The sequence below is a fragment of the Photobacterium sp. WH77 genome (assembly GCF_022014395.1).
GTDB classification, from domain to species: Bacteria; Pseudomonadota; Gammaproteobacteria; order Enterobacterales; family Vibrionaceae; genus Photobacterium; species Photobacterium arenosum.
In genome coordinates, this window is sequence record NZ_JAKLTE010000014.1 from 1 (window position 1) to 57,671 (window position 57,671).

General features: G+C 47.7%; 42 protein-coding genes (1 of these 42 running past the window's edge). 17 read left to right on the forward strand and 25 right to left on the reverse strand.

The genetic code is table 11. The features are described from left to right. Positions 1-207 (reverse strand): type VI secretion system tube protein TssD (gene tssD / locus L6J37_RS14290; protein WP_237795583.1); only part of this gene is annotated, 207 nt, incomplete at its 3' end. A gap of 534 nt (positions 208-741) precedes the next feature. Here tssD and tssH point away from each other — a divergent pair. Both tssH and L6J37_RS14300 read left to right on the forward strand, forming a co-directional pair. Beyond that, positions 742-3,402: a type VI secretion system ATPase TssH gene (gene tssH / locus L6J37_RS14295; RefSeq protein WP_237795585.1), complete on the forward strand. Its 2,661-nt coding sequence runs from the start codon at positions 742-744 to the stop codon at positions 3,400-3,402. Further along, a complete protein-coding gene (locus L6J37_RS14300; protein WP_237795586.1) occupies positions 3,389-4,981 on the forward strand; it encodes a sigma 54-interacting transcriptional regulator in 1,593 nt (530 codons plus the stop codon). The genes tssH and L6J37_RS14300 overlap by 14 nt, the downstream gene beginning before the upstream one ends. Before the next feature lie 761 nt (positions 4,982-5,742). On the opposite strand, the gene L6J37_RS14305 is transcribed toward L6J37_RS14300, so the two are convergent. The 11 genes from L6J37_RS14305 to L6J37_RS14355 all read right to left on the reverse strand — a co-directional run bounded on the left by L6J37_RS14305 (position 5,743) and on the right by L6J37_RS14355 (position 28,017). Then, positions 5,743-13,506, reverse strand: coding sequence for a hypothetical protein (locus L6J37_RS14305; RefSeq protein WP_237795587.1), 7,764 nt, complete (start codon positions 13,504-13,506; stop codon positions 5,743-5,745). Between the two features lie 816 nt (positions 13,507-14,322). Continuing rightward, a complete protein-coding gene (locus tag L6J37_RS14310; RefSeq protein WP_237795588.1) occupies positions 14,323-15,573 on the reverse strand; it encodes a valine--pyruvate transaminase in 1,251 nt (416 codons plus the stop codon). 155 nt (positions 15,574-15,728) lie between these two features. Next, positions 15,729-17,306 carry a 2-isopropylmalate synthase gene (leuA, locus tag L6J37_RS14315; protein WP_237795589.1) on the reverse strand — a complete coding sequence of 526 codons (1,578 nt, stop codon included), beginning with the start codon at positions 17,304-17,306 and terminating at the stop codon, positions 15,729-15,731. 94 nt (positions 17,307-17,400) lie between these two features. Further along, complete coding sequence (locus L6J37_RS14320) at positions 17,401-19,371, reverse strand: aconitase family protein (RefSeq protein WP_237795590.1); 1,971 nt, start codon at positions 19,369-19,371, stop codon at positions 17,401-17,403. Between the two features lie 85 nt (positions 19,372-19,456). Further along, positions 19,457-19,813 (reverse strand): cupin domain-containing protein, encoded by a 357-nt coding sequence (locus L6J37_RS14325; RefSeq protein ID WP_237795591.1) that lies wholly within the window; start codon positions 19,811-19,813, stop codon positions 19,457-19,459. Then, positions 19,814-21,103, reverse strand: coding sequence for an MFS transporter (locus tag L6J37_RS14330; RefSeq protein ID WP_192016337.1), 1,290 nt, complete (start codon positions 21,101-21,103; stop codon positions 19,814-19,816). It lies immediately after the preceding gene. Positions 21,104-21,130: 27 nt separating this feature from the next. Beyond that, a complete protein-coding gene (locus L6J37_RS14335; RefSeq protein ID WP_192016336.1) occupies positions 21,131-21,724 on the reverse strand; it encodes an isochorismatase family cysteine hydrolase in 594 nt (197 codons plus the stop codon). 18 nt (positions 21,725-21,742) lie between these two features. Continuing rightward, positions 21,743-23,656, reverse strand: a complete 1,914-nt coding sequence (locus L6J37_RS14340; RefSeq protein ID WP_237795592.1) for an FAD/NAD(P)-binding protein — start codon at positions 23,654-23,656, stop codon at positions 21,743-21,745. Between the two features lie 17 nt (positions 23,657-23,673). Beyond that, positions 23,674-24,852: a pyridoxal phosphate-dependent aminotransferase gene (locus L6J37_RS14345; RefSeq protein WP_192016334.1), complete on the reverse strand. Its 1,179-nt coding sequence runs from the start codon at positions 24,850-24,852 to the stop codon at positions 23,674-23,676. A 28-nt stretch (positions 24,853-24,880) separates the two neighbouring features. Further along, positions 24,881-25,888, reverse strand: coding sequence for a TauD/TfdA family dioxygenase (locus L6J37_RS14350; protein WP_192016333.1), 1,008 nt, complete (start codon positions 25,886-25,888; stop codon positions 24,881-24,883). A 740-nt stretch (positions 25,889-26,628) separates the two neighbouring features. Then, positions 26,629-28,017, reverse strand: coding sequence for an MATE family efflux transporter (locus L6J37_RS14355; RefSeq protein WP_237795594.1), 1,389 nt, complete (start codon positions 28,015-28,017; stop codon positions 26,629-26,631). A 95-nt stretch (positions 28,018-28,112) separates the two neighbouring features. Here L6J37_RS14355 and L6J37_RS14360 point away from each other — a divergent pair, with 95 nt between their 5' ends. Both L6J37_RS14360 and L6J37_RS14365 read left to right on the forward strand, forming a co-directional pair. Continuing rightward, positions 28,113-28,991 (forward strand): AraC family transcriptional regulator, encoded by an 879-nt coding sequence (locus tag L6J37_RS14360; protein WP_192016331.1) that lies wholly within the window; start codon positions 28,113-28,115, stop codon positions 28,989-28,991. Positions 28,992-29,001: 10 nt separating this feature from the next. Next, entirely contained in the window at positions 29,002-29,220 is a 219-nt protein-coding gene (locus tag L6J37_RS14365) for a DUF6500 family protein (RefSeq protein ID WP_237795596.1), read from the forward strand. Positions 29,221-29,330: 110 nt separating this feature from the next. Here the strand turns inward: L6J37_RS14365 and L6J37_RS14370 are convergent, their stop codons facing one another. The 6 genes from L6J37_RS14370 to ltnD all read right to left on the reverse strand — a co-directional run bounded on the left by L6J37_RS14370 (position 29,331) and on the right by ltnD (position 35,456). Next, complete coding sequence (locus tag L6J37_RS14370) at positions 29,331-30,827, reverse strand: GntP family permease (RefSeq protein WP_192016329.1); 1,497 nt, start codon at positions 30,825-30,827, stop codon at positions 29,331-29,333. Continuing rightward, positions 30,827-31,792: a D-erythronate dehydrogenase gene (gene denD / locus L6J37_RS14375; protein ID WP_237795598.1), complete on the reverse strand. Its 966-nt coding sequence runs from the start codon at positions 31,790-31,792 to the stop codon at positions 30,827-30,829. The genes L6J37_RS14370 and denD overlap by 1 nt, the downstream gene beginning before the upstream one ends. A 101-nt stretch (positions 31,793-31,893) precedes the next feature. After that, positions 31,894-32,670, reverse strand: a complete 777-nt coding sequence (otnI, locus tag L6J37_RS14380) for a 2-oxo-tetronate isomerase (protein ID WP_237795600.1) — start codon at positions 32,668-32,670, stop codon at positions 31,894-31,896. Further along, positions 32,670-33,302, reverse strand: a complete 633-nt coding sequence (otnC, locus tag L6J37_RS14385; RefSeq protein WP_046222448.1) for a 3-oxo-tetronate 4-phosphate decarboxylase — start codon at positions 33,300-33,302, stop codon at positions 32,670-32,672. The genes otnI and otnC overlap by 1 nt, the downstream gene beginning before the upstream one ends. Next, positions 33,295-34,554, reverse strand: coding sequence for a 3-oxo-tetronate kinase (gene otnK, locus L6J37_RS14390; RefSeq protein ID WP_237795602.1), 1,260 nt, complete (start codon positions 34,552-34,554; stop codon positions 33,295-33,297). Before otnK ends, otnC begins: the two co-directional genes overlap by 8 nt. 2 nt (positions 34,555-34,556) lie before the next feature. Continuing rightward, positions 34,557-35,456, reverse strand: coding sequence for an L-threonate dehydrogenase (ltnD, locus tag L6J37_RS14395; RefSeq protein WP_237795604.1), 900 nt, complete (start codon positions 35,454-35,456; stop codon positions 34,557-34,559). Between the two features lie 282 nt (positions 35,457-35,738). Between ltnD and L6J37_RS14400 the strand changes: the two genes are divergently transcribed. The 3 genes from L6J37_RS14400 to L6J37_RS14410 all read left to right on the forward strand — a co-directional run bounded on the left by L6J37_RS14400 (position 35,739) and on the right by L6J37_RS14410 (position 38,121). Then, positions 35,739-36,497, forward strand: coding sequence for a DeoR/GlpR family DNA-binding transcription regulator (locus L6J37_RS14400; RefSeq protein ID WP_237795606.1), 759 nt, complete (start codon positions 35,739-35,741; stop codon positions 36,495-36,497). A gap of 109 nt (positions 36,498-36,606) precedes the next feature. After that, complete coding sequence (locus tag L6J37_RS14405; RefSeq protein WP_218387296.1) at positions 36,607-37,431, forward strand: helix-turn-helix transcriptional regulator; 825 nt, start codon at positions 36,607-36,609, stop codon at positions 37,429-37,431. Positions 37,432-37,557: 126 nt separating this feature from the next. Further along, complete coding sequence (locus L6J37_RS14410; protein WP_237795607.1) at positions 37,558-38,121, forward strand: DUF4145 domain-containing protein; 564 nt, start codon at positions 37,558-37,560, stop codon at positions 38,119-38,121. A 4-nt stretch (positions 38,122-38,125) separates the two neighbouring features. Here L6J37_RS14410 and L6J37_RS14415 read toward each other — a convergent pair whose 3' ends face one another. The 4 genes from L6J37_RS14415 to L6J37_RS14430 form a co-directional block, all read right to left on the reverse strand. Next, positions 38,126-38,347: a hypothetical protein gene (locus tag L6J37_RS14415; protein WP_237795609.1), complete on the reverse strand. Its 222-nt coding sequence runs from the start codon at positions 38,345-38,347 to the stop codon at positions 38,126-38,128. Between the two features lie 146 nt (positions 38,348-38,493). Continuing rightward, positions 38,494-40,467: an LTA synthase family protein gene (locus L6J37_RS14420; RefSeq protein WP_237795610.1), complete on the reverse strand. Its 1,974-nt coding sequence runs from the start codon at positions 40,465-40,467 to the stop codon at positions 38,494-38,496. A gap of 36 nt (positions 40,468-40,503) precedes the next feature. Continuing rightward, positions 40,504-40,872 (reverse strand): diacylglycerol kinase, encoded by a 369-nt coding sequence (locus L6J37_RS14425; protein WP_192016318.1) that lies wholly within the window; start codon positions 40,870-40,872, stop codon positions 40,504-40,506. 260 nt (positions 40,873-41,132) lie between these two features. Next, the gene (locus L6J37_RS14430) at positions 41,133-41,582 is read right to left on the reverse strand and encodes an Lrp/AsnC family transcriptional regulator (RefSeq protein ID WP_192016317.1); all 450 of its coding nucleotides are present in this window, start codon (positions 41,580-41,582) and stop codon (positions 41,133-41,135) included. Positions 41,583-41,762: 180 nt separating this feature from the next. On the opposite strand from L6J37_RS14430, the gene L6J37_RS14435 reads away from it, so the two are divergent. Continuing rightward, positions 41,763-42,692 (forward strand): DMT family transporter, encoded by a 930-nt coding sequence (locus tag L6J37_RS14435; RefSeq protein WP_237795611.1) that lies wholly within the window; start codon positions 41,763-41,765, stop codon positions 42,690-42,692. A 12-nt stretch (positions 42,693-42,704) separates the two neighbouring features. On the opposite strand, the gene L6J37_RS14440 is transcribed toward L6J37_RS14435, so the two are convergent. The 3 genes from L6J37_RS14440 to L6J37_RS14450 all read right to left on the reverse strand — a co-directional run bounded on the left by L6J37_RS14440 (position 42,705) and on the right by L6J37_RS14450 (position 44,351). After that, entirely contained in the window at positions 42,705-42,911 is a 207-nt protein-coding gene (locus L6J37_RS14440; RefSeq protein WP_218387299.1) for a DUF3283 family protein, read from the reverse strand. Positions 42,912-43,046: 135 nt separating this feature from the next. Continuing rightward, positions 43,047-43,691: a hypothetical protein gene (locus L6J37_RS14445; protein WP_192016315.1), complete on the reverse strand. Its 645-nt coding sequence runs from the start codon at positions 43,689-43,691 to the stop codon at positions 43,047-43,049. 144 nt (positions 43,692-43,835) lie between these two features. Continuing rightward, positions 43,836-44,351, reverse strand: coding sequence for an outer membrane beta-barrel protein (locus L6J37_RS14450; RefSeq protein WP_161456899.1), 516 nt, complete (start codon positions 44,349-44,351; stop codon positions 43,836-43,838). A 576-nt stretch (positions 44,352-44,927) separates the two neighbouring features. On the opposite strand from L6J37_RS14450, the gene L6J37_RS14455 reads away from it, so the two are divergent. The 9 genes from L6J37_RS14455 to tkt (L6J37_RS14495) form a co-directional block, all read left to right on the forward strand. Next, positions 44,928-45,098 carry a XapX domain-containing protein gene (locus L6J37_RS14455; RefSeq protein ID WP_036760236.1) on the forward strand — a complete coding sequence of 57 codons (171 nt, stop codon included), beginning with the start codon at positions 44,928-44,930 and terminating at the stop codon, positions 45,096-45,098. Between the two features lie 34 nt (positions 45,099-45,132). After that, a complete protein-coding gene (deoD, locus tag L6J37_RS14460) occupies positions 45,133-45,843 on the forward strand; it encodes a purine-nucleoside phosphorylase (RefSeq protein ID WP_027254273.1) in 711 nt (236 codons plus the stop codon). Between the two features lie 293 nt (positions 45,844-46,136). Beyond that, a complete protein-coding gene (locus L6J37_RS14465; RefSeq protein ID WP_237795612.1) occupies positions 46,137-47,618 on the forward strand; it encodes a lactate dehydrogenase in 1,482 nt (493 codons plus the stop codon). 150 nt (positions 47,619-47,768) lie between these two features. Then, the gene (locus L6J37_RS14470; RefSeq protein ID WP_237795613.1) at positions 47,769-50,519 is read left to right on the forward strand and encodes an ATP-binding protein; all 2,751 of its coding nucleotides are present in this window, start codon (positions 47,769-47,771) and stop codon (positions 50,517-50,519) included. Positions 50,520-50,883: 364 nt separating this feature from the next. After that, positions 50,884-51,834, forward strand: a complete 951-nt coding sequence (gene tal / locus L6J37_RS14475; RefSeq protein WP_237795614.1) for a transaldolase — start codon at positions 50,884-50,886, stop codon at positions 51,832-51,834. 81 nt (positions 51,835-51,915) lie between these two features. Further along, positions 51,916-53,904 (forward strand): transketolase, encoded by a 1,989-nt coding sequence (gene tkt / locus L6J37_RS14480; RefSeq protein ID WP_237795616.1) that lies wholly within the window; start codon positions 51,916-51,918, stop codon positions 53,902-53,904. A 242-nt stretch (positions 53,905-54,146) separates the two neighbouring features. Beyond that, the gene (locus tag L6J37_RS14485; RefSeq protein WP_192017837.1) at positions 54,147-55,133 is read left to right on the forward strand and encodes a sugar-binding transcriptional regulator; all 987 of its coding nucleotides are present in this window, start codon (positions 54,147-54,149) and stop codon (positions 55,131-55,133) included. 473 nt (positions 55,134-55,606) lie between these two features. Then, positions 55,607-56,557 carry a transaldolase gene (tal, locus tag L6J37_RS14490; RefSeq protein WP_237795618.1) on the forward strand — a complete coding sequence of 317 codons (951 nt, stop codon included), beginning with the start codon at positions 55,607-55,609 and terminating at the stop codon, positions 56,555-56,557. Positions 56,558-56,638: 81 nt separating this feature from the next. Continuing rightward, positions 56,639-57,671 carry the 5' portion of a transketolase gene (tkt, locus tag L6J37_RS14495; RefSeq protein WP_237795620.1) on the forward strand. 959 nt of this gene lie beyond the right edge of the window, so the window shows 1,033 of its 1,992 coding nt (coding positions 1-1,033); the start codon lies at positions 56,639-56,641; its stop codon lies beyond the right edge, outside the window.

Below are 57,671 nucleotides of genomic sequence, written 5' to 3' on the forward strand. Positions count from 1 at the left end.
AATAATTGGACGATGAACACGCTGACCTGTTGGCTGACCGCTTTGTGGGTCACGAGGAACCGTCAGAACATGGTCCAGTTCTTGAACCAGGAATTCGTCAACGTGTGCTTCCTGCCAAGTGTTACCAACAGAATCTGCCGTGTAAGCATCTTTAGTAATGTGGCCCTGAGTTTCACCATGAATAGACATATAAGCTGGAGTTGGCATAATCACTTTCCCTTAAATTTTAGTCATTTCGATAAGTAGAGCATAACGCTGCTCTTTGCGATGACTGATACATGGCAACCACCGTGCCAACTTTTAATTTCATTTAAAAACAGAAGCTTATAACTTTTTGTGAATTTTTAACTCATTTTTATTGCCAACTTTTTGGAAAATTTTCTAATTTTTTGTTTTTTAAACCCGAAATTTGCAGCAACCATTTTCACATCCATATTTTTCTTTTAACTGTCTTTCTTCTTTTTATATAAACGCCAATTTATCTGGCCAGCTCTCGCTTATTTAGTGAAATCTTAAACCTCTGCCACATTTTTCGACATCCGTTAAATTGCCTGCCTTTACAGTGCTTTTTCCTATTAAAAAGCTCATAGTGAAACCCCTTACCACCATGCACCCATGCTAATTGCCACCAAGTATTAAAATAGTCACTAATACAGCGACTTATCGCACTGGTTTCGGCCATCGGCCTTTTTAAAATCTGATTATAATCCGGGCTTTACCTGATTCGAATTTGATGGGCCTATGATTAACGTAAATTTAGCTTCTCTGATTCAACGCCTGCATCCTATTGCGAAAGTCGCACTGGAAGATGCAGCCGCACTCGCTGTTTCTGAACGTTCAACGGAAGTATCGATTGAGCATTATTTGCTTAGTCTGCTTGAACGCCCAAATAGTGATTTCGACTTAATTCTGGCAAGTTTTGACTGCTCCGAAAATTTAATTCGCCAGTCCCTGAATGCTTCGCTGCAGCGCAGTGATAAATCCGCCGGTGGTAAACCTGTTTTTTCTGCCCTATTGATTGAATGGCTGCAGGAAACCTGGCTGATGTCATCCATCGACTTAGGGCAGCAACAAATCCGAACCGGGGCATTACTGCTGACACTGGTTAAAAACCCGGTACGTTACGGCCAGCATGACATTCAGAGCTTGTTCGAACCAATCAACAGCGAAACCCTGAAACGAAACTTTGATCAGTTCACCGCAGATTCCATTGAAGCGCAGGTTGCCAATACCGAGAGCAGCGATCCGCGCCAGGAAGGCACTGCTTTGAGTAAATTCACCATAGATTTCACCGGTAAAGCCCGTGAAGGTAAGATCGACCCTGTGTTCTGCCGCGACCGGGAAATTCGCCAGATCATCGATATTCTCGCCCGTCGCCGTAAGAATAATCCCATTGCAGTCGGTGAACCGGGTGTCGGCAAAACCGCCGTGGTAGAAGGCCTGGCGCTGAAAATTGTTGAAGGCGATGTGCCGGATATCCTCAAAGGCGTCGAACTGTTCGGCCTGGATATGGGTTTGTTGCAAGCCGGTGCCAGTGTAAAAGGCGAGTTCGAAAAACGCCTGAATGGCGTCCTTGATGAAGTCAAAAACTCACCGACGCCTATTATTCTTTTCATTGATGAAGCCCATACGCTGGTTGGCGGCGGTAATCAGGCCGGTGGCAGTGACGCCGCTAACCTGCTCAAACCCGCGCTGGCACGGGGTGAAGTGAAAACCATCGCGGCAACCACCTGGTCGGAATACAAAAAATACTTTGAAAAAGATCCGGCGCTGGCCCGCCGCTTCCAATTGGTGAAGTTAGACGAACCTTCACCGAAAGAGGCTGCCCTGATTATTCGCGGCCTGCGTCCGGCTTATGAAAAAGCCCACAATATTTATGTGCGGGATGACGCCATCGCCTGTGCGGCCGAGCTGTCTTCTCGCTATATTTCCGGTCGTCAGCTGCCGGATAAAGCCATTGATGTGCTGGATACCGCGTGTGCCCGCGTCAATATCAGCCTGAGAGCGACACCCGCTCCGGTTGAAAGCCTGCAACAGCAGATTGCCTCGCTTAATCGGGAACTGGAAGGCCTGAAGCGTGACGAACTGCAGCAAACCGGCGATAAGAAAAATGCGTCCCTTATCCCGCAGATTGAAAACCAGATCACTGACTTGAACCATGAACTGACAGCACTGACAGCCCAATGGCATCAAGAGAAGTCTCTGATTGATGAAATGATCAGCCTGCGCCAGAAGCTGCATATTGCCACTGGCGAAGCCACAGAGACAGCCTCTGCTGAAGACGAAGCAGATGACAACACAACAGATATGGATGAAGCCTCAATTCGTGCTGCCATTCTGCGCTGTCAGGAAGCACTGGATGCCTGCCGTACAAACGAAGTGCTGGTTCACTTTGAAGTTGGCCCCGAAGAAATCAGCCAGGTCATCGCAGACTGGACCGGCGTACCAGTCGGTAAAGTATTAAAAGACGAGTCTTCCTCGGTGCTGCAATTAGATGAGTCACTGGGAAGCGTGATCAAGGGCCAGCCGTTTGCGATCAGCTCGCTCAGTGAAGGCATCCGCGCCGCCAAAGCCGGATTGATGAATCCGGATGCTCCTATGGGCGTCTTCCTGTTGGTCGGTCCGAGTGGTGTAGGTAAAACGGAAACGGCCCGCGTCATTGCTGATCAGCTGTTCGGTGGCGACCGCTTTATGACGACCATCAACATGTCGGAGTTCCAGGAGAAGCACACCGTTTCGCGCCTGATCGGTTCACCGCCGGGTTACGTGGGTTACGGTGAAGGTGGCATGCTGACTGAAGCCGTGCGTCAGCGCCCGTATTCTGTGGTGCTGCTGGATGAAGTGGAAAAAGCCGATCCGGAAGTGATGAACCTGTTTTATCAGGTCTTCGACAAGGGCACACTGAACGACGGCGAAGGCCGGGCGATTGATTTCAAAAACACCCTGATCCTGATGACCAGTAACCTGGCGACGCAAGAAATCGAAGCGCTGACTCAACAAAGCGGCGACATCACCGCGCCGCAGATTGCTGATGCCATTCGTCCGACACTGAACCGCTATTTCAAACCGGCACTGCTGGCCCGAATGAACGTGATTCCTTATCTGCCCCTGGCCGATGACGCGATGACCGACATTATTCAGCACAAGCTGGGCAAACTCGGCGCCCGCCTGAAAGCCAATCACGACCTGACGCTGGCCTTTGAACAGGATCTGGTCGACTTTGTGCTGGGCCACTGCCGACTGAGCGAAACCGGTGCACGTAATATCGATGCAGTGATCAACCGTCAGCTTCTGCCTCAGCTCTCCAATGAACTGTTGGGGCATCAGGGTGAAGAAAGTGTTCACACCACACTGACAGTTTCTGTTGATGAACAAGGATCGATCGAGTATGCCTTCAGTTAATTCTGGAGAACTCAATAACCTGCTACTGGCAATCAGTCAGACATTGTCAGACCGTACACAGCTGGCGTCCACTATGGACGCCATTCTGGCTGCGGCACGACAACTGACTCAGGCGAAGCACGGCATCATGTACGTGCTGGATCAAACCGGACAGGCATTAGTTCCCCTCAGCGTACACAAGCATGAGCAAGCCATTATTGACCATACCTGGCTGCCAATGCAGCTTGATATGCTAAAAGATAATGACCCTTTGGGTTATGCCATCACTTCTGGCGAGATCGTCCTGATCAACGATCTGTACACCTACTCCGGCTATAACTGTGACCTGATTTATCAGAACGAAGCAGCTATGGGTCTGCACAGTGCCAACCTGCTGGCCTGGCCGCTGAAAGATCACCAGAACCTCACCGTTGGATTACTGGTGTTGTTCGACTTATGCCTGATCGATGATGAACAGTCACTGTCTGTCTTTACCAAACTGGCTGGCACCAGTATTCGTCAAGCCACCCTGCTGGACACTTACCACACCAGCCTGCGCAATTTAGAAGCCGACAATGCCGCGCTTAACCGCGAAAATCAGCAGCTGAAAGCCCGCAAAAAGCCCAACTATGATGGGCCGATTGCGGAAAGCGAACCAATGCGTCAGGTACTGGAACGGCTGCAACGCATTCTTACCTTACCGGTTGATGTGTTGCTGCGAGGCGAAACCGGCGCTGGCAAGGAAGTGATTGCCCGCTATATTCACGACAATTCCAATCGCTCAGATAAACCCTTTATCGCGCAGAACTGCGCGGCTATCCCGGAGCAATTGCTCGAGTCGGAGCTGTTTGGTCATAAAAAAGGCGCTTTTACCGGCGCTGATAAAGACAAAATTGGTCTGTTTGAAGCTGCCGATGGCGGCACGCTTTTTCTTGATGAAATCGGTGATATGCCACTGCTGCTCCAGGCCAAGTTACTGCGTGTATTACAAGAACGTAAATTCCGTGCCATTGGCAGCAGTGAAGAGCGCAGTATTGATGTTCGTGTGATTGCGGCAACGCACTGTAATCTGATGGATAAAATCCAGAAAGCCGAGTTTCGCGCCGACCTGTTTTACCGTCTGAATGTCTTTCCGATTAATCTGCCGCCACTGCGTGAACGTCAGGATGACATTCTGCCACTGGCAGAGCACTTTATTACGCATACCAGCCAGAAAATGCAGCTGGACAGCGAGCCGGTGTTGAGCAAAAAAGCCCGCAAGCAACTGCTGGAGTACGGCTTTCCGGGTAATGTCAGGGAGCTGAGAAATGTCATAGAGCGAGCGGTGCTGCTGTCGGATTTTGAAACGGTAGACGCACTGGAACTGGGCGAAATGGATACCTTTATTCCTGCTGATATCCCCGAAGAAACGATTTTTGAGGTTGAATTACCCGAGATTGACGCCGGATCATTAAAAGATTCGGTCAATCAGTACGAGCGGGATGTCATTATCAAAACTCTGGAGCGTTTTAACTGGCAGACTCGAAAAGCCGCTGAATCGCTGGCTGTCCCTGTGAGTACGCTCAATCATAAAATCAAGAAGTATGAGATCTTACCTTAGCCTGCACGTTTCTCCCTCTGGATTGAGGGAGAATCCTTACATAGCCAACCTAAGCATTACCCCGCCAACATAATCTCCATTAATTATTCGTTCAATTCATTTGATTTATTTCACTTTCTATCACCCACGTCAGATGCTTCAGTAAAGCCCAGTCTATTGCAGGGTGAGAGCATGAGTTAACAAGTTGTAAAATCACCATATAAAAAGCATGTTGGGATCTACAAAAAGAGTGATTTTTAACCGCCTGCCACTGGTGTGAAATGCATGAGGTGTCTAATAATTACTCAACCAGCCCGAGAGAACTTACGTGCGTTCAAAAAGTAAACATACGTGCTCTCACCCTGCAGTCTATTGTGGTCACAGATAGCTTTGGTAATATTTCCAAAGCCGTACTGGCTTCCCCTGATGCAACGTTCGAATAGCCTGACGCAGCACTCAACTCACCGGATAAAACCAGCTGAAAATAATTACCATTGCCAAAAAATGTAATAAAAAGTGAGGAGAACAGCGTTTTTTATTAATTTATCATCTCTTCAAATAGGTAAAACTAATATAAGCATTAGTGTATACATTTACTTGAATGCAATACATCACGATATGTATTTATGTATGTATGTAGTTATCATTGACTGAAGAGTACTATTGAGTGCTCGGGACCGCCGAAAAACATCCTACGAGAATGATGGATTAATTGAAGAGAGATTCGAGGTGTCGTTGGGGGAGATAAAAAATCACCGCCGAACGGCGGTGATTTTTAGTGCTTACTGAACGTATATATTGGCTGTTTTTCCTTGGCCGTAATTCCCATATTTATCTTCATAACCAGCCTGAACACCAATGCTCTGAGTGCCTTTATTTAACTGTTCAGAATACAAGCCATAAGTAAACTCCGTACGTTCTGAGTTTATTTGGGCTGCACTCCAATAAGTGGTCCAACCATTTTGGGGGGTCAATTCAATATCATCAGGTATAGGTCGATTAAATGTAAATTTCACTCTCAACGTCTGCCCTTGTTTAACCGTTGAGCTACCATCCGGGAATGTAATCTGGGTGACTAATGGCGTGCCAAAGACTTTAATTCCAAGGCTATCAGGTTTACCAACCATACCGTCATCCGCTGCAATGTAGCTCCCTTCGGGTAAACTAAAATTGATATCTGCATCAACACCTGTTGGCGAAATATATTTCACTTCCCAATGCGTGCCATTCTTTCGATTAAATTGCTCAATATATCCTACATCTCCTCCAGCCGAGGAGGTAATCATCAAATCTTCCTTAGACAATTCTTCGACAGCTTCAGTGAAATTAAGGTCAAGCCAAACAACCTTACTCCCGCCAACTTCAGTTTGTTTATCGTCATAAAGTGAAATATTAACTTCTGGTACTGTCCACGGCTCCACAACAACATTGGCAACCGGATACGTGACTTCATTTCCTGCATAGTCAGTGGCTTTAATCGTCAGGTTATGTGTTCCCACGGCTGCTTTAAAGTCGAAGGTGTATACACCACTCGCTTCCGCCGGCTTAGTGTAATCGGACGGGTTCGTGCCACCGTTCAATGTTGCCACTACCTTGGTACTGTTCAGGTTCGCATCCTGAATGTTGGCCGTTAAGCGAATGGTGTATTTGCCATCCACAGTCGGCATGACAGGCGCTTGCACTGCCTGAACATCCAGAATATTCGGGCTTGCCATATCAATAATCAGTGGCGAGATGGTCACCGGAGAGCCTTCCCCTTTCAGGGTATAGCTCGGCAGTGAACGGCCCAGATTATCCAGAATCGACAGTTTCAGGTGATACGGACCCTGCATACTTTCAGTCAGAGTTGCAATCTCAGTCGCTGTTGTCAGACCGTTGAAATCTCCAGTCAGCGTAATTGGGCTCAGACCCGCAGCCTGTGGTTCCAGTGTCACCACATAGCCTTTCACTTCTGCACGTGAATTCGGATCCGTCACTGTACTGATATTGAACGTCTGTGTATTGTTCGCCAGCACAATATTCGAATCTTTCTTCTGCGCACCCAGCAGTTCCAGAGTTGCCTGTGGCTTGAGGATATTGACAGTGAATTCTGTCTTATCATTCATACCAACATTATCTTCTGCTTCAATATACACCCTGAAACTATTCTTACTCCCAAGTTTTGCAGACTCAAATGTCAGTTGATGGATAGCATCATCTGCAGAAGATTTGTCAATAGTAAAACTGTCACCTAAATCTTTCACGATATATTTAACGCGACTCAGGCCACTGGCTTCATCTGAAATATCGAAGTTCATCAGCACATTGCCATTCTCATCAGAGCCAATGCTATAAACATCTGCAATCACTGGTGGTGCCTGATCAATACCTAAATTGATTGTTTTATGTGCCGTCGAATTACCCCATTTATCGTAAACTTTCACAAGCACATCGACATTATCCCCCGTATGATCAGGTGCAACCTCTCCTCGGAAACTCACACACATCAATTCAGGTTCATCCAAACAAGGCTTCGCACCACCATCAAAATTTTCTTGAGCGTGAGAAGTTAAATTGAATCGGTTCAAACCTAGGTCAACTTCAACGTTATCAAGCGTTGCTTCTTGGCCAACACCAATCTTCAAAGCAAAATCGACCGTTTTAGAATTAATATAGTCCCCTTCTTTAATTCCAATCACTTCAACACTTGGTTTGACATTAGGTACCTGAAGCTGAATCGTTGAATCAGAATCCAGTACAATGTTTCCAGCTTTATCTTTCAGCCCAGAAACTTTCACAAAGTGCTCCACATCATTACTACGAATGAAATCGTTATAATTTCCTGTAAAGGCATAGGTAATCGTTTTATTACCATTGCTTGGCTGAATATTAGTAGGTTCGTATTCCGTCAGACCTTTATGCAACTTCACTTCAGCGTTGCTGTCCATACCGGAGAGCGCATCATCTACAGTCACTCGTACTGTTAGTTTCTTCACGTCTCCAACCGTATCAACATCACCTTGCTTCAGTTTGAAGTTGTCTTTATTCGTGATCACTGGCGCATCGATATCGACCATGTTGAACGAGAAGATCTGGTCAACTTTGGCGTCATTACTTGCAGTTGTTCGGGTGATCAGTACCGGATTATTCGCCATATTGCGGTCAATGTTGTCGAACTGACACACAGGCGAGGCGGTGTTGGTGTAGACCTTGTAGTAGCCCGACGTATCGTTATCCGGCGCGCCGTCACCGGTGTAATCTTCGCGCAGCCAACATTCGAGTTTATTCAGGACGGCACCTTCCGCATTCTGAATGCCGAATTCAGCACGCAGGCTCTGGCCAAAAGTGAATGTCCCGAAGTTTGCCGGGTTCAGAACGGTCAGGCTGTAGCCTTCACGCTGAACGGTCAGCGGACGTACTACGGTTGTTTTCTGACGCGGACTCCCTTGGTTAACCTTGGTTTTGTTATAGACATCAACCACCAGGTTGTATTTACCGTCGTTGGCAATCTGGGTATTCAATGTTGCTTTACGTTGCGTTTCGTTGCCCGGTACCGGACTAAAGACAATGGTCTCGCCCTGCTCGGTACCGACACGGAACAGGGTTGCTTCCACCTTATCAATGCCACTTTCAGGATCGACCGCATTCAGATAGAGGTCGACGGTTCCCACTTCAGTGATCGTCTGGGCCGGACTAATTTCAAGGTTATTACTCTGATAACGCGCTGTTAGTGAGGCATCAGGCGGTGTGGTATCCACCTGAATGGCAAAGGTCGTTTTATCCTGCAGATTGCCACGAATATCCTCAGCATTGATTTTCAGGGTGAACTTCTGCTGCATATTGGTTTCAATCTCGTTCGGATTGGTTGGCTGTGTCCCAGCTACGCCCGGCGGTGGGGTTGTGCCGGTGTAAGTCCAGTAAACCACTGAACCCGGTTTGATCGGATCTGTGCCCTCGTCCTGAACCGAGATACTGAACACATAACCCGGCTCAACGAAGTCATTCACTTCATCAAAGTTATTTAACGTGATTGTCGGGCCTTCATTATCGAAGTAAGTTGAGACCGCATTTGAGCGGCTCTCGAAGCCATATTTATCTGTCGCTTTGACAAACACTTTGATCTGATGGCCTTCGCTGGTATTGATCAGCGACGTATTCGCCTTTTGCAGATCAATATTAATGTTGGTCAGCCCCTCCGGCTTGAACGGCTCCACCAGCTTGACTTCACTGGCGCTCAGTTCCTGCCAGAAGCTGATATTTTCAACACTGGAGTCATCCGTAATGCTGGCAATATTGGCAATGAATTTGGTCCCCATAATATTGCCGGATAACTCAGGTGCTGTACCGTCTTTCAGCGTCGGTGTCGCGATCGCTGGCCCTATTTTATCAATCTTGAATGCAAAGGTGCCTTCCCCTTCATTCGGCGGATAAGCTGTATCCCGCGCGGTGATATAGAGCGTGTAGGTTTTACCATGATCCAGATTCGCCGCGACCAGCTGCATTTTGGTGTTGGCTTTATCGCCCAGCAGATACGCTGGTACTGTTGAGCAATCCGGGCCGCACGGCGCCAGATCAATCAGTCCTGCGCCGGTATGCAGTTTGAGTTCAATATCGCCCAGCGCACTGACATTTCCGATCCCATTATTCAGCACCGCGAGTGGCGACCATTGGCTGTTACCGCCCAGCAGTTCCACGTCAGAATCCAGCACTTCCGGTGCCTGAAAATCGACATTCACCCGGAAACGACCGACATTCGGATCGGTGGCAGGAATGAAGTTCCCCAGTTTATCCGCACCTTCGGTGATCAGCGTCCATGAACCGGCATCCAGATGAACCGGTTTCGGAATTTCCAGATCATCGGCACACTGGGTATCCAGACACAGATACAGGGTCACGATGTTGCTCTCTGATTTGGATTCTTCCTGCGTCACCACACGTTCTTTGGTGCCGTTGCGGAAAATGAATCGACGCTTGGCCGGATCCTCACCGACTCGCTCATCCACTTCAAATTTCAGTGTTTGTTTGAAGTTGGTGTTGATATACGTGGTATCCGGCAGACTGTCGGCTTTAAACGGCGGAACGAAGGTATATTTCGGCGGATCGTTATCAATAATAAAGATGGTCGCTTTTTTGGTCTGGCCGTTATAACCATGGCTGTTGCCTTCACGGTCAGTTGCACTCAGCAACAGATCCAAACGGGCGATACCCGGATAGTCGTTGGCCGTATCCAATCCAAACTGATGCTTCTCTGCATAGGCATCGTTATCGATTTTATTGGCCGAGATCCCCGTTGGCGTAGTCGCATTGTTCTCGGTGTCCACACCCCAGAACAATTCCAGCTTGGTCGGCTGCGCGCTTTTATCCAGACCTGACGGGTCAGTCACATTCACAATTGCGCTCAGATCACCGCTCACATACCACTTGTTGAACAACTGAATGGCATTGCTGGCCAGCGGATCCAGACTAACTGCTGGCGGCTCCTGATCGACCGCTTCCGCAGGCGTGTTAAAGACCTTCTGGCTTTGCAGCGTCGGATCCGATTTCGCAAAGCGGTTGGCGTAATACATCGCCACTTTGTCATCGACTTTGCCGGTAAATTTTGTTTTCACAAAGTCGTAGAAATGTTCGCCCAGTTTCTCACGGTAATAATTTTCACCCAGCGGATCATTGGCAAAATACAGTTGCTGACCGGCGGCATTCTTTCCATCCGGTTTTCCGTCTCCAACGATATCCGTGTAATACAGTTTTGCCAGATCCGTACTGTTTTGTACCGCACTCGCATTGGCAATATCACCCATGGCTTCCAGCAGGAAGCGGTACAGATATTTACTGGACGGCGGATTTGGAATCGTCAGCAACTCATCATTATTCGCGTAATAAGTTGTGGTCGGGTTGAAGCCGAAGAACTGGCTGGTCTGCTCCCCGAACATGGCATTCACATCCGAGAGAATGCCCTGAGCCGTGCCTTGTGTTTTATTCGATTTATCAAACAGGTAATCAAAGAACCCGGACTGGAAAACCGACAGTTCCGTGATGATAAACTCACGATCCCCGGATTCACCGCCTACCATGCCGTAGCTGCGCAGGCCGTGTTCTTCGGTCAGGTCAAATTCAGTCAGTGCATTCTGACTCCATTTGTAGAACTGGGTAGACCCCGTCACCGTTACCCGGTGGATCTCACCGGCAAACTGAGAATGCGTCTGACAGCTAGCCGTGTCTTTTAGCGTGCCACCGCCTGTTTTCGACGGCTCAGCAAGCATCTTACACGACGCAATCGACGCCCACTGGCCGGAGGCGTTTAAACGTTCAATGGTTGCACTCGCGCCAATATAGGGCGACGTCACCTTGATTGAAGGTAGGTTAAAAGTAGATTTGAACTGAAACTTATAAGGCACAGATAAGTTGCCTGAACCATCCTCAGTCACAATGGTGATGGTTTGCGCGTAGCTTTCATCTACACGAGTAAAGTCTGCCCCGAAGATTTCCCGGACAAAGGGAATGAAATAACGTGCTTCGCTGATATAACCTTCGCTGTCGGGTGCCGGGAACACTTCATGGGGAAGCTGGCCCAGATTACTTTTCACTGTCCGGGTGATCGCGACCGGCTCACCGATTTTCCCCGCTTCATAAGTGACAATGACATTGAGTTCCTCTGCCGAGGAACTGGTCACTTCAGAGCTGCCCGTGGCGTCTGAAACACTCAGAGTCAGATACGGCACCTGATTCTGATCAAGCACCAGGGTGGTAAAGTCTGCAAAATCGACTTCCGGATGAACGCCTTTCAGCCCTTGCAGGGCATAAGCATAATTCAGGTTAAGATACTGTTTTCCGTACAGATCCTGGAAATATTCTTGCGTCAGGTTGTCCTGATATTCGCCGGTATCTGCGTCGAAGAACTTCATCGCGACTTCAGGAAACGCGACGCTTTGCGTCGGCGCTGTGGTATCCGACAGGATCAGATACTGTGTCTGACTTTTGTTGCCGTTACCATCCGTTGCAGTGAGAAAGAAGGTGGTCTGTCCGCCAATAAACAGACCACGGTCGAAATTCTGGGTAAACGCACACACATCTTCCTGAGTGTCAGGATCTTTTTGCATGGTACAGTTCAGTACGTCCGGCGCACCGGCGTTCACTGCAATGGTTGCGCTGGCAATCTCTGACCCGGCATCTTTGATGGTTCCGGTCAGGGTATAGAATGCCTTATTGACCGGGTTAAAGGTCTTCGGCGACGTGATATTGATCACTGGCGCGAGGTTATCCCACCGGAAAGAAACAGATTGCGCATCATCGGCATTTCCGAGCACATCAGCCACTTTCAGAACCAGACGTCCCTCAACGGGTTCAGCCGATAACTTATCAATTTCCAGCGTATTGACCTTGGTGACCACCAGCGTTTCACGCACACCACTGTCGAAAGCCTCAGACTGCACACTACAGAGTGAAGAAATACCGTTTTTACAGTTTTCCAGTTCGCCCCAGCCGCTTTCTGCGGTTTTGGTCTGCAAGAAAACTTCTGCGTACTCAATCCCGATAAAGTCGGTGACTTTGACTGAAACCAATCCAGAGCCGGACAAGGTTTCATTCCCGAAACGCACCACTTCCGGCGCATCTTCATCAATGGAAACTGGTGCTCGCGGGGCATAAATCCCGCCAGAAGCATTGTTCAGACGATTCACCAGCGGAGTGTAATCACTGGCTGGAGTCGAAGAAATATTGATGTCCGGGTTATTTACCACCCGGAGCAAATGCTGGGCTAATGTGTTGGTGTAATACTCAACATTCAGTTTTTGCAGACCAAACGACAGCGCCACCGGCAAAGCCGAGACTTCATCCAGTGACCAGCCATCCAATTGTCCGGTTGCCTGAATATCACGATATTGCAAATCAACCAGATTGTAAGAGGTATAAATGAGCTTTTCTTTGTCACTGCCGCCTGATTTTTCCAGCAGCTCATAAGCTGCTGAAGAGTATGCCAGCAAGAATGCGCCATACTGATGACCTTGTGTGGCAACAGCGCTGTAGTTACCGACAGAAATATCCAGTGGCTGAACCGAAAAGACATCAAATCCATACTGGCTGTTCACGGCTGCGTTTGCGGATTCAATGGCTGCCGCAGTCTGTTGACCTAAACGCTGAAAATTATATTCAGCCAGACCCGCGGCAATATTGGTCAGCGGAGTCAGCATGACATTCCGGTTTTGACCTTCCACAAAATTGACATAAGCCCGGAACTTCAGCGGGCCTCTGTCATTCACTGTCACGACATTTTTTGAATGCGGATCCAAATATCCGCCACCGTTAGCTTCAATATACAACGGCGTGGTCCCGGCCGTGAGCGCGATAGAAAAACGCCCATCCGGGTTGGTGTTGGTGGCAGCTAATAAACGACCTGCTTTACCATTGTTGAATTCGTAAACACTGACTCTTGCATTAGAAACCGCAGCATCAAATACGACGCCGCTGAGAATACCTTGCTGGCGATCTTTCGGATACTCAGGATAAGTTTCTTCACTGCCACAAGCCGACAGGAGTACAAAAAGCAACAATAAAACAATTTGTCTGAACACGTTAGCCACACTGAATAATTGATCAATAGCGCATTATTATATGCAGTACAAGACTCAAAACAATCCAGTAAAAACAACAAGTTATAAAATCACAATGACAGCCTAAACCGTCAGAATGACAGGAAAATAAGTAATTTAATCAGGCGGATTTCATGTGATTCAGCCAAAAACGACGCTTCCAAGCGAACATAAGGCCAATAAAATGTCTTATTAATGGCTATATTTGTGAGCTGTTCACCAAGCTTGTACAGCGAGCACTAATTTAGTGCAATCTGGCGCTGATTATTTCACCACATTGTTCGTATATCTGCCATTACTAAAAATTACCTTTCGTACGAAATGCTAATTACGGGGAAGTTTTACGGTCTGAAATGGACTGATGTTTTATTGAAGAACCCAGTCGATCAAGCTACATGCTTTGCTCTTCGGCTCTGCCACGACGTGCAATTGATACCTCATCCGTTTTAGCAAGTCTAATGTAATATGTCTCAGTACCTTCATTGAATCGCTCAATAGCACAGCTGTGCATCATTACCTGGGATCGATTTTACTCAACAGTAAATTTTGCGAAACAACATGGCATCACTGCACAGTTGCTTCTGCTTGGCAATAAGTGTGCTGCATAACTGGTTTGATGGGTGTAGCATCAACAACAAAGTAGAGCTTTCGCCAGAATCAGCCAAAGCTTGATGAAGTTTCAACCTTATTTATAAAGGCATTTTTATGCCTACATCTTTCGGATACATCGAAATTTCACTCAAATAAAGAGCTCCATAATAAGGTTATGAAGCTCATTTCTTTGCACAAAAGATTAAACTAACACGCTTGGTAGGCTTTCATGACTTCTTCTTTTATGATTTCAATACCTTTCTTCATGACATCTTCAGATTGTACATAGCTCAGTCGCAGACATTGGCTGGCATGCAGAGGGAACTCACTTTGCCCGAAGAAAAAATACTCTCCCGGAACAACGAGCACTCCACGATCTTTTAATTTTTTATACAAGCTCATTGTAGAAATAGGCAGTTCATCAAACCATAACCACAGAAAAATAGCACCTTGCGGTTTATGGATACGAAACCTTGAATCCTTAATTGAATTCAATAATAACTCCATGGCAAATTGTGCTTTTTTAGCATAATAGGGTTTGATTACTGATTCACTCAGTTTGAAAAGTTCATTCTTATTTAAAATATGGTTCGCAATCGCAGGCCCCATACTACTTGGCGCCAGGCTAATGATACCGTTAAGATTAGTTAAAACCTGTGTCATTTCCTCACTGGCAATGATTATCCCACATCTCAAACCAGGTAAACCCATTTTAGAAAGACTCATGCATAGAATCGTATTATCATTCCAAAAAGGCACCACATCTTCAAATATGATGTTAGGAAAAGGGAGTCCATAAGCGTTATCGATAATCAAAGGAATTTTTTTATCCCTTGCAATTTGATCTAGCTTGTTAATTTCTTCATTTGTCAATACATTACCTGTCGGATTCGTCGGGCGAGAAACACAAATTGCACCGATATTATCACCTACACGAACTGCATCAAAGTTTATATGATATTTAAACTGTCGATCACTCAACATTTCTATTTCAGGAAAGTAAGAAACAAAAATATCCTCTTCAATACCAGCATCAGCATAACCAATATACTCCGGCGCCATAGGGAAAAGAATTCTCTTTTTAGAACCATCAGGCTGTTTACCTGCCAATATATTAAAAAGGTAGAAGAAACTACTCTGGCTACCATTTGTGAGTGTAATATTTTTTTCAGTAATATTCCACTGATAAGTCTTCTTCATCAGCAAAGCAAATGATTTCAAGAAGCTATCTTTTCCTTGCGGCCCATCATAATTCATCATTGCTGAAATCAACTCACCATTTTTCAGCATTTCATGATTAATGCCATAGAAATAATCAACAACTTCAGGAATGGCTGCAGGGTTTCCTCCACCCAGCATAATTGCACCTGGTGTGCGTAGCCCATCATTTAAATCATCCATAAGCTGAGTAATGCCTGAATATTGGTTAAATTTCTGACCAAAGCTTGAAAGTTTCATATATATAATCCAGAATTATTATTTTAATAATTAATAAACATTAATTTAAATGCTTCATGGTTTAATTAGTAATTATCATTTATTAAGAAGAATGATAAATTGAGAACTTATATTTCATACCCCATAGGGATAGATCCTATGATGGGATTTTTATCTCAAGAATACTCAACGACTGACTTAGGTTTACGTAAATTGAGTATAGTATGTGTATGATTCACACTATTCATGATTTGTATCATTGCCAACACAGATGCAGTGACAACATCTTCATTTTTCCCCACACCATAAAACTTGCGTCCATGGTAATAACCAGAAATATTGACTTGACTCTTCTTTGATGAATCAAAACCTTTTGTGCTTACATTATAATCATCCATTTCAAACGCGTAACCACAAGCCTGCTTTATACACTTAACGATAGCATCAATTGAGCTATTTCCGGTTGCAGTTTCAATAACTTGGTTGCCATATTGATTCATCACAGATTTAACAAGCAAGCTCACAGTTGCCGTCACTTTGTCATTTAGTCCCGTAATAATATTAAAAAAATCAATCTGATATGGTTCGTGAACAAATCCAACTGTATTATTCTGAAATAATAGCGCTTCAAGATCATAATCAAATACCTGACCTTTCCTATCAGCAATTTCTAAGAATTTCTGGTATATATTTTCAAGGTTGTATTCTTTTTCAGAATATCCCATTTCTGATAATCGATGTTTAATCACATGACGGCCTGAACGTGAAGTTAAATTTAAATTATTTTTATTTAGTCCAACACTTTCAGGAGTCATGATCTCATAAGTATTCTTCCCTTTCAGAACACCATCCTGATGAATTCCCGAAGAATGAGAGAAAGCATTTGCTCCAACAATAGCTTTGTTTGGCTGCACTGGCATATCACATAACTGACTCACCAACTGACTTGTGCGGTAGATCTCTGTTGATTCAATTTTTGTCAAAAAACCAAGAGTAGGTTCTTTATTTTTCAGAATCATAGCGATCTCTTCCAGAGAACAATTCCCAGCACGCTCTCCAATACCATTCATGGTACATTCAATCTGACGCGCACCATGCTGAATCGCAGAAATAGAATTCGCAACAGCCAAACCTAAATCGTTGTGACAATGAACGGAAATGACAGCCTGATCGATATTAGGCACACGGTTGAATATGTTTTTAATGATTCCACCAAATTCATCCGGAGTTGTGTATCCTACCGTATCTGGTATGTTGATTGTTCTCGCCCCTGCTGAAATAGCAGACTCGACCATGCGACACAAATTATCTAGTGGTGTCCGGCCAGCATCTTCACAGGAAAACTCCACATCATCCGTATATTTTCTTGCATGTTGAATCGCTCTGACAGCCCTTTGCAAAACACTGTCGAAATTGCTCCGTAACTTATGTTCAATATGAATTGTCGAGGTTGAAATAAAAGTATGCAACCGAAATTGATCTGCAACTTTCAGCGCTTGTGCTGCCGTATCAATATCACTCACTACAGCACGGGCCAGTGCGCATACACGACTATTCTTAATTTGCTGTGCAATCGTCTGCACTGACTGAAAATCACCCGGTGATGAGACAGGAAATCCAACTTCCATCACATCGACTCCGAGTCGCTCAAGTGCCAGCGCAATTTGAAGTTTTTCATTCACTGAAAGACTTGATAAAAGAGCTTGCTCACCATCTCGCAAAGTGGTGTCAAATATTATAATTTGCTCAGACATTTCCCTTCCTAACCTTTTTATCATTCACATTATTTCTTGAATAAATTTCTTGGATCATTCAATAAACCATCCAAGAAATTACACAATATCTTTCTCAATAACTATTTAATGCATCTTTTAATACAGCAGAATTTTTCAGTTCACCAAATGAAATAATTCTGCCTGCAACCGCACTCGCTACGACTGTCTCCGGACTGGCCAGCCACACTGAACCCGGACCAGAGCGACCGGGAAAGTTTCTATTAATGGCACTAATTGTTACTTGTGATGCATCAGTTGAAGAACCTGGCCCGCAGTTCGCACATGCCCCGCATGCCGGCTCTAATACAATTGCTCCAATTTTCTCAAAGGTGTCCAGGTAGCCCTGCTCAAGACAGTAATCCCGAACATCAACCGTGCCAAACTGCAAATACAACGTCACCCTATCTGGTAGTTTCATCCCCTGACTGACTGCCCAAGCAAGCACATGATGGTATGCGTCAAAGTCTTCACGTTTCCCTGCAGTGCACGAGCCGCCATAAGCAATATCAATCTCAACGTTATCAGATAAGACATCAATACTAATTCCGTTTCCAGGATCACCCGGAGATGCCAACATTGGTTGAATCTGGCTACAGTCGATCTCTAAATGAGCAATGTAATGTGCTTCAGGATCACTTTTCATCCATGGTTCAATCGTGAAATCAACATTCCGTCTTTCTTTCAGAAATCGGATTGTTTCTGCATCGGGTGCTACAATTCCTGTGAAACCACCAAGTTCCGCACACATATTTGTGAGAGTCGCGCGTTCATCAATTGACAGCGCTGCAATGGTACCTCCACAGAATTCAAATACTTTCCCTACCCCAGCCCCACCTTTTATTTCAGGAAGCGCAAGCAAATATAATGCAATATCCTTTGCAGACACACCTGCCAGCAGTTCGCCATTAAGTTCAATCAGAATAGATTCAGGCATTGTTAAGCGAATGAGTCCAGTAACAAGACAGTTTGCCATTTCAGTGGACCCTACGCCAAAAGCAACACAACCTAAAGCACCACTGTGACATGTATGGGAATCTGTTCCAGCCACAACTTGTCCGGGTAACGCATAGCGTTCGGCCATGATGGCATGAGAAATACCTTCAGAACCTTCGGACTGAGGCAGATACCCATGAGAAATCAAACCATGTTTATCCGTGAATTTACGATGAACAGCAGAGAGCCCCTGCAGTTGATTAACCAGCCCATGTGTTACATGAATGACGCTTTTATGCATATAGGAAAGATGATCTTCAAAAGCGACAATGCTCTCTTTCTGATGCAGTGAAAGCGTATCAGAAAATGCCTCATGTAAAAGGTTTGAGCACATTCCAGTATAATATTCATGAAAAAAACGCCAGTCAGCCTGAACAAATACCCCTTTGTTTACGGTCGCGTTGATACTGGTAACCTCAGTCGATACCAGATTTCTCTGAATGATTTTCTGAAAAAGTGTTTTCGGACCTTGTAGATGATTACTATCTAATTCATCAACTCTTTTATCAGATAACAAATATTTTTTTCCAAAATTTAGCAACCCACCCGACTGAATAATTTTTGCCGATAAATCATCTCGATCCTGGATAATGTCCTCAATCTGAATCGCCTCTCCTTTCAATATTCTTTCAAGTAATGAAAAATCAGTTGAAGTTAACAGTCCGAGGTTATCTGCATTCTGTCGATATATCCGTTCAAAGCTTTTGGCAAAAACAAGCTGTATTCCAGCGTACTTCTCTGCGGCTGGGCTATGCTCCCTTGAAGAACCTTTTCCATATCGGTTCCCTGCGACAATCACTTGTATCCCGGCTTTTTTGATTGCCCCCACACCGATGGGTAAAACTTGACCACACTTTAAACCTGTATAGGGATGCTCCCCTAAAACACTGTTATAATATGACAAGGCTGGAATCGGGGTAATTTCATCGGTTGAAATATCATCACGAAGCTCACCTATTGTCTCCAGGTCGAGTTTCTCGCCTGCCAGCTGACGTTCTATTTGCTTAGGATCTTTTGTCAGAAATAATACATTTGGTTTCATGGGTAACATGAAAGTACCTTCTGTCATACACATGGATTGAGACACTACACTGAGCGAATCAAGCGTTAAGTAAGCGGGTTGGTGAACATTAAAATTATGGCGAACGCGTCTTCCCACCCCAAATCGCACAGATCAATGCGCCTTCCTCAGACGACCAGGCATGTTTACTACCTGGTTCATAAATCACAAAATCACCTTTACTATATGTTCCAAAATCATCCATAAAACTGCCATCCAGTATTAGAAATGTTTCATGACCGTCATGGATATGGCAATCTGCCTTTGCTCCGGGCTGACAATGAACAATTGATATCTTTTGGTCTGTCTTATCACACTGAAATAGTGTTGAAATTCTTGCACCGTTACGCCCAAGGGTATTGTGCTTTTCCCACGAGATCAGGTCCGGATTGTTAATCAGAGCATCAAAATTAACGACTAATGGTAAGTTCATTTAGTTATTCCTGTTTTCATTCATTACAAGAACTTGCTTCTCGGGTTTGGGAAACAAATACAGCGCAAGTAAGGTACTCAATCCAGAGATGAGCCACACAATATCCCAGCCATGGAATGTCACCAGCACAGGAATCAACACTGGGGTAATACAAAAAATACCATAGACAACAGTATTGCCCATTGCGAGGGCAGTGCCTGTCCGCTCAACCCCGGCAATCACAGCGAGCTCCGTATAAGCCACCCCATGCCATGCTGAAACAAAAATGCCTGATACCGTAATCAGCGCAACAAGACTCATCATCACGAGTGGTTGTGAAAGTGCATCCTGCGGCAGCACAGAAACCTCCAAAGCCAATAGCAGAAAAGTTGCCAGGCTCAATAAACAACACGTCCGCAAAAACTCTTTTCTGTTCTTACGTTTGTCTGTCCAACGACCCGCCCAGATGCGTGAAACGATAGCTCCCACCTGAATTAAGGCCAGGCTGGCAGAAATTATCGTAACACCTACTTTTCCATAGTCATGTAAGAAAACGGTGGCGAAAGTGAGGATCGCAAACTGTGGCGTACACAAGATTCCAATCGCTAACACCACACGCCAAACATCAGCTCTTTTGAGGGGGCTTTTAACTTGCTGGGCTGGTGATTCTATTTTTGTTTGTTGCGTATCAGTCTTTTCAGACTGAGGTTCATATAGCCAAAGCCAGGAATAGACAGCACATAAAATACAGAGAATTGCAGATACGCTGTAAATAACATCAAATCCATAATTCAGGGCCAGAAAAGGAAATAGGAGAGCCCCGATACCGTAACCGGCAGGTACAGCAGACTGTCGCATACTCATTGCCAGTCCACGTTCACCTTCCTGAAACCAGGACATGATCGCACGCCCGCTTGCACCATTTACACAACTCCCCAGCAAGCCAATAAAAAAGATACTCGTTGCCAACAGGGGTAAGCTTGGTATGAAATCCCCGTCAGGTACAACAAAAAGAGTCATCAAAAGAAGGATCACAGACGTTGAAAGTAACCCGGAGACTAAAACAGCACGATCTCCCAAGCGATCGGTCAGCACTCCCCATGGCAACTCACTCAATGCGGCACCAAGGCCAATCATTGCCATGACCCAGCCTAAATGAATCGTCGACAGCTCATAACTGGCTCTCATGAAAATCGCGCTGGCAGGAATACCACCAACGACCATTGAAAAGCTAATATTTGCAGCAATACCAACCAACAGAACCTTCCATCGGTGGGAAGGCTTTACTTTATTCACACTAACTTTTTCCATAAATAGAAACCTACTTTCATTATTTACTTATTCAGATGTCAGAAAATTCTCTACAGAGAGTACTGTTGCTTTGTTCGCTAAAAGCTTCAGTGCTGCCAGATGTGTTTCTTCGTCGACGGCTGCAGTCGCATCTTCAAAAACAAAACTGGAATAGTCCCTGTCATGCGCATCTGCTGCTGTAGAGAGAACAACAAACTCTGTTGATACGCCGGTAAGCAACAGAGATTTGATATTTAACTGCCTCAAAATCAAATCTAGGTTCGTTTGATAAAATGGACTGACTCGATTCTTTACAAGAATAATATCACCGTCGCGAGGTGAAATATCCGCATAGACTTGAGTGCCCCAGGTGTTTATTTTCAACAGTTCATTTCTTTTTGCTAAAGAAAAAACTGATGATGATTCAGGACACTCAACATAGTTTTGAGAAAATCCAACAACAACATAAATAATAGGAATATCATTCTCTCTGGCAGCATGAATGAGCTTTTGGGTATTTTCGATCAACCTTGTTCTTTCTACCTGCGTAAAATAACCCTCTTTCGCATATTTACCATCAGGGTGAACGATCTCATTAATAACATCCAGGACAAGTAATGCCTGACCACTTTTCATCATCATCTTAATTACCCAACTGATTTAAAGTTCAAATACTGCGTCTTCCTGTGACACTGACAAAAAATCAACAGTAGTTGTTTTCATGTCTCTTGACAGGATATTTTCAGCGATAGCATCAGCATCCTGAACAAAGTCAGTCCAAAATCCAGGCCTACTACTACCGGCTTGCATTAGCCAACGAGTGTGTTCCGTGGGAATACCAATGACATATACATCTTTGATCACTTGATTATTTCGATTGACGGGATGAAATGGCGCTGGTGATATGGAAACCCCTCCGGTTACAAAGAAGCTACTCTCTCCTTCATTGATATAATTAGTCCAAATGTTATCCCGAATAAGATTTTTTGTTAGTTCAGATCTATCCAGTTTTATGTTAGTTGTAGGGATTCTAGCGTCAATGACTGTAGTAATTAAATATTCAGAGCCTTGAATAGAATCAGACTTCATCAGAAATTTATTATGCTCATCGGATCCTTGAATTTGCATATTTGGTCCAACTATTTTTAAAACACCAGATTTAATCAGCGCAATTAACTGCTTCGTCCTTTCCAGAGGTGGCCCTGCAGTTAAGAACATACTTCTTGGAACATACCAGTTTAAAAAGTCATTCTCATGAGATTCAGGAGTCAGTCCGCCGAAATTCACCAAAGTCATAATAATAGATCGTGTGTCACGAATCGTATCCAATGCTGCCTTCAATGGAGAGTTTACATTTCCTTGTTCTGCATTGAAGAGGTCATCTTCAAGGTAATTTAAAAGTGATTCATGAAATTGTTTTTCATTCAAAAATTTTTTATTTTTAAATGGTCTTGCTAGTACTTCTACATCAAGTTCTGGCAAGTCATTTATACCAAAATCTTTTGCAATCCTGGACATTTCTGAAAAAGTCGGCAATTTAGTCTTAGCCACGATGTCTGTAAATATTTGAGCACTTTTCTCATTACGATGGTGTCGGATTGCCGTTGCGAAATAAACAAGGTGAACCTCCGCCATTAACACAGGAAGAGCATCCTGTATGAAATCAATCTTTCCTTTTTTCCTGAGTTCTTTCGCCCACTCATTTGTAAAAAATGCTGGTTGATATTTTTTATTTCCCTCTTTTTGGTTAAGGCCACGGGAAGGAATGGGAACACCGCTTCTTGAGCCCGCAAACATTTGAGGTTCACGACCAGAGCAAATATAGTCGAGGCCACCGTCATTCCTTTCGATGAACTTCCCTCCCCGACCAGTCGTAAATTCAGCCAGCACATCATAAAATGACAGTCCCAGCCCAATGATACCGACTGTTTCATGTGCAGCTACACGATCAAGCTTCATATCTGCAGCAGAATCGCCCTGAATATATTTTAAACCACTCCTCAGGAGTGAAAATGAGGCCAGCTCCAGAGCCTTACCCGTTAATTGTGGTAAAGCATGACCCGTTGTCAGTACGACAGAATCAACAACAATCTGTTTTCCTGACTGCAGGACTAACTCAGAGCGTCCGTCTTCTTTATTCAGTTTTATGACTTCGTCATTTACCTCAATCAGCTCAACATCAGGATTCAGACCTTTCTTAATGGATTGAAGAACAAATTGCATATACTCGCCATAAAGTCTCCGTGGCGCATAATGCTTAGGTCCTGGATAATCATTCTGCGTTTGTTCCCACCATTCTTCTAATGAAGGACCAGCACCGGGTCTTGCTTCACCCTCTGTTAGCTGTCCGGAAAAAGCAGAAACTTCGTTTGCGGGTGTATTCATCAGATAATGTTCAGCCTGTGTTGTGCGCCAGATACGGCCACAACCTACTTCATAATTATCAATCAAATACACTTGTACTTTCCCAGCTGGTTCAGAGATTAAGCGGGCAGCTAGTCGCTCCAAAATTGATAAGCCTCTTGGACCTGTACCAACAATCCCAACCTTTAAACTTTTCTCTTGCTGTTTCATGAACTGCTTCCTCCGAATTAAATTGCTGCAACGGCCCGGTGAATTCGCTCCAGTGCCTGCTCTATGGCATCGCGGGATGTAGCAAAAGACAGACGAACATAGCCCTCTCCACCTTCACCGAATGCCACCCCCGGGGTCACCGCAACTCCGGCTGTCAGTAACAACCAATGTGCAAATTCAGTCGACTTTCCAACTCGCACTCCCTCAATATTTGGGAATACATACAGCGCACCATCAGGGTAATCACATTCAATTCCAGGAATCTGATTTAAGCCTTCTACAATGAGTCTTCTGCGTGTCTGGTATTCAGCTAACATCTCAGTAATAGGCGCTTGATTTCCCGTTAAAGCCTCAATGCCTCCTTGCTGAATGAATGATCCCGCACAACCGACAGTATGTTGTTGTATTTTCAAAATCTCAGAAATGATTAATTCTGGACCAGCTACATAACCAAGCCGCCAGCCTGTCATAGCATATGCCTTAGAAAAACCATTCACTGTAATTGTTCTTTCAAATGCCCCCGGATAAGCAGCGATACTAAAATGCTGATGATTGTCATAAATCACTTTTTCATAAATTTCATCTACAATCAGGATAATATTTTTATCTATTGCAAATGAAACAATATCACGAATTTCTGTCTCTGATAGCATTTTACCCAATGGGTTATTAGGACTATTAATCAGAATAGCTTTTGTTTTATCACTGTACTTCTCTTCTAATGCTTGAGAGGTAATGGTGAACTTATTCGACTTTTGCAATGGCAAGGAGACAGGGGTTGCACCAATCAATCTCGCCATCTCCTGATAACTAACCCAACTTGGTGTTGGTATGATAATTTCATCCCCATAATCTAAAGTTGCCATTAAAGAAATAAATAATGCATGCTTTGCAGACGGTGTGGCTATCAGCTCTTTATCAGGATCAACTCTGATATTATTCTCTTCAAAAAGCTTTTTAGCAATTGCTGAAAGAAGCTCTTTTTTTCCTCTGCTTGGTGTATAATGTGTGTCGCCACATTTAATATGATCAATTGCTTTTTTAGAAATATGTTCAGGTGTTGAAAAATTAGGTTCTCCACCACCAAAATCCAATATATCTTTGCCTTGAGATTTTAAAATACAAACTTTATCTAGAATCTCATAAGTTGCAGATCTTTGAATTGTACGAATACGATTCGATAACTGAATACTCATTATTTACTTTCTCTCGAATGTCACTTAGTTAATCTGCAACAAGACCATATGTATCATTGACCCAATAGTCTGAAAACTTATCTGCAACAGTTTTATCCTTGAAAGCATAAGTTTTCTGCAGCCATCGACTGCTGACAGATTCATTTTCATTCACTTCAAACTTTTCACGGCTATGCAAACCATATTGATTTGAAAAAGTCAGCAAATCACCTTCAACTATGCGGTGCTTTACTTTATCGGCTCGGGTCAATGCATGAATAAAGGCAATTAATGCATCTTTCGCTTCTTCAGGGCTATCCTCTGCAACAGAAGTCATTGTATCCATATAACGGATAGAGTTATCATCTAGAATAATGGGGTGTTTTTCTGAGCTTATGTTCTTCTGGTTAGTCTCTTTAGAGAAGATGTCAAAGTCGGTAACGAAGTAATCTTTCTTTAATATTTTTATAATGTTTTCTGATAGTAAAGAAAATATATCTTTATAATGAACAAATCCTGTGTATGTCACTTCGCCATCAGGACACCTTAAACCAAGTAGTGTGACATAGTCTGCTCGTACTTTATGGGCTGTTCTATCATTATGATAAACAAGTTCACTATCACTATATCCCGTGAGTTTTCCTTTATATTTATTTCTGGCAACTACATCAGTAAAAAAGCAACCATCATTTCGATCGCAATATGACAATAAAGGTGTCTCAGTTAATATCGCAGTAAGTTCCAATAATGATTCTGAAATAAACGTTCTCTTTTTAATATATTTATCTTTAACAGGGTCATTTAAGTCTAACTCCGGAATTTCTCCATCAATAGGGCAATTTCTGAGTACATGAACTTCACAAATACCATTCTTTCTTTCTTCAAGAATGTTCTTACAGATATCAACGTAAAACCATGGAATACATCCATTTCTCACCATGGATTGAATTTTATTCTTAAACTCTGAATAACTATCATATGGGCTAACAGAAATTTTATTTAACAAATCAAATAAAATCTTTTTCTCATTATCTGAAAAAATATAAAATGGCTTCATGAGCTAACCCTGCTTAATTAATCAATTGAATTATCAAATAGTATGAATTACTGACTCAGAATTCATAAGAAATGAGCCAGTCTCTCGTCGCAATGAATACAGTTAATTTTGGTGCGGAATTATCGTCTATTAAAAATCCTTAATGAAATATGGATACATAACCATTGAATATGCAACCACGCTAACTGAAACACATTGTAACAAGATGTTTCTAAATATTTCCATATTTTTTTTCATAAATGTCTATATCTACACATCCATCAATATAGATATCTATAATATTACAATTTACTAGGATTTTTGTTTACTAATCATTTTTTCAACAGCGGAAAATACTTATGATGAATGAAAGGGGGAAACAACCTATGAGACTAAGCCTAAGGTGTTTCTCTGTAAGGCCAGCTTTTGTTTACACCGACATCAAAGATAAGTCCAAGAGAGCAAGACAAGAAAAACCACCAACCCTATGGTACAAAGCAAGCCAAGAGATAAATTGACCAAAAATTCAGAAGGTTTCACAAACAGCGATTAGCACTGTTTTGATGAAAGAATACAATGCGACAGGCAGCTATACTGATAACTGGCTGAAAACGAGAGTGTCAGATGGCTTTTGCCTTACTCATGACAGCAATGACAATGCCAAAAAAGTTGACTTTGAAGTCTATCAAACCGCTTTATCGTTTGGAGGAACCAACCATAATCAGCCACAAGAGCACAAAAACTGTCTATCTGTGCCCACTTCAGAGTTCTGGAACAGGACCGGTTTCCCGAATCAGATTATTGATCCACTTTTTCGACTGGATACGCTGTGTTGTCAGCCCTATCTTGACCACTTCTTCCAGTAATATTACCGCCAGTACCCAGTCCAATGACCAGCCCAGCACCAGGCCTGTGTAATAAGCCAGCGGAATGCCTACCGCCCACTGGGCAAACAAATCGATAAAGATACTGTAGTTGATGTCGCCGCCGCTGCGCATGACGCCGCCGATCCCCACCATATTGAAGACTTTCAGCACCATGCCAAATGCCATCACCAGCGTCACATTCACGGCCAGATCTTTCTGTTCGACCGGACTTAATCCGATCAAAAAAACAATCACTGGCTGAGCCAGCCAGCAGGCTATTGCCAGCAATAACGCGAAACTGCAACTGATGAGCACATACCACCAGGCGGTGCCTTCGACCCTTTGGTAGTTATCCGCACCTATGTCATTACCTAAAATGATTGACGCGGCCACCGCAAAGCCCAGAAACGCCGAGATGAGCACGCTTTCAACCGGTGACAGCAGCGAGATAATCGCCAGCTCACTGACCCCTAACTGGCCCACCAGCACGTTATAGACCAGCAGCCCGCCCGCCCAGCCCGTGTCATGAACAAACATTGGCATCGCCACCTTGAAATAGCGTCGTAAATGATGACGTTTAACAGCGTCAACCCAGTGAAAACGCTCAGGCAGCAGATGCGGATAGCGGCGAGCCACCACCCAGAAAAGCAGCGCGGTTTGCAGTAACCGGGAAATGATTGTGCCGATACCTGCGCCCAGCACACCCAGTTCAGGCAATCCCCACAGACCGAAAATCAGCAAGGCGTTCAATAAGGCATTAATGGCTATCGCAAAGATGCTGATGATAGTGGGCAGCCTGGCATCCCCTATGGAACGCAACGCCGATTCCAGTGGCACCACCAATGCCGTAAAGAGAATGCTCGGCCCGGTGATCCAAAGATAATCCGTTGCCAACTGCACATAATACGGCTCGGAAGCGACCAGTGCCACCAAAGGCTGCGGGATCAACAGATACAGCACAACGAAGGGCAGGACCACCAGCCCGGACAGCATCCATGACTGGGCCAGCGTGCGGCGAATGCCTTCCATATTGCCGGCACCAAAGTATTGCGAAGCTAGTACATTTACCGCACCACTGGCGCCAACCACCATGATCAGATTGAAGAAGAATATCCGGTTGCCCACGCCGACGGCAGCCGTTGCCTGCTCGCCCAGCTGGCTGACCATGAAAATATCGACAACGCCCAGCAATGAAAACAACATCGCTTGTAGCGAGACAGGCAAACCTATTTTCAGCAATTTCTGCCAAAATGCACGATCAATGTACTGAGCTGAAAGCAACATCACAATTCTCCCCTGGTGATTATGCGCACAGTGTAAATCTCTGATTGAATGCCGTATTCTTTCAGCTCATCTAAAACATTTGCCAGACTATCAAGATGAACGACAAGCAAGAGCGGTTTCTGATCTCAGAGAAAACGCAGCAGGAGTTTCTGGACCAAACCAAAGTCTTGCTGCTGGAAGAGCATGGCCTGGTGCAATGTGGGATAGCACACTGCCGTGAACAGTTTTCCGTGTTCAGGAAACATCCGCAAAAACACATGCTGATATACACGGTGAGCGGCAAGGGGTGGCTGGAAAGTGAAGGACGCCGTTGGCTGCTGGAGCCAGGATCGATGATCATTGTGCCTGCAGGTGCTGAGAACGGATTTGGTATTGCAGAGGAAGGCTGGCAAATTGCCTGGCTGTTTCTGGATACGGCTAAGGATTGGTCCGCTTTGGTTACTGATGAGATCAGCTACCTTCTGACGCCAACGGCCGAGGTTATGTACGCCTGTATTCAGACACTGCTCAGAAGCCTATCTCTTCAGATTGATTTAAGTGGTGCCGTTATCGCACACAGCGTGCAGCAAATTGACTTGCTGCTTCGCACGCCGGACATCACTAGCCAACCGCGTCATCAGGTTCGGTTAAAAAGGGTCTTCGACCGCGTCCAGCGCCAGTTGCATAAAGAATGGGATGTTCGCCAGCTGGCTGCGCTCTATCCCTGCTCTGAACCACATTTTCATCGATTATGCCAACAGTACATGGGACGCAGCCCAATTGCACATTTAACCCGGATGCGGATGGAATACGCGGCCCGGCTGTTACGCTCGTCTGAATGGTCGGTGCAACAGATCGGGGAAATTGTTGGTTACCCCATTCCGGCCAATTTCAGCACTCGCTTCAAAACCTGGTCAGGCATGACACCAAGACAATTTCGTCAGCAGCCGTCTCTGGCTGATAAATTACTTAACATCAAAAATAACCCAGTTTAAGGACAACCCTATGCGCGAATCGCTGCGACAAAAAATCATTCAGATCTGCCACAAAAAAATCGCTCAGAAGGGTGACAATGTCGGCGTGTCTTTTTATGCCTTCTTTACCAATAAAAACGATGACCCTGAGCTACTGATGGAAGCGGCAACCTGGTGGATACAAACCCATAAACTGGATCACTTTGAGAAAGCCGGGAAGATCATCACAATGGTTGAAGCCAACAAATAGCCTCCCCCCCTCTTTAGGCGGTGGTTTTGGAGGTAACAAAAAAGCCCCCGGAACCGGGGGCTGTAGCACGTAAAGAGATACGTCAAAAAAACACATCATATAATTGATGATCAGTGACCAGCAGCGACCTCTGCTGCAGGTTTACTTTGCGACTTTACGAAGTAGATGCAACCTGCCAGGAACAGTAGTGGCATAACCGGGTCGAACACGCTTCCCTGGCTACCAAAGATCAGGTTCAGGATCATCACCAGTGAGCCGCCGATTGACCAGGCGATAGTAGTCGGTACCGTCCAGATCACCAGTTGTTTACGCACTTCGGTAACACCCATCAGACGGTTCACTATGTGGAACAGGCTGTCGTTGAAGTAACCGGCAAACAAGCTACCCATGGTCGCAGCAGATGCGGCAAACAGCATGTTGATGCCTTCCATTTCAGCCAGTACCGGTGCAGAGATAGACGCTGCGGTAATCATTGAAACTGTGCCGCTGCCCTGAATCACACGTACCAGTGTCGCGATGATGAAGGGGATCATGATAGGTGAGATGGACAGTGCCGCAATCTGGTTGGCGATTTCAGTACCCGCGCCAGACTCACGCAGTACACTGCCCAGTGCACCACCTGCACCTGTCACCAGCAGGATAATTCCTGAGGTGGAAATCCCTTCTTCCAGCTTGCGGGTAGTGGTTTCTTTGTCCAGGTAAGGTGTCAGGGTATACACCGCCAGCAGCGTACTGATAGACAAGGCAATCACAGGGTGACCGACAAAGTTGATCACCGCGCCCAGCGCGCTTTCCGACAGTCCTTCAAATCCCAGCTGTTTTTCCAGCAGGCTGGCCAGCGATTTCACCAGAATCAGCAGAATCGGCACCGCTATCGGCATGATGGATTTGGTCAGTGAAGGCAGATTTTTGGTGGCTTTAGACGCCATGTACTCGTCATGCACTTTCTTAAGATCATCAGATTCCTGCGGCAGAGAGACAGGTGTCGCGTATTCCGGGAAATGCTTTTCTAACCAGCGGGCGTACATCACAATACCGTAGATAGACGGCAGTGCAATCACCAGACCCAAACCCAGCATAGAGGCAATATCAACACCGAAAATACTGGCGACGCCCAGCGGGCCGGGTGTCGGCGGAATACAGTGGTGCGCCACCACCAGACCACCAGCCAGAGCAACAGTCAGTGTCAGAATGGAACGGCCAGAGGTTTTAGACAGTGACTTAGCAATCGGATACAGGATGATCAGTGCGCTGTCGACGAACACAGGGATACTGACGATATAACCGGTAATTGCCAGTGCCATCTCTTCTTTCTTCTTGCCCAGCCACTTGATGAAGTGATAGGCAATGGACTCACCGGCACCGGAAGTTTCCAGAATGGCGCCCATCATGACACCCAGACCAATCACGATCCCAATACCGCCCAGCGTACCGCCGAAGCCCTTGCTGATCGCCGACATGGTGTCATCCACACTCAGCCCGCCGATCAAACCGGCAATACAGGCCGCAGCCAGCATCGCAATCAAGACATGAACACGGGTTCTCAGTACCAGGAAGATCAGTACAAAAACCGCAATAATTAAGCCTATAACAGAAATGGGTAACATTAGATCGCCTCCTCTTCGCGTACCGGATACTTAGCTAAATACGCCTTAAGTACCGACTGGAAATCCTTATCCGCTTTAAAACCCAGCGTCAGTTCTGACGCATTATTGAACGCTTTCGGCCAGCTGCTGACGATACGGGCAACCGCAGCATCCTCGTCGTAGCTCACTCGCTCAGCAAACCCTGCCCCCACTGCCTCTGTCATTGCAGCGATCATCTCAGCAGGTGTCACCTGAATGCCGGGCAGATTAAAGGTGCGATAACCCTTGATGGCCTCAGCTGGTAACTGGCTGGCATGGATAATGTTATCGATCACTGTTTCCGGACTGGAAATCCACAGCGGCAGCGTTGGCTCAACCGGACAGTTTGACGTTTCGCCTTTCAGCGGCTCACGGATGATCCCGCTGACAAAAGACGACGCGGCTTTGTTCGGCGCGCCAGGGCGAATACAGATGGTCGGCAGACGCACAGTGATGGCATCCACAAACCCTTTGCGGCCGTAATCATTAACCAGCAGCTCACCGATGGCTTTTTGCGTACCGTAAGAAGAACTCGGCTGAGTGGCTGTCATAGGCTCGATCAGATCCGGCAGTTCGCCACCGAACACCGCCAGCGAACTGGAGAACACGAAGCGGATCGCCGGATTCACCTGACGGCATTTTTCCAGCAATAACTGGGTGGCCAGCAAATTCACTTTCATGCCGAGATCAAAATCTTCTTCGGCATGGCTCGACACAATCGCCGCCAGATGGAAAACATGAGTGGTGTCGGCATCGATCAGCGAATCGATATCAGCCGGGTGAGTAATGTCGCCCACAACCGCGCTGACACGGCTGTCGAACTGACTCATATCCGGGGCGATACGATCAACTATCTTGATGCGCTCGATGTTGTCATAACGTTGTAGCAGGGTGTCGGTAAGCATGGCTCCTAAAAAGCCTGCCCCACCTGTAATAATAATTTTCATAGGGGATGTCCTTGCTCTCTTCTATCTTGTCTTAAGTCTGTTGACGAAATTGTCGATGTCTGCTTCCGTTTACAAACAGGTCCGTTTATATATGGTGCCGTTTACAAATAAGGTGTTACCCAGCCCAGGCCTTCTAGTGTGCCTTGCTGCGGGTTGTACTCGCACCCAATCCAGTCCTGATAGCCTGACTTGTCCAGCTCGCCGAACAGGAAGGGATAATTCACTTCTCCCTCACAGGGTTCATGACGGCTGGGAACAGATGCTATCTGCACATGGCCGATGTAATCCGCGACCTCTTTGATCAGGACAGACAGATCTCCGTCCATGATTTGCGCGTGATACACATCGAACTGCAGTTTCACATTCGGTCGGTCGATGGCTTTGATCAGCTCAACAGCGTCACGCTGATGGGCCACGAAATAATTCGGCACATCACGGCTGTTCAGCGGCTCAATCATCACGCAGATACCGTGCGCAGCAAAGCGATCAGCGGCATAGCGCAAATTACGGATAAAGGTTTCTCTGTGCGCCTCAACCGAGAAGTCGGGGCTGAGAATACCCGCCATGGCATGCACCTTCTTACAGCTCAGTGCCTGCGCGTAGTGAAGAGCGACGTCAACGCTTTGCTCAAACTCTTCAATGCGATCCGGCAGGGCCGCAATACCGCGCTCGCCGGCCGCCCAGTCGCCCGGCGGCATATTAAAGAGCGCCTGTTCAAGCTGGTGTGAACTGAGCTGCTCTGCCAGCAGACCGGCTTCATAGTCATAAGGAAACAGAAACTCGACCGCTTTGAAACCGGCTTTGCTGGCCTGACCGAAGCGCTCAATAAAAGGCACTTCAGTGAACAGCATGGTGAGGTTGGCTGCAAATCTGGCCATTATTTTCCTCTCCCTTTCAGGTCGCTGACTTCTGCATCTGTCAGGTAACGAATGGCTTTGCCATCGAGCATCAATGCCAGTTTGGCGGTTTCTTCCAGCTCTTCGGCGTTATCAACCGCATCACGCAGGTCTGTACCGGTAATGACCGGGCCGTGATTGGCCAGCAGGAACGCGCGGTAGTCGGCCGCACGATTGGCCAGTTCAGTCGCAATTTGCGGATCGCCCGGACGCAGATACGGGATCACCGGCAGCTGGCCGACCCGCATCACGTAATACGGTGTGAAGGGCTTAATCGCATTGTCTGGGTCCAGTCCTTCCAGGCACGACAGGGCCGTCAGGTATGTGGAGTGTAAGTGCACAATGGCGTTACAATCCGGGCTGTTACGGTAAATCGCCAGATGAAACGCAATTTCTTTTGACGGGCGATCACCCGACAAATGATTGCCGTCGATATCCACCACCGACAAACGTTCAGCCACCAAACGTCCGAAGGAAGAGCCTGTTGGCGTGGTCAGAAAATTGCCGTCAGGGAGTTTTAGAGACAGATTTCCTGCCCCACCGGTGGCATAGCCCCGCTCAAACATCGAGCGGGCAAGCGTCACCATTTCTTCTCTTAACGCTTGTTCAGTCATGGAAAAATCCTTGTGCAGTCGTAAAAAATGATTCGTCACCAAAGTTGCCGGATTTCAGTGCCAGCGACAGATCCTGATCGATCGCTGTTACCCAAGGCACACCCGGTGCGATTTGCGGGCCGATATGGAAACCTTTCACGCCGAGACTCTGGGTCACAACCCCGGATGTTTCGCCGCCAGCCACAATGAAATTACGGACACCCTGCTCGCGCAACCGGTGTGCCAGTTGGCTGAAGAACTGTTCAACGGCCTGGCTGGATGCCTGCGCACCGTATTCAGCCTGTATGACTTTCAGCATCTCTGGATTAGCGGTCGCAAACACCATAGGTGCGAAGCTGCCTTCCAGGTTCTCCATCACCCAGTCACACACGACGTTGCCGTAATTGTCATCGGTCAGGCAAGCCTTGACATCCAAAGCAAAGTGCGGTGCCACACGCTGATACTGCCCCACCTGCTTGTTAGTCATTACAGAACACGATCCTGACAGCACGACCGTTTTACCGGCTTTCGGATGACCGGCTGACAATGCTTCGGCCTGCTTAGCCTGCGCAGTCACCCAGTTTCGGGCGATGCCGACCGCCAGCCCTGAGCCACCAGTAACCAGCTTGAGGTTTTTGCAAGCCTCGCCGATAGTCACCAGATGCTGATCGTTGAGCGTATCAAGCACGGCGTACTGCACGCCCTGAGCACGCAGCTGGTCAAAAGCCGTCACTACAGCGTCTGTCCCTTGATCCAGGGTCTGGTAATCCACCAGGCCGCTCACGCCCTGCGCCTGGGCATTCATCAGACGCACCAGGTTGGCATCCGTCATAGGGGTCACAGGGTGGTGACGCATGCCGGATTCGCTCAGCAACTCTCCGTTGACAAACAGGTTGCCGTGGCAGACGGTACGGCCATTAACCGGAAGCGATGGGCAAATCACAGTAAAAGATTCATTCAGTTCCGCCAGTAACGCATCGGTGACCGGCCCGATATTGCCCTCGGCTGTGCTGTCAAAGGTGGAACAGTATTTAAAGTAAAACTGCTGACAACCTGCGGCCTGCAGCCAGCGTAATGCCGCCACAGAATCGTCAACCGCTTGATCCACAGGGCAAGAACGGGATTTCAGGCTGATGACCACAGCATCAGCGTCTGCACTCAGCGAGTCGGCAGGCACACCGTTGAGCTGAATGGTCTTCATGCCATTGGCAACCAGAAAACCTGCGATGTCGGTGGCGCCGGTAAAATCGTCGGCGATGACTCCGAGTAACATAATTAACGCTCCTTTTTCGGCAGTTCGATGCCCGAGAAAATCTTGATGACAGCGCTGTCGTCTTCTTTACCAAAGCCGGCATTGCTGGCCTCGGTAAACATATTGAGTGCGGTACTGGCAAGCGGCAGCGGGAAGTGCATCGCTTTCGCGCTGTCGGCCACCAAACCCAGGTCTTTGACAAAAATATCAACCATAGAAGTCGGGGTGTAATCCCCCTCCACCACATGCTTCATGCGGTTTTCGAACATCCAGGAATTGCCAGCTGCATTGGTGACCACGTCATACATCAGATCCAACGGAATATCAGCACGGGCCGCCATGGCCATCGCTTCGGCGCCCACCGCAATGTGAACGCCAGCCAGCAGCTGATGAATAATTTTCACCGTCGAGCCTTTACCAATCTCCGGCCCCACGTTGTAGACTTTGTCCGCAACCGCATTTAACACAGGTTCCAGTTGGTCAAACACACCCGCTTCACCGGATGCCATCACGGTCAGATCCCCGCTGGCCGCTTTCACAGCACCGCCCGACACAGGCGCATCCAGCATACGTAAGTCATATTGTGCCAGTTTGGCTTCGATAGCTTTTGCATCGTCAGCAGAGATAGTGGCGCACACCATCACAGGCGTACCGGCTTTTAACCTTGCAGCCAGACCCGAATCAAACAACACAGATTTCACCTGCTTTGCATTGACCACCAGCACAATCACGGCATCAAGCTGAGCTGCAAAATCGGTGCATTGATGAGACGTGCCCTTTGCACCCGCATCAGCCAGTGCCTGACGGGCTCCATCACTCAGATCAATACCGTAAACATCAAACCCGGCCCGAATACAGGACTTTGCAACGCCCATCCCCATAGAACCCAGTCCGATAACCGCAACAGAATGCATTTCGCTCATTGTGCAGGCCCTTTTGTTATATTTTGTGAATTAATGTTCATGTTTGTGATTCTAGGTGCTGACCCAGGATCATTCTGCCAAGCTTGTCACAAAAATTAACACCAACAAACACCTCCGATCTGATCTTCTAGGTGAAAAAATCAGTAATTTCACACCTATATCATAAGAATCAGCATGTTATGTTTCACACATTCTCACCATGCCTAACAAAAATTCACATCAGTAACACGTTAACGTGTTAGACTTGATGCCGTTATTGATCAGTGTGAGCGAAAAACCCCTATGATTCCTGCTGAACGTCAGCGCGCCATCCTGGCCTTATTAGGAAACCAACAAGTCATCAGTATCAGTGAGCTGACCCAACAACTGGATGTGTCTCACATGACCATCCGTCGTGATATTGCCAAACTGGAGGCCGATGGCCGGGTAATGTCAGTCTCTGGTGGCGTACAGTTGTCAGAGTCGATTCACATCGAGCTGCCCCACGACGATAAAATTGCCCGGCAACGGGATGAGAAAGCCAGAATCGGACAGCATGCGGCCAGCTATATCAAGCCACACAGTACAATCTATCTGGATGCTGGAACCACAACGCTGGAAATCGCGCACCAGTTGAACCACAGGGATGATCTGACCGTGATCACCAATGATTTTGCTATCGCCGCGTATCTGATGGCGCATTCGGATTGCATGCTTTATCACACCGGTGGGAAAGTGGATCGCCATAATCAATCCTGTGTGGGAGACAAAGCGGTGTCCCTGTTAAGGGAAATGAATGTGGATATGGCCTTCATCTCATCGTCATCCTGGAATCAACGCGGAATATCGACCCCCAATGAAGATAAAGTGACGGTGAAACGGGCTATCGTCGCGACAGCCAAAATCAATTATCTGGTCACAGACGCGTCAAAATACGGTAAAGTCGCGACCTTCCATGCACTCGACATCAGCAGCTTTGACAAAGTCATCACTGACAAAGCCCTGTCAGAAAGCAGCCTGCATGATTTCGCCGAAAAAGGCATAGCGGTAGACAGAGTTTAGGCAGCCTTGCTCACACAAGCTGATAAGGAAAAAGACAATTTCGTACAAAACACTCAGCGGGCAATTGAGATAAAGTGCCGGGTAACATGGGGTATTCAAGGACAGAATAATGGGCAGGCAGAAAGCGAAGATCACATACGGGCAGGTGGATGAACTGGATGGCCTGGAATATCTGAACGCTGATTATATTGAGCAGACTTTCTCCCGCCATTCTCACGAAGGGTATTGTATCGGTGTGATCAGCGAAGGTGCCCAAGGTTTTTACCACAACGGCGCCGAGCATCTGGCCCCACAAAACACCATTATTCTGGTGAACGCAGACGAGATTCACACTGGCTATTCCGCCACAGAAACGGGCTGGAGTTATCGCGCCCTGTATCCGTTACCCCAGCATTTTGAGCAAATCAGTCGGGATTTAGGGCAGCCTGAATACGGCGCGCCTTACTTTCGGCAGTCTGTGGTGAAAGACGATAAATTAGCCGCCAGTTTACGTCATTTGTTCAATACGCTGGACCATTCTGAGGATACCCTGCTCAGAGAAACCCTGATCTACACCACACTGACGCAACTGGTACTCAAACATGGCGGTTCCCGGCTGAATATCCAACCTGCCAAAAGTTCAGCACAATCGTTGTATCTGGTGAAAGAATTTCTGGATGAGTACCCGCAATGGCCGATCAGCCTGACAGAACTGGCGGCGCTGGCCTGCATGACGCCTTTCAGTCTGGTACGGGCCTTCAAACGCCAATTTGGTTTACCGCCGCACGCCTATCAGATACAGGCCAGGCTCAGACTGGCCAGACACATGCTCAAACGCGGACTCTCGATTAAAGATGCCGCCGCAGAGGCTGGATTTCACGACCAGAGCCATTTTCACCGCCATTTCAAAAGTGCAATGGGCATCACACCCGGCCGTTATATGAAACACGTGTAATGAGCCTTTTCCTGCTACATTTGTAAACATCGCTGACCAATTTACACCTTTTCTCACCCTATCCATTCATTTAACGTGGTGATAAACCACTAGATAGTGAGAACTTTATTAGCAAGGAAGGCTGTTATGATCATTGCATCCGCGTTTACCCTCGTCTTTCTGGTTCTGGCATATACCCATGTGTTTGTCGACACCGTCGATGTCGATGCCATCACGATTGTACTCATGGTATTAGCCACTCTGCCCTGGGTATTTCCTTACCTGAAATCGCTGGAACTGCCGGGGGGAATCAAAGTTGAAATGAAAAACGTGCTGGAAAAAGTTGAGCAGGCTGCCGCGGAAATAGATGACTCAGAGCAACCCAGTGGGTATCAGGGTGTGGATGCAGCCCTTGCCTTTACCGCCTTACGGGTAGAAATAGAAAAAATCGTTCGCAGGTATCAGCCAGATCTGCGCTCAAGCCGTTATTCTCTGACCGCGCGGCTGCACAGGCTGGCAAAAGAAAACGTTATCAATCAACACTTAGCCGATGCCTTGCTCGAGATCGTTAAGCTAGGCAACGCTGCATCTCAGGGGCAATTTGTTCACTCGGAAGAAGCGGAGTTGATATTGATGCGATCCGGCCCGTTACTGGACAAACTGGAACATAACCTGAGCCAGTCCATGGTCGGGGCGCACGTGATCATTTAATCTGCTAAGGCAGTTTTTCTATGTCTTCTTTAATCTGATAACCCTTGTCGGTCACTATTTTTTCCAGTACGGATAGCCGTTCTCTGAGTTCAGTCATTTCCGCCTTCAAGGCTTCCGCTTCCTGGCTGGCCAGTCGCTCCCTGTCCTTCTGTTTCGCCTGAAGGCGAAGGTATTGCTGGACAATAAGCGCACCGAAAATGATGGCAATAATCCAAACCGCTGTCATAAATACTCCCTTATCTTAATGCCGATAATCGCATTTCAGGTTCAGCGTAGCACCAATTTGATGCTCAGCCGTAGCGTCCAATCTACTCCTTGTGACACACAATCACCAAAAAGAAAAAGCCGCCTGTTCGAAGGCGGCTCCGTCATTTAGTGGCTCACTGCCATCGCATGCTGTTGATCCGTCTGCGGCGGCAGACGATAACGCCCTTCCCTGTAGAGCTTACCACCCAGCAAGGCATGCGCCAGCGCACGCTGGGATTCCTGCTCTGAAATACCCGACGGCGTTAATGTCTGCCGGGTAAAGTCATACTGGTATCCGATAGCGGCTTTACCCGGCTGCAGCACGACCAGTTTGTCTCTGGTCAGATAGCCGAAGTTCTTATCAAACTGCATCATTGCCCGCTGATATTCCGGCGCGACCTCTTTGGTCAAATCATGACCAATCATAGGTGATGTGTTATCAGCACCGATCAGCGACAACAAAGTAGGGGCCATATCAATATTGCTGGCCAGGCGATCGTCCTGACGAGGCTGAATATCCTCGCCCAGAATGACCGCCGGAATGTGGAAGCGGTCAACCGGAACCGGTACATTACCTTCAGCACGGGCATCATGGTCGGCAATGACAATGAAAACCGTGTCTTTCCAGTATTCAGATTGCCTGGCTTTGGCGAAAAACTCACCTAAGGCTTTATCGGAATACTTCACCGCATTATTACGGGTATGTTCAGGTTGTTCATACAGCTCGATTTCACCATCGGGGAATTCGTACGGTGAGTGATTACTACTGGTGAATACCAGGCTGAAGAAAGGCTGACCGGTCTGATGCAGCTTAGTAAACTGTTTATCTGCCATCTGATACAAATCCTGATCCGACGCGCCCCAGGAGCCTACGAACTTAGGATTGACGAAGTCAGGCAAATCCACAATATCTTCAAAACCATTGCCCAGGAAGAAAGACTTCATATTGTCAAAATGGCTTTCCCCGCCATAGATAAACTGGGTGTGGTATCCCTGGCGGTCCAGCAACCCGGCGATGGTATAAAACCCGGTCTGGCTTTTACTTAACTTCACAACGGCACGGGAAGGCGTTGGCGTAAAACCGGTTGTCATGGCTTCAATTCCACGTACTGAGCGTGTTCCTGTGGCATACACCTGAGTGAAGTTCCAGCCTTCTTGCATCAGGGCATCCAGATTCGGCGTGAGCGGCAAGCCGCCTAAACCACCGACAAAACGTGCCCCCAGGCTTTCCTGAAGCAGGATCACCAGATTTTTCTTACCTTCAACGGTTGGCGCATTGGTATTGAGAGTGAGAATATCGCCGGGCATGAAACTTTCCGGACGACCAGAAGACGCCCGCACAGTTTCAATAATGTCATCCAGCGGCATTGTTCCGTAAAACGCTTCCGCGTTCTTTTCAGAGGCCATGTTCTTGGCAGCAAAAATAACAGAATAAGAGGAATTCAGTGTCAGATCGTTCAACAGCGGATCGGTAGAAAACGCCACCATGGCCGGATTCAGCGGCCGGTGCTGGAATGTTGAACGCGCACCCATCACACCAAGGGCCACGACAGAAATAGCCAGCACTGGACGCCAGTACCAGCGAGGAGCATCCAGATCACGCACAGCATAGCCGCTGAGCAACCAACCAAGGCACAGGGTTAATACCGAACCAATCAGCCCGACAGCCAGCTCCAGCTTATAACCCACCCACAACATGCTGAATACTTCTTTCGGATAAACCAGGTACTCAATGAACAGGCGGTTCGGGCGCAAATTATATTCGCTAATAAAACTTGGGGTCGCCAGTTCCATATAAACCAGAATCCACAAGCCCGCCACCAGCCATAGCCGGAGAATGAACAACCATATCTGGCCCAGAAGACCTTGGGTTGGCAACAGTGCCAATAACAGCGAAGGAAGAATCAACAACCAGCAAAGCGTAGAGACATCCACTCTGACGCCTTGTAGCAGGATCGAAGCCCAGTCTTGCCAACCGGTAATGTGGTCAATTTGCCAGAGGGTGAGCACAACACGGGACACACTGAGCAGAATAAGTGACAGCAGAGCAAACAGGGCGATGGGAAACATCACCCCGGTTATAGGTTTAAGTTTTTGCATTACAAAGAGATCCAAATATTTGGTATCACCAAAGGATTACCAAAACAGCTTGAGGATGATCGCCAGCCAGATGCCGCCGGCCAGCAGCAGAGAAATAAATACCGCCGCAGAGCCTATGTCTTTAGCGCGGCCACTTAACTCATGAATTTCACTGCCAATTCGGTCTACCACAGCCTCAATCGCTGAATTCAGCAGCTCAACGATCACAACCAGAAATAAACTGGCAACGAGCAAAATGTGCTCGATAAAAGTGACAGGCAGAAAAAATGAAATGGTTGTTAAGACAACAAGCAAAATAATTTCCTGTCTGATAGCCGCTTCATGCTGCCAGGCGGCTTTCAGTCCCTGTACCGAATAGCCCGCCGCTTTCACGATGCGCACCAACCCAGTGTTACCCGGTTTCATAGTGTTCCTTGCTTAGTCATTAAGACGGCCGAAAATAGTGAAATATTGCTCTGCCTACAATCTGCAAAAACCCAGTTATGATGTTGCTTCCGCTTACAAGCGATCAAGTATTTCAATCTGTGAGGTTAAGCACTTTTTTGTCATCACCAATTCAGAAAAAACCTTTACATCAAGTTTAAAGATACAATATGACTCGCGTTTCTTAAGGAAAACTTAAGAAATTCGTACTAAAGATTGACATTGTTGACTGAAAAGCGCTGCTAGATCGGTAGTTGCTGACCGGTTTTGACTGTTCGGATAGCCAGGTTGGTATGGATATCTTTAACCATGGTCAGGGTCTGCAGTTTGCGAATGAAAGCTTCGTAATGGGGTAAATCTCTGGCGACCACTTCTAACAGATAATCGTGTGCTCCGGATATAACATGTGCGCTGATCACTTCAGGCATACCGGACATCACCAGTTCAAACTCATCAATGGGTTGATCTCTGTGATTATTCAGGCTGACATTGACAAAAAAAGTCATCATCAGTCCCAGCTTCTGTCTGTTGAGGGTGGCCTGGTATCCCGCGATAATGCCATCTGATTCCAGCTTCTTTATCCGTCTGGCACAAGGTGACACCGACAGGCCAACCTTATCGGCGATCTCAGCGGTGCTTTGACGTGCATCGCGCTGTATTTCAGTCAGAATCTGCTTATCTTTTTTATCCATCACGCCCGCATCCCGTCTGTTTGTTACTCATCACTAAGAACAAATTAGTAAAATAAATCACTAATTTAAATAAAATTGGAAAAATTAACCAATATAGAAGAAATGGGTAGTTAAGTTTGCCAACTATTATCGCGTGCTTTTGCGGATACTGAAGTCACTTCAATCGCAAGGATTACGCTGATGCAAAAGAACACGCCCGCTATGCTGACCGGACTGTTAGCCATGACGGTCACTTTAATGATCTGGTCAGGTTTTTTCATTTCACTGCGGGCCTCCAGCCAGTCAAATCTGACGATTGCCGATATTGCCCTGATACGCTTTGTTCCTGCTGCCCTGCTGTTTGGCTGGTTGTGCCGGCATAAAGTCAGGCACATTTTTCAGACCCCAAAGCGATACTTAGCGCTGATATGCTGGGGAGCCGGGCTACCCTACCTGCTTCTTGCCGGGTACGGTTTACATTATGTTCCTGTTGCGGATGGTGCTTCTTTGATTCCGGGCATCTTGCCGCTTCTTGTGTCAGGTATTGCCGTCGTCTGCTTTGGCGAACCTCTCTCACCTATGCGCCGGGCTGGTTTAGTGTTTATCACATTGGGGGTGGTGTGCTTTGTCGCCAAATCGCTGGCTGGCGGGCAGCCCGGCATGCTGATTGGCTATGCCATTTTGTTACTGGCGAGTTTTAGCTGGGCCTGGTTTACTATAGCCATGCGCGTCTCTGGCCTGTCAGCAATAGAAGGGGCGGCTGTGATTGCAATATCAGGGTGTGGTCTGCTACTGACAGGCTTTCTCAGCCAGACAATGACGTTTAATTTGCTGTCGGTGGATTCTCAGGAAGTGATGTACCATTTTCTGGTTCAGGGAGTCGGCGTAGGGATAGTTTCCAGCCTGTGTTATACCCTAGCCATTTCACGGCTGGGGGCGGAAATGAGTGCCGCACTGGGGGCTTTTACGCCGGTGTTAGCAGCACTGATGGCTATTCCACTCTTTTCCGAACCCCTCACCGGGCAAACGATGATCGCTATGGCGTTGATTGTGATCGGCGCGCTCACGGCCAGCGAAGTCATGCCGATCCCCATCAACAGAAATAAGATAGTGAAAAAAGCCATGCGTTAAATTGAGGCGCAGTCAGGCCATGCCCATCTGGTTTTTGTATTTCTCAACGGCTTTTTCATAGAAAGCACGTTCGTCATCATCGGAAATGCTTTCCGCCTGATTAAAGAACACTTCAGGCCCGGCTTTGCCGTTTTTTAACTGCCAAACGGCGTAAGCCGCCTGCTTATCAAGTTCAATACGGTTTTTCTCGGAAGCCGATAACAAAGAAAGATTATGCATGGTTTTCCTTACAATTACGGAGTAAACGCTTGGGTCTGTCGATCTGGCGACATAGTAACGAATTCAGCGTTAAAGTGAAGTCCTGCTTACGCTACCCCGATAGCCTCAAGGCGCTGAAAATCTGCCTGTCTCAGATCAAAAACCAAGGTGAGATGTCACCACCCAGGTAAATACAACAACGATCATCGCGATTAAAGTCACACTGAGGATCGGATTCAGGGTACGCCTATTGGGGTGACGTATCGCATCGATGACGCTTGGCTCATCGCTTTTCATGTCAGGCTGAACGAACTGATGAAAATGGGTTTGCCCTGCGCTGATACAATCCTGCTCTCCGTCTATCACCTGGGCATCAAACCATCTGTGTCTGTCAACTAAACGTTCAGCAGGTACATTTCGCGGAGAACCAAACTGCCCGGTTCTGGGTTCAATGATACTGATCACCAATAGATGTTTTGACTCTCCCCACACCCAGCAGGGCAGAAAATTACCCTGAATGTCGACTCGGCACGGAAAAGGATAAGTGACATTCTTCAATAATTGGGAAACTGGCATGCCTGGAGACTGCAGCGCCTGCTGTGCATTTTCAAGCCAGGGAGCAATGGCATCTCTGAAAACATTCTGTCGCAGCGGTAACAAGCGGGACAGACCGCGCAAAATGAACGCCTGGCAATCCGGCCGGACCTGATTAGTTCGCCAGTAATCCTGCACCGGACCACATTCCGACAGCGCCAGAAAAACAGCCTGACTGGTTTTCTCATATCGTTCAAAATTGGTCATGAATGCCTCCACCGCGATCGGGCGTTGCTTATCCTGACTGCTCCCCGGATAAACAACCCCATAAACAGAACACCATACGGGTTGCGGGCTGAACAGGTGTTGATCTCGCTACTGTTTTCGCGCTTTTTTAGCACTCAATGACGGTTACAATCCGAATCCTACGCTCAACAGGATAGCGTTACTGTCAACATCTCCCATATCCCGGTATTCATAGCCGAGTGTCAAATCCAGCAAAGGTATAATACCCAACACGAAACCGGCCCCGCCGGCAAATCCCCAGCCATCATCCTTGTGTGTCACACCGGACAATTTACGATCAACATCGTAATAGTTAGTGCCGGCTCTGGCATAAACGCTACCCACCAGCAGTGGGATATCAGCCTGAAGAGTCAGCGGCACAGAGGTATAATCAATATCATTTTTTGCCGATGACAGCTTTGAATCCACTTCTGCACTGCCAATGGCTAACCCGGCATTAACACTAAAAATACTGGTGACCTGATAAGACGCATTAACCCCGTATTCGTAGCCATAATCAGAGTTACCGTCATACTCCAGGCGGGATGCACCGGCATTGGCCCCGACAGATAAACCTAAAATTTCAGCGCTGGCTGGCAGACTTAACAATGCAAGCGCCGCTGATAGCATCAATTTCTTCATATTAACGTTCCTTCGTAGCAAAAGAGTGAAAACTGTCGTTGCAGACTGTGCCCAATTAATCAATAGCCCATATCCTTATTTTCGCCAACTAAACACATCTTAAAAACAAGCAGATAGTTATCTCTGCCTGTGAATTTCTTTCCTGCCTCACACGCCTGAAATAATTACGCAAAGCAATGATATCGATTACATCCATTTTTACCCGTTTCATGAATTAAACAACCTTATCCTACTCCTCAAAAGTAAGAAAAACTCACTCAAGGTGCTGTTATATCTATATTTAGACTAATAAATACGGCTTTATTCATCATGTTGAATAAGTCAGTACCACAATAAAACGCAAACGATTAACCTCCTGTTTTCAACAGATTTGGTAAATAACTCTGGATCGATGGCTGAACAATCAATAAAATGTGACTAACTTCAAAAGTTGCTCTTGGTAACTTCACTAGACTGGCCCCCTGATTCAGCAACAGTTCTTAACTGGCTCTCATTGAGTTTCTGCCACTGCTGTGCTGATGTTTTTTCAGATAAGACGTACCACTTGAGTACGACATACAGACAGAGGGTAAACACATGAACGAGATTCTGCTTGCAACTATTGCAGGAGTCGTTGTCGGTCTCTTTTTCAGTGCAGTAAAACTGCCACTACCCGCTCCGCCAGTGTTATCTGGCATTATGGGGATTGTGGGTGTTTATCTGGGTGGTATGGCATACCAAGCAGTGGTTGAACGTTTCTTCTCATAATTTTTTAAAACGAATAACTTGTCAGGAGTCCGCTATGGCTACCCCGCATATCAATGCCGAATTTGGTGATTTCGCAGAAACAGTACTGATGCCAGGTGACCCGCTGCGTGCGAAACTGATCGCAGAAACGTATCTGGAAGATGCCAAAGAAGTCTGCAATGTACGCAACATGTTTGGATACACAGGCACCTATAAAGGCAAGAAAGTGTCTGTGATGGGCCATGGTATGGGTATCCCGTCCTGCTCTATCTATGTTCACGAACTCATTAAAGACTTCGGTGTTAAGAACGTCATCCGTATCGGCAGCTGCGGTACAGTGAGCGATGACATCAAACTGATGGATATCGTGATTGCTATGGGTGCATCCACCGACTCCAAAGTAAACCGCATCCGCTTTAACAACCATGACTTTGCCGCCATTGCCGATTTCCACCTGCTGGAAACAGCGGTAAACCAGGCGCGTGAGCAAAACGTGCCGGTACGTGTCGGCAACGTGTTCTCTGCCGATTTGTTCTACAGCCCTGAAGCCGACCTGTTCGACAAGATGAACAAGCTGAATATTCTGGGTGTCGACATGGAAGCCGCCGGTATTTACGGTGTTGCAGCAGAGCTGGGTGCGAAAGCGCTGACCATTCTGACTGTGTCTGACCACATTACCCGTGGCGAGCACCTGAGTTCTGAAGATCGTCAGAAATCATTCCACTCTATGATGCAAGTTGCGCTGGAAACAGCGATCACTATCTGATGCATCTGATCCGGTCTGTCATATACAGGCCGGATTGCGTATTTAAGGCCGGCACCAATGCTCCGCCTTAGTAAAGGATTAGTCAGCTCAATCAGGGGATTTGCCTGTCGCAGCTCAAAAATTGGTAAAATGTGGCGTCTTACACAATTTGAAGCGGGTTTACCCGGGCGACAATGCTATGCCTGGCAGTTTGGGCCAACTAATGGGTGTCGGGTCATCGTATGCAGTAATGACTCGGCACCTTTTTCCGTACAGGTTTTCGCTGTAGTCCGTACACGAGGAGGGTGGCAAGCATGATGACAAATCAAAAACACTCTGCAACCTTGCCGCCAGCCAGCGGGCACTGGCAATTGAATCATTGCAAAACTGTGCATTGCCAGAATTTTGGTTCCCGTAATCCAGACGACTATATCATTCAGAGAACCAATCCAAACCGTCCTGCCTTCATTTGCAAAGAATGCGGCGCTTTTCCTCCTCTTATCAGCAATCAGAATGTCATCGCAGAATGGCGTTACCTGAAATTACAGCAAAGTAACGGCTTACCCGCCTGCAGTAATCTGGACTGTGACAATCTGGGGTTGCCCGTACTGACACATCGCCACCTGTATCATGCCTTTGGTTACAGTGGTGATCGTCAGCGTTATCGCTGCAAAAGCTGTCAGGCGACGTTTGTCGACAGATGGTCTGGCTTTAATCCTAAACACCAGGTTCAGCAAAAGCTGCTCGCCCTGCTGTTTACCGGTCATCCCATCCGGGATATCTGCCGGCGACTCGGTATGAATCCGAAAACGTTCTACGACCAGCTGAACCACATTGCCAGCCGCTGCCGTCGGCAACTTTCGGTGTTTGATGCCCGTTTGTTACAACACAAATCACAACTGGCATTGGCCTGTACACTCAACCCGCTTCAGCCACATGCTGCTAATGGTGTTTACTGGATTGCCAGTTGCGAAGCAAATTCCGGCTATGTACTCAGCCAGCACATTAACTATCACCCGGAACAGACAGGCACACCCGATACGCTGCATGATCCTTACAGCCCTAATGCCCGCTTCCTAGCCAGACAGGAAAATAACGCACCTACAGCAGCGCAGGCTGCCCCTCAGGGCTTACTGGCGAAAGTCGATGCAAAATACCGAGAAGTGCTATCAAGACCGCATTTGGAAGATCCAAGCAGTGACCAGAACATTGAACATTTCCCGGCCAAAGGTAATCTGATCAGGCCTCAGTATGCGGTTTACGCGCATTTTCTACAGCTTAATGAACAAGTGAGTGATAACACTCAGCTTATGCTGTTCATGCCGCAAGAGCCTCTGCTACGTTCAGCCTGTCTGTCTGTGTTTCTGAACAGAATACGCTCCGGCACTATTGAACCTGTCTACGTAGAAGAAGACACGGAATGGCCGCAGGGCAATGCCGCAGGGCGTATCGACATCGTGTTACTGGGATGGTGGCGAGACCGGTGGGCATTTACCCGGTTTGATCAAGTCGGCAAAGGTATCTGCCATTTAGGCGGCGAAAAAAACAATGAAGCCAGATGGCTGCAACTTGCAACTCACCGCGAAGTGGATGAGTATCAGCAGCGATTTTATCAGCAATTTGCGCAGTTGGTTGATGAACCCAGAAGAAAAGCCCGGCCGGGCGGGTTACTTCCTTTGCTGGATATTTACCGGGCCTGGCATAACCTGTGCCGACAAGATCGCAATGGCTTAACACCCGCTCAACAGCTGGGAATCATGGCCTCGCCATTAACGCTGGAACAATTGCTTAACTAACTCAGCCCGCTTTTTCTGTTGAAACGGCAAACAGACCACGCAAAAAGGTCATTTTTGTTAGCTCAGCTTCACTCACCCATCTCACTTTGGCATATAATCTCAGTACGTAATCTTTATTAACAAGTTACATAAAAACTCTGAGGTATTGTGGTGATAAGGATAGTCCCCAATCGAATCAAGCCCATTTTGTTAGTCAGCATGCTTGCGGTCGGTATTCTTCCTGCTTACATCTATGGCTGGATCAGCAGTGAAAAACTCAATGAAGTCGCGCTGGACAGAATTGCAGCCGGCATTAATGCCCGCAATAATATCGTGGCCCAGAGCCTGGATCAGACACACAATCTGCGACTGAAAAATCTGGATTTATTAAGTCACTCCCCTATTTTTTCCCGTCCTCCTGAACAAATTAGCCAGTTTTTTCATAATTTCGGGCAAACCGACCCTTCTTTTTCGGCTATGCATCAGGTGCGTGAGAAAGGCGGTCATTATTATCTTAATGCGAGCTCAGATGCAGGGTTGACCATTAATAACATTGATACCCCGGCTTTAGAGAATATCGAAAAAACGCTGGCCAAGGATAATACCTACATCTCCCGTCCCCAGATCAAAAATGGTGAGGCCATTGTCTTTCTGGCAAAAAAAATCGAACACCAGCCTGATGGATTCCTGCTGATCGAATACAAAATGGATGACATCAAACAGCAGCTTAAACAACTGGGCAATGAAGTCGCCCCAACCGACAATGTTTATCTGACCGATATTGATGGCAAGCTGCTACTCAGCAGTCATGCCACTGAACAGTCTCTGCATCATTTCAGGCAATTCTACAAAGCCAGTTTAGTTGCAGGATCAGGAGCAATGTCCTCTTTCTCACCGTTCATATCCGGCATCAACAATTACAACGATGATGAAGATAAAGCGATGATCGCAGCTGTTGTACCATCGCAGATCAATGATGCTGAAGGCATGCCTGTCTGGTCGCTGATCACTGTGACCTCACAAGATAGCGTCATCGGTACTATTGATGAGCTGCACCATTTTTTCCTGCTTGCGCTGGCTATGATCAGTGTATTAATCCTCTTACTTGCCATCGCCCTCACCAAACGCATTACCGGGCCTATAGCAAAGCTGACTCGCTTTGCCTCTCAGTTCCGTTTAGGGGATTATCAGCCCAATCCCTCCTTTGAGGGTCCGTATGAATTTCAGTTACTCAATGATGCGCTTAATCAGGGAGCTGATAAAATTTCAGCTGATACCAAGCGGCTCAATCAGGCGCTGGAAAAAGCCAAATCGGCGGATAAAGCCAAGTCTGCCTTTCTGGCTAACTTGTCCCATGAAATACGCACACCCATGAACGGGATGCTGGGGTTGTCGCAACTGTTGCTGAAAACCAAATTAACGGAAGAACAAGAACATCACCTGAACACTCTGCTCGATTCAGGTAAGCATATGATGTCATTGCTGAACGATATTCTGGATTTCTCTAAAATTGAGCAAGGCAAGCTGAAACTGGATAAAACTCATTTCTGCTTTACCGATCTGGTCGGCACTATTGAAAGCACCTATTACTCGTTGGCGAAAGAGAAAGGCCTGGCTTTCAATATTGATTGTGGCTTTGATCAGGAAACCTGGTTCTACGCCGACAAATCCCGTATTCGCCAGATTCTGTTTAACCTGATCAGCAACGCCATTAAATTCACAGACAAAGGCCATGTCAGAGTGCGTATGAGGCGGGCTCTGCTCACCGGAGGGCAACAACAACAACTGACGATTGTGGCCGAAGATACAGGTATTGGCATAGAGCCAGAGCGAACGGCCCACATCTTTGATCCATTTGCTCAGGCCGAAGTCTCTACCAGCCGGCGCTATGGCGGCACCGGGCTCGGGTTGAGTATTGTCAAACAGCTGGCAGAATTAATGGGCGGCAATGTCGAGCTTAGCAGTAAGCCTGGCGCTGGAACATCTGTTACCGTCAACCTCTGCCTTGATACGGGGATCCCTCAGGAAGAGTTAATCGAAAACATCGAGATCGACAGAGAAGCCTTTGCCGGTCTGCACGTACTGGTTGTTGAAGATAACCACCTCAACGTCCTGATCATGGAAAGTTTTCTTCAACAATGGGGATTTCATACCCACACTGCGGAAAACGGACTGGAAGCATTGGAAATGATGCAGCGCCAACCCTACGATTTGATCCTTATGGATAATCACATGCCGGTGATGGACGGCCTGGAATCGACCCGGCGAATTCGTTCCCTGCCCGAACCTTTCTGCATTGCCCCGATTTTCGCTTGTACCGCAGATGCGTTTGAGGAAACACAGAAGAATATGCTGGATGCAGGGGTCGACTGTGTTATCACCAAACCTCTCGACGAACGAAAATTACTGGATGCACTCCAACGCTTTCGCCACCGTATAGACTACATGGCCTATCTGCGCCAACACACGTTTAAACAACCCGATTTTCGGGATCAGTCTATCCTGAACGACTCTTTATCATCTCTTAACCAAGCTGAGTTACCGTCAAGTCATGCAGCATTCGATTTAAATCAGATCACACAAATTGACATGGAAGAACTGCTGGAAATGCTTGATCAAGATAAAGAAATGATTACGTACTTTCTTACCATTTTCGCAGATGATCACCATGACTACGACCAGAAGATCCGCAATGCCATCGAGGAAAACGATTTGGAGCAGGCAATGTTACTCAGTCATACCCTGAAAGGGGCCTCCGCCAGTCTTTGTGCAAAGCAGGTCAGCCACAGTGCCAAGATAATCGAAATGCAATTGAAAGCTGCGCAAATCCCATCAGAATCTGAGCTTGATGCGGTTTCACAAGCCTTATCTGCTCTTTGTGACGAAATTCGCCGCCAGCAGCAAACTGTCGATATCGAGTAATGTCTTTATATTGATCAAAGTCTTACAATCTCATCCTGAATGATCGCCACATTCTCACCACACCTGCGCAGCGGGCAAACAAGCAACAAAACGACAGGGAAACATATGCCCACACCTGTTTTCTTGAGCCACTACAGCGTACATTTCTATGCTCGCTTTATCCTTGGGCTAAGTGACCGAAAAAATGTTTGACAAAACCGCTCGAATTGGGCTTCGCGATTGACATCGACACAGAAAAATTTAATCATCGGGACATCAAATATTTTGCTTCGATCCATATGTTCAGAGCACCGGACATGGCTTCAAAAGAACAGTCAACAGGCCAAACTTAACGTTTGCATAAACACAGCAAAGGACAAGAGATATGAGCACCAAACTGGAACAGCTGCGCGCGCTTACTACTGTTGTTGCCGATACCGGCGACATCGAAGCGATTAAGAAGTATCAACCGCAAGATGCCACCACCAACCCTTCCCTGATCCTGAAAGCTGCTGAAATTGAACAGTATGCGCCGCTCATCGACGATGCCATTGCGTATGCCAAAGCACAAAGCAACGATAAAGCACAACAAATCCAAGACGCGGGCGACAAGCTGGCGGTGAACATCGGTAAAGAAATCCTCAACGTGGTGCCGGGCCGTATCTCCACTGAAGTGGACGCCCGCCTGTCTTACGACACCGACGCCAGCGTGGCCAAAGCCCGCAAGCTGATCAAAATGTATAACGATGCCGGCATCAGCAACGACCGCATCCTGATCAAACTGGCGTCGACCTGGGAAGGGATCCGCGCGGCTGAAATCCTGGAAAAAGAAGGCATCAACTGTAACCTGACTCTGCTGTTCTCTTTTGCTCAGGCCCGCGCCTGTGCCGAAGCCGGTGTGTTCCTGATTTCGCCTTTCGTCGGCCGCATCATGGACTGGTACAAAGCCAAAGAAGGCCGTGACTTCGAAGCGTCTGAAGATCCGGGCGTGCTGTCGGTAACGGCAATCTACAACTATTACAAAGCCCTGGGCTACAACACTGTGGTGATGGGCGCAAGCTTCCGTAACACCGGCGAAATCCTGGAGCTGGCAGGCTGTGACCGCCTGACCATCAGCCCGCAGTTGCTGCAGGAGCTGTCTGAAGCACAAGGCGAAGTGGTACAGAAGCTCTCTGCTGATGTGGCTTCTGAAGTGCGTCCGGCACCGATGACCCACGCGGAATTCCTGTGGGATCACAACCAGGATCCTATGGCGATTGAGAAGCTGGCGGAAGGTATCCGTAACTTCGCGATCGACCAGGGTAAGCTGGAAACCATGATCGAAGCGCGTCTGTAATCCCGTTTCTATTTGAGAGCAGCAACTGAGCTGCTCTCACTCGTTTTATGACCAACCTGTATTGAGTAAGAAGAATTTATTATGGATCGTAAAGTATTAGCGAATGCTATCCGTGCCCTGAGTATGGACGGTGTACAACAGGCCAACTCCGGCCACCCGGGCGCCCCGATGGGGATGGCGGACATCGCGGAAGTGCTGTGGCGCGACCACCTCAATCACAACCCGCAAAACCCGAACTGGGCTGACCGTGACCGCTTCGTGCTGTCCAACGGCCACGGCTCTATGCTGATTTACTCCCTGCTGCACCTGAGCGGCTACGAGCTGGCAATTGACGATCTGAAAAACTTCCGTCAGCTGCACTCGAAAACCCCGGGTCACCCGGAGTACGGCTACGCGCCGGGCATCGAAACCACCACAGGCCCACTGGGTCAGGGCATCACCAATGCTGTAGGTATGGCGATTGCTGAGAAGTCACTGGCCGCACAGTTTAACCGTGACGGCCACGATGTGGTTGACCACTACACCTATGCATTCCTGGGCGACGGCTGCCTGATGGAAGGCATTTCTCACGAAGCCTGCTCGCTGGCCGGTACGCTGGGTCTGGGCAAGCTGATCGCCTTCTGGGATGACAACGGCATCTCGATTGACGGTCACGTGGAAGGCTGGTTCTCCGACGATACGCCAAAACGTTTTGAAGCGTACGGCTGGCACGTGATCCCTGCGGTTGACGGCCACGATGCGGCCGCCATCAACGCGGCTATCGAAGCGGCAAAAGCCGACCCACGCCCAACCCTGATTTGTACCAAAACCATCATTGGTTTCGGTTCGCCGAATAAAGCCGGTTCTCACGACTGCCACGGTGCCCCGCTGGGTCACGATGAAATCGCAGCAGCCCGTGAATTCCTGGGCTGGCAGCACGGTCCGTTCGAAGTCCCTGCCGACGTTTACGCTGAGTGGGACGCCAAAGAAGCGGGCGCCGCCAAAGAAGCCGCATGGAATGAAAAACTGGCCGCGTATGAAGCTGCACATCCGGAACTGGCTGCGGAGTTCAAACGCCGTGTGAACGGTGAACTGCCGGCACAGTGGGAAAAAGCAACCAGCCAGATCATTGCCGATCTGCAGGCCAACCCGGCCAACATCGCTTCCCGTAAAGCTTCTCAGAACGCGCTGGAAGCCTTCGGCAAAATCCTGCCTGAATTCATGGGCGGCTCGGCAGATCTGGCACCTTCCAACCTGACCATGTGGTCTGGTTCCAAGTCGCTGACCGCAGATGACGCATCCGGTAACTACATCCACTACGGTGTGCGTGAATTCGGCATGACGGCCATCATCAACGGTATCGCCCTGCACGGCGGCTTCGTGCCTTACGGCGCGACCTTCCTGATGTTCATGGAATATGCCCGTAACGCCATGCGCATGGCCGCGCTGATGGGCGTGCAGAACATTCAGGTCTATACCCACGACTCGATTGGTCTGGGTGAAGACGGCCCGACGCACCAGCCGGTGGAGCAAATCGCTTCGCTGCGCCTGACCCCGAACATGAGCACCTGGCGTCCGTGTGACCAGGTTGAATCTGCCGTAGCCTGGAAACTGGCCATCGAGCGTAAAGACGCGCCGTCAGCGCTGATCTTCTCGCGTCAGAATCTGGCTCAGCAGGAGCGTAACGACGCGCAGGTTGCGGATATCGCGAAGGGTGGTTACATCCTGAAAGACTGCGCCGGCAAGCCTGAGCTGATTTTGATTGCCACCGGCTCTGAAGTAGAGCTGGCGGTGAACGCAGCGGCTGAACTGAGTGCCGAAGGCAAGCAGGTGCGCGTGGTGTCTATGCCATCAACCGATGCGTTCGACAAGCAAGACGCCGCTTACCGCGAGTCTGTACTGCCATCGGATGTGACCGCCCGTATCGCTATCGAAGCCGGTATTGCCGACTTCTGGTACAAGTACGTGGGCTTTGACGGCCGCATCATCGGCATGACCAGCTTCGGTGAATCGGCCCCGGCCGGTGAGCTGTTCAAGCTGTTCGGCTTCACCACTGAAAACGTGGTCAGCACAGCGAAAGACTTGCTGTAAACCGAACCGAAACAATCATCGCCACCATGACAGTGGTTCCATGATTCAAAGGTCTGGCATTCAAGTCAGGCCTTTTTTATCACCCCGATCATCACCTGTTCTCTTTCCTCAAACCCAGTGAGAAGAAGGCCGGCAAATCAATGCGGCAATGAAAACGCTGAACAAAGTGCATGACGGCTAACATTTGTTAAGCGCTTTTGAATCCATTACACTGACGCCACATCTGTGTATGGAACACCGCTATGACCACTTCACCGCCTACCGCTTCTTTTGACCATCAGCTGGAAGATACAGACCTGTTGACTGAAATTGCCATTTTGTATTACCAGCAAAGTGCAACGCAGGAAGAAATCTCGAAAAAATTCGGTATCAGCCGCCCTAAAGTCAGCCGTCTGCTCAGAAAAGCGCGGGAAGAAGGGATAGTGGAAATTACCGTTAAGTTCCATCCGATCCACAGCGCCCAGCTTGAACAGCGTTTGATGGACAGGTTTAACCTGAAACGAGCCTTGATTGCACTGGATCAACCCAGTGCACAAGAGCAACGAATGCAAGTCTCTACCCTGGTATCGGCCTATCTGGACGGTTATTTGAGAGATGATGTCGTTGTCGCGGTGGGTCAGGGGCAAAATGTTGCTGCTGTCGCCGATCATCCCGGTATTGTTTCCCATCGCAACGCGCGTTTTGTTTGCGCTATCGGCGGAACACACCGCAGCGGCGACACCATTAATGCGGATCATATCTGCCGCCGTCTGGCCAAAAAATTTGGCGGCACCAGCGAAACCTTATACGCACCAGCCTATGTCGACAGTGAAGTCACCCAGCAGGTGTTTATCACTCATCCCAATGTCAGCGAAACCCTCAATCAGGCCCGAAAAGCGGAGTTTGCCTTAGTCGGTATTGGCGATATGGATGAAAACAGCCATATGGTAAAACTGGGATGTTTCACGGCGAAAGAGTTTGTTGAAGCCAGACTCAATGACGGCATTGTCGGCGATATCGGCGGCTTTGACTTCTTCCGCCTGGATGGACAACAGGCGGGAACACTGATGCGTGGCCGGGTTGTCGGACTGGAAATGTCAGATTTGCATCGTATCCCGAATGTGATTGCTATGGCCAGTGAGAGCCGGAAGGCGCTGGCGATTCTGGGCGCGTTAAGAACTGGCGTGATAGATGTACTGGCAACCAGCGCAAGTTGTGCGATGGCCTTGCTGAACATGTCTGACTCATAAGCACAAATGGCAGCTACAGCGACATACGGGTTCAACCAGTCACTGCTTATATTCTCAACGGGTGAACAAAATTACACTAATCTTCTTTTTGTTCACTCCTGAGATGGTCACTGCTTCTGCAAACGCGCTGTTAACACCTCCTCCGTTCTATAATGACACGCAGAAATCACACTGGCATTTAGCACAAACAGATATCACACTGATTGATATCATATTTTTATATTGCCATCAGCGTCATCACTATCGAACCACGCAAAACACAACGAATTATCCCGCTTTTCCTGCCATCAGGGACTGTACCGATTCGGGCCAGATTCACCCTCATTTTCTGTAACGTAGGGTTTGACATTTGTGGCAAAAAGCTCAAATATGAGCACTTCATTTGCTCAGGTGCATTACATTCGTTCATGCATAATGAACCGCCACCGGGCAGAACGTCATTTCTTACCACATATCAAAAAGGTTTTACTGAGATGAGCACCAAACTGGAACAGCTGCGCGCACTTACTACTGTTGTTGCCGATACCGGCGACATCGAAGCGATTAAGAAGTACCAACCGCAAGATGCCACCACCAACCCTTCCCTGATCCTGAAAGCCGCAGAGATTGAACAGTACGCACCGCTCATCGACGATGCGATTGCTTATGCCAAAGCGCAAAGCAGCGATAAAACACAGCAAATCGAAGACGCCGGTGACAAGCTGGCGGTCAACATCGGCAAAGAAATCCTCAATGTGGTGCCGGGCCGTATCTCCACTGAAGTCGACGCCCGTCTGTCTTATGACACCGACGCCAGCGTGGCCAAAGCCCGTAAGCTGATCAAAATGTACAACGATGCCGGTATCAGCAACGACCGCATCCTGATCAAACTGGCCTCGACCTGGGAAGGGATCCGCGCGGCTGAGATTCTGGAAAAAGAAGGCATCAACTGTAACCTGACCCTGCTGTTCTCTTTTGCCCAGGCCCGCGCCTGTGCCGAAGCCGGTGTGTTCCTGATTTCGCCGTTCGTCGGCCGCATCATGGACTGGTACAAAGCCAAAGAAGGCCGTGACTTCGACGCTGCTGAAGATCCGGGCGTGCTGTCAGTAACGGCAATCTACAACTATTACAAAGCCCTGGGCTACAACACTGTGGTCATGGGCGCAAGCTTCCGTAACACCGGCGAGATCCTGGAGCTGGCAGGCTGTGACCGCCTGACCATCAGCCCGCAGTTGCTGCAGGAGCTGTCTGAAGCACAAGGCGAAGTGGTACAGAAGCTCTCTGCTGATGTGGCTTCTGAAGTGCGTCCGGCGGCTATGACCCACGCGGAATTCCTGTGGGATCACAACCAGGATCCTATGGCGATTGAGAAGCTGGCGGAAGGTATCCGTAACTTCGCGATCGACCAGGGTAAGCTGGAAACCATGATCGAAGCGCGTCTGTAATCCCGTTTCTATTTGAGAGCAGCGACTGAGCTGCTCTCACTCGTTTTATGACCAACCTGTATTGAGTAAGAAGAATTTATTATGGATCGTAAAGTATTAGCGAATGCTATCCGTGCCCTGAGTATGGACGGTGTACAACAGGCCAACTCCGGCCACCCGGGCGCCCCGATGGGGATGGCGGACATCGCGGAAGTGCTGTGGCGCGACCACCTCAATCACAACCCGCAAAACCCGAACTGGGCTGACCGTGACCGCTTCGTGCTGTCCAACGGCCACGGCTCTATGCTGATTTACTCCCTGCTGCACCTGAGCGGCTACGAGCTGGCAATTGACGATCTGAAAAACTTCCGTCAGCTGCACTCGAAAACCCCGGGTCACCCGGAGTACGGCTACGCGCCGGGCATCGAAACCACCACAGGCCCGTTGGGTCAGGGCATCACCAATGCCGTGGGCATGGCGATTGCGGAAAAATCGCTGGCCGCACAGTTTAACCGTGACGGCCACGATGTAGTTGACCACTACACCTATGCATTCCTGGGCGACGGCTGCCTGATGGAAGGTATTTCTCACGAAGCCTGCTCGCTGGCCGGTACGCTGGGTCTGGGCAAGCTGATCGCCTTCTGGGATGACAACGGCATCTCGATTGACGGTCACGTGGAAGGCTGGTTCTCCGACGATACGCCAAAACGTTTTGAAGCGTACGGCTGGCACGTGGTCCCTGCGGTTGACGGCCACGATGCGGCCGCCATCAACGCGGCTATCGAAGCGGCAAAAGCCGACCCACGCCCAACCCTGATTTGTACCAAAACCATCATTGGTTTCGGTTCGCCGAATAAAGCCGGTTCTCACGACTGCCACGGTGCCCCGCTGGGTCACGATGAAATCGCAGCAGCCCGTGAATTCCTGGGCTGGCAGCACGGTCCGTTCGAAGTCCCTGCCGACGTTTACGCTGAGTGGGACGCCAAAGAAGCGGGCGCCGCCAAAGAAGCCGCATGGAATGAAAAACTGGCCGCGTATGAAGCTGCACATCCGGAACTGGCTGCGGAGTTCAAACGCCGTGTGAACGGTGAACTGCCGGCACAGTGGGAAAAAGCAACCAGCCAGATCATTGCCG

Bases quoted from the DNA above. Each gene is read 5' to 3' on its own strand.
- tssH (WP_237795585.1), top strand. From the start codon at position 742: ATGATTAACGTAAATTTAGCTTCTCTGATTCAACGCCTGCATCCTATT.
- L6J37_RS14300 (WP_237795586.1), top strand. From the start codon at position 3,389: ATGCCTTCAGTTAATTCTGGAGAACTCAATAACCTGCTACTGGCAATC.
- L6J37_RS14310 (WP_237795588.1), bottom strand. From the start codon at position 15,573: ATGAAACTTTCAAGCTTTGGTCAGAAATTTAACCAATATTCAGGCATT.
- leuA (WP_237795589.1), bottom strand. From the start codon at position 17,306: ATGTCTGAGCAAATTATAATATTTGACACCACTTTGCGAGATGGTGAG.
- L6J37_RS14320 (WP_237795590.1), bottom strand. From the start codon at position 19,371: ATGTTACCCATGAAACCAAATGTATTATTTCTGACAAAAGATCCTAAG.
- L6J37_RS14325 (WP_237795591.1), bottom strand. From the start codon at position 19,813: ATGAACTTACCATTAGTCGTTAATTTTGATGCTCTGATTAACAATCCG.
- L6J37_RS14330 (WP_192016337.1), bottom strand. From the start codon at position 21,103: ATGGAAAAAGTTAGTGTGAATAAAGTAAAGCCTTCCCACCGATGGAAG.
- L6J37_RS14335 (WP_192016336.1), bottom strand. From the start codon at position 21,724: ATGATGATGAAAAGTGGTCAGGCATTACTTGTCCTGGATGTTATTAAT.
- L6J37_RS14340 (WP_237795592.1), bottom strand. From the start codon at position 23,656: ATGAAACAGCAAGAGAAAAGTTTAAAGGTTGGGATTGTTGGTACAGGT.
- L6J37_RS14345 (WP_192016334.1), bottom strand. From the start codon at position 24,852: ATGAGTATTCAGTTATCGAATCGTATTCGTACAATTCAAAGATCTGCA.
- L6J37_RS14350 (WP_192016333.1), bottom strand. From the start codon at position 25,888: ATGAAGCCATTTTATATTTTTTCAGATAATGAGAAAAAGATTTTATTT.
- L6J37_RS14355 (WP_237795594.1), bottom strand. From the start codon at position 28,017: ATGTTGCTTTCAGCTCAGTACATTGATCGTGCATTTTGGCAGAAATTG.
- L6J37_RS14360 (WP_192016331.1), top strand. From the start codon at position 28,113: ATGAACGACAAGCAAGAGCGGTTTCTGATCTCAGAGAAAACGCAGCAG.
- L6J37_RS14365 (WP_237795596.1), top strand. From the start codon at position 29,002: ATGCGCGAATCGCTGCGACAAAAAATCATTCAGATCTGCCACAAAAAA.
- L6J37_RS14370 (WP_192016329.1), bottom strand. From the start codon at position 30,827: ATGTTACCCATTTCTGTTATAGGCTTAATTATTGCGGTTTTTGTACTG.
- denD (WP_237795598.1), bottom strand. From the start codon at position 31,792: ATGAAAATTATTATTACAGGTGGGGCAGGCTTTTTAGGAGCCATGCTT.
- otnI (WP_237795600.1), bottom strand. From the start codon at position 32,670: ATGGCCAGATTTGCAGCCAACCTCACCATGCTGTTCACTGAAGTGCCT.
- otnC (WP_046222448.1), bottom strand. From the start codon at position 33,302: ATGACTGAACAAGCGTTAAGAGAAGAAATGGTGACGCTTGCCCGCTCG.
- otnK (WP_237795602.1), bottom strand. From the start codon at position 34,554: ATGTTACTCGGAGTCATCGCCGACGATTTTACCGGCGCCACCGACATC.
- ltnD (WP_237795604.1), bottom strand. From the start codon at position 35,456: ATGAGCGAAATGCATTCTGTTGCGGTTATCGGACTGGGTTCTATGGGG.
- L6J37_RS14400 (WP_237795606.1), top strand. From the start codon at position 35,739: ATGATTCCTGCTGAACGTCAGCGCGCCATCCTGGCCTTATTAGGAAAC.
- L6J37_RS14405 (WP_218387296.1), top strand. From the start codon at position 36,607: ATGGGCAGGCAGAAAGCGAAGATCACATACGGGCAGGTGGATGAACTG.
- L6J37_RS14410 (WP_237795607.1), top strand. From the start codon at position 37,558: ATGATCATTGCATCCGCGTTTACCCTCGTCTTTCTGGTTCTGGCATAT.
- L6J37_RS14415 (WP_237795609.1), bottom strand. From the start codon at position 38,347: ATGACAGCGGTTTGGATTATTGCCATCATTTTCGGTGCGCTTATTGTC.
- L6J37_RS14420 (WP_237795610.1), bottom strand. From the start codon at position 40,467: ATGCAAAAACTTAAACCTATAACCGGGGTGATGTTTCCCATCGCCCTG.
- L6J37_RS14425 (WP_192016318.1), bottom strand. From the start codon at position 40,872: ATGAAACCGGGTAACACTGGGTTGGTGCGCATCGTGAAAGCGGCGGGC.
- L6J37_RS14430 (WP_192016317.1), bottom strand. From the start codon at position 41,582: ATGGATAAAAAAGATAAGCAGATTCTGACTGAAATACAGCGCGATGCA.
- L6J37_RS14435 (WP_237795611.1), top strand. From the start codon at position 41,763: ATGCAAAAGAACACGCCCGCTATGCTGACCGGACTGTTAGCCATGACG.
- L6J37_RS14440 (WP_218387299.1), bottom strand. From the start codon at position 42,911: ATGCATAATCTTTCTTTGTTATCGGCTTCCGAGAAAAACCGTATTGAA.
- L6J37_RS14445 (WP_192016315.1), bottom strand. From the start codon at position 43,691: ATGACCAATTTTGAACGATATGAGAAAACCAGTCAGGCTGTTTTTCTG.
- L6J37_RS14450 (WP_161456899.1), bottom strand. From the start codon at position 44,351: ATGAAGAAATTGATGCTATCAGCGGCGCTTGCATTGTTAAGTCTGCCA.
- L6J37_RS14455 (WP_036760236.1), top strand. From the start codon at position 44,928: ATGAACGAGATTCTGCTTGCAACTATTGCAGGAGTCGTTGTCGGTCTC.
- deoD (WP_027254273.1), top strand. From the start codon at position 45,133: ATGGCTACCCCGCATATCAATGCCGAATTTGGTGATTTCGCAGAAACA.
- L6J37_RS14465 (WP_237795612.1), top strand. From the start codon at position 46,137: ATGATGACAAATCAAAAACACTCTGCAACCTTGCCGCCAGCCAGCGGG.
- tal (WP_237795614.1), top strand. From the start codon at position 50,884: ATGAGCACCAAACTGGAACAGCTGCGCGCGCTTACTACTGTTGTTGCC.
- tkt (WP_237795616.1), top strand. From the start codon at position 51,916: ATGGATCGTAAAGTATTAGCGAATGCTATCCGTGCCCTGAGTATGGAC.
- L6J37_RS14485 (WP_192017837.1), top strand. From the start codon at position 54,147: ATGACCACTTCACCGCCTACCGCTTCTTTTGACCATCAGCTGGAAGAT.
- tal (WP_237795618.1), top strand. From the start codon at position 55,607: ATGAGCACCAAACTGGAACAGCTGCGCGCACTTACTACTGTTGTTGCC.